This window comes from Janthinobacterium sp. GW823-FHT03B06 (genome assembly GCF_058796955.1).
This window is the reverse complement of record NZ_JBXAJE010000005.1, coordinates 170,261-226,026: the sequence shown is the minus strand read 5'-3', so window position 1 is coordinate 226,026 and position 55,766 is coordinate 170,261. Positions and strand designations below refer to the sequence as shown.

The window sequence follows — 55,766 nt, the reverse complement described above, 5'->3', positions numbered from 1 at the left end:
AGCACGAGGCCGTTCACTTGCGACGCGATGAACGACACCTCGGCCAGGCCGATGATGTAGCCAAGCGAGGTTTCCTTGATGGTCGAGACGAACTGGTTGACCAGCGAGGGCAGCATGTGGCGCAGCGCCTGCGGCAGCACCACCGAGCGCATGCTGTCCAGATAGTTCAAGCCCAGCGAGCGGGCCGCCTCCACCTGCCCGCGCGGCACGGCTTGCACGCCGGCGCGCACAATTTCCGCCAGATAAATGCCGTCGAAGATGACGAGGGCGGCCAGCATGGTGCCGAATTGCCCGCTTCATGTCCCGTGATACTGGGCAGGAAGAAATACGCCCAGAAGATGACCAACAGCAAGGGGATGCCCCGCACCACGTGGATCAGTAAGGCGACGGGCCAGCGCAGCAGGCGCCAGGGACTCAGGCGCGCCAGGCCCAGCAGCAGGCCGAACGGCAGGCTCAGCAACAGCGCCAGGCTGGCCAGCACGACCGTCAGCGACAGCCCGCCCAGCGGCCCCTCGGGATAGCGTCCCACGAGGAAATACAGCCAGTAATCATGGAGGAGTTCCAGCATCAGGACACCTTCTTTTGCAGCAAGGCCGCCAGGCCGGCGATCAGCAGCGAGACGGCCAGGTAGGCCGCGCTGGCGAAGACGAAGGCATCGACGCTGCGGAACGAGGCCGCTTCCACGCGCTGCGTCTGGTACATCAGCTCGGCCACGCCGATGACGGTGGCGATGCTGGTGTTTTGCCACAGGGTCAGGGTTTGCGACAGCAGCGGCGGCGCGGCCAGCCGCAGCGCCTGCGGCACGATGCACAGGCGCATGGTGGCAAGAAAACTGAAGCCCAGCGCCCGGCCCGCCTCGAATTGCTGGGCGGGTATGGCGCGGATGCCGCTGCGGATGTCTTCCGCCATGTAGGCGGCCGTATATAAAGTCAGGGCCGTGACGGCGCTGACGGCTTCGATATTGCCGGCATACAAACGCTCCTTCCAGGCATCGGGCAACAATTCGGGCGCGCCGAAATACCAGAACAGGAAGTGGGCCAGCAAGGGCACGTTGCGGATCAGCTCGACATACGCGGCGCCCAGGCCATTGAGCAGGCGCGACGGGGCCAGCCGCAGCATGGCCACGCCGCAGGCCAGCGGCAAAGACAAGAGCAAGGTAATGCCCATCAGTTGCAGGGACAGCAGCAAGCCGGAAACGAGCCAGTCGCGGTAGTCGCCGGACAGCAAAAATGTCAGATCAAACATGCGGAAGCGTCAGGCAAGGTTCAGGCGTCGATCTTGTCTGACTCAATCTTGAAATTGCGCTTCTGAAATTTCACATTGCTCGTCGGGCCATACCATTTGAAGAACAGTTTTTCCGCCTCGCCCGATTTTTCCAGTCCGCGCAGCACCTGGTCGACGGCCGTTTTCACGCCCGTCTCGCCCTTGCGGATGCCGAAGGCAAACACTTCCTGGCTGATGTTTTGCGGCAGCACAATATAGTCTTTTTGCGCGGCGCCCAGCTTGGCGTAATTGTTCAGCAAGGAGACTTCATCGTCGACATAGCCAACGCCTTTGCCTTGCTGCAAGCCCAGAAAAGCCTGGCCCGCCGTCTCGAACGTCACCACGTCCACGCCGGGCACGGCTTTGCGGATATTCGGTTCCTGCGTGCCGCCCTTGACGGTCAGCACTTTCTTGCCGGCCAGTCCCGCGACCGTCGTGATATTGCTGCTTTTTTTGACCAGCACGCGCTGGCCCGTGTAAAACGTGGACAGCGAAAAATCGACGAGCGCTTCGCGTTCCTTGTTGTGCGTCAAGGACGCCGTCAGGATATCGATGCGGCCCTGCTGCAGTTCGGGAATGCGGGCGGCCACGGCCAGCTGCTTGATTACGGGCTTGACGCCCAAGCCCTGGGCGATGGCGCGGCACAGGTCCACTTCATAGCCGACCAGCTGGCGCGACTTGGCGTCGATGAAACTGTTCGGCTCGTCCGTGCCCAGGGTACCGCAGACCAGCTCGCCCTTCGCCTTGATGGCGGCCAGCTGGTCCGCTTGCGCCACCTGCGTGAAGGCGATGCTGGTGAATAACAGGGCGACGAAATGAAGGCGGGTCTGCATGGGATTCCTCTGGTGGATAACGAATGCCGCCATTAGACCGCAACGTTATTATTTCCAAAAAGGAATCTTTTCAGCCTTGCTTATGAGTAAATCATGTAAGGCGCTGCCGCCTACCAGTGGGGCGCGTAATTGGGAAACGGCGAGGCCATGTGTTCGGGCTCGACGGGCGGCGCCATCCAGTCGCGCGGATCGACCTTGTAGTACTGCAAGAATTGCGCATACAGCTCTTCGTGGTGCTCGGCCATCTGGTACGGCTTTTCAAAGAAGGTTTCCGTCGCCACGGCAAAGAATTCGGCGGGATTCGTGGCGCCGTAGTGGTCCATCACGCTGTGCTGCTGATAGATGGCATCGTGGCGCAGGTTGTCGAAGTCGCGCGACAACACGGTGGCCCAGCTGCGGTAGCTCGACACGCTGGGCAGGTAGGGCGCGCCATTCGCGGCGCCCGATTCGCTGTCGAGCTGGTGGGCGAATTCATGCAGCACGACGTTGTGGCCATCGGTCCAGTCGGCCGCACCGCGCTGCACGTGGTCCCAGGCCAGCACCACGCGGCCATCGCCCCAGGATTCGCCCAATAAACCATTGGCCGATGGCGTGACGACGCCGCCCGGCCCCACTTCATCGCGCGTAACGATGAATTCCGTGGGATACACGAGGATGGTGTCGAGTTCCGGATACACCTGGGTCTGGCGATTGAGCAGCAGCAAACACGCCTGGCCGGCAATCGTGTAGCGCATCTCGTCCGTGATCTCCAGGCCGCCGCAACCGACGAATTTCTTCTGGTACAGGAATTGCACGACCAGACGGCGCAACTGCTGCTGCAGCGGGGCCGGCATGCGCGAATAGACGGGGATATTCTTTTCCAACACGGCCAGGCCTTCCGGCGGCAAGGGCCTGGACAGGGCACGCTTCAAGCGCCAGCGGGGGAACCATAATGAAAAGACGATGGCGGCCGTGACGAGGGCGATCCACAGCAACGGGTTCATGCGGCGGCCCGTTTCAGGCAGCGCAATGGCGGGAACGATAACAGGGCGGCGTAGGCAGACAAGGACAAGCTCCTTCAAGTGAACCCGCGCGTTGCGGGCAGCAGTCCAGCCCACATGGGGTTGATTAATATCTTTTCAATCCGCCCAGCTCAAAGGGCTTGCCCCAACGCCAAAAGCCGGGTTGTAACCCGGCTTCTATTACGTCCCAACGCCTGACAAAACCGTAGCGAGCGGCGATGATTTGTCGCTAAGAAGCGCAACCGTACTTTAGTACGGTGAGCATCGCAGGCCGCACGCCGCGCGAGGTTTGGTCAGGTGTTACTCGGCCGACTTTTGCTGTGGCGCGCCAAACAGGGCGGCCACCAGCGGATCGCGCGTCACGGGACCGCGGTTGACGCGGATGGCGTAATGCGTGTCATCGGCCAGGATGTGGAAGTGGCGGCCGCTGCCTGCCATGCTTTGCTCGCGCAAGCCGGGACGGTCCTTGCGCGGTGGCGCGCCTTCGCGTTTCGGCTGGACGATGGCGGCCAGGAAGGCGCGCACGCGCTCGGGATCCGGCGTCAGCTGGTACACTGCCTTGCCCAGGTAGGTGGCGGTGCCTTCGATGTAGCGGGCCAGTTCGATCACGCCCGCTTCGCGCAGGTCGCGGATGTATTTGCGGGCGCCCGATGGCGAAAACTTGAGGAACCAGGCGATTTCGTCAGCCAGCATCTCGTGCAGCGACAATTCGCCGATCAGTTTTTGCATGTTTTCGATGCGGCGCAGGGTGGCCGACGTCGAGCGCACGCGCTCGATCGGTGCCATGGAAATAGGATTCATGCGTTCCGGGGGGATAGGTGCTGCGCGTTCGACCATTTGCGAGCCTTTTTCGGGGCTACGAAGTTCCTGGTGCGCTGCCTTTAATTCGCTCTTCACGTGAGACTGAGTCATTGCATGCATTTGAATACTCCTTTTAAACGATTGCCGGTAGCCCGGATTGTTAAGTTCTTGGCAATTTTTATACCAGAACACCACGAATCCTGAGCGTCTGGGCACAGAATGCCATCCTGCTCCGCACTGGTCTGTGCGTTAACGAACATTAGAAGCAAGAAAGTGAAAAATATTGCCTTGTTGAATTATTTCTCTTGATGCATCTATAAAAGACATTTAAACCGCTGTGCCTCGATGCGCGCACAAAGTGAAATAGCGAACAGAAGCGTCGGCATTCTTGCAATAAATTCAAGCTTCGCGCGCGGCACCCGCCGTCCGCATCGCGCCAATCTTGATACTTTGCAAAGGAACCATCATGAACATGCCTACTCTGCTGGCCGCCGCCGCCCTGATCACCTTGTCCGCCTGCAAAAAACCGGCCGAAGCACCGCTGCCTGAAACGGCGCCCAACCCTGCTTCCGCCCCACAAGTGATGCCCCCTCCCGTCACGCCAGCCGCGCCGGAAACGGGCCCGGGCAGCACGACGCCGCCTGCCCCGCTGACCGATCCGGCCACCGCGCCGGCCCTGCCGCCCGCCACGGCGCCGAAATAAGGCCCGCCAAAGGCGACCGATCAGGCGCCCCTGCGGCGCCGCCCCTACTCCACGGGGGAGTTACGCGTTGCCAGCCTGTTTGCAACGCGTTTTTTTACGATTGGAGTCGGCCGCGCCCTGAAGGTTCACCGGCATGCGGCACCGCAAGCCGGCACCGGATCAGCCAATCAAAATGCGGCAATCCGCACAGTCTTTCCCTTCGCCGTGCGGAAAGACGGAATCTCGTCATTTCCCATTTTCAATAGATTCAAATTAAACCTTTATAAACAATCACTTGCAATAAACGCCAAAATGCGCTCCACTGGCACGGAAGATGCTTTTATATTTTCATAACCGCCACCAGAGCGGCAGCCTCACCCAATATAAAAACCATCTACCTTTTTTTGGAGACAACAGCATGGCACGCACCTTCCGCATCTCGTCCTTCCTGAACACCAAGGCACTGGCCGTGGCCGTCGCACTGGCCGCGCAATTCCCGCTGGCCGTCCATGCGGCCGACCTGGTCCGTCTGGGCAACCTGAAATTCGCCCATTACGGCGCCGTCGCCTACATGAAGGAAATCGCGCCGAAGTACGACCTGAAAATTGAAGAACGCATCTTCGCCAAGGGCCTCGACATCGTGCCGGCCATGATCGCCGGCGAAATCGACGTGTCCGCCAGCGCGCTGGAAGCGGCCATCACGGGCCGCGCCACGGGCTTGCCCGTGTACCTGGTGGGCGGCTTCGCCAAAGGCGGCGTGCAGATCGTCGGGCGTCCCGAACTGAACATCAAGGATATTGCTGGCCTGAAAGGCAAGAAAGTCGGCGTCACGCGCGGCGGCCCGCAGGAAATCCTGCTGTTTGCCGAATTGACCAAGGCCAAGCTGACCTGGTCCGACAAGCCGGGCAAGGACGTGCAGATCCTGTACATGGGCTACCCTGACCTGAACCAGGCGCTGCTGACCAAGGATATCGACGTCATGAGCCAGTCCGAACCGTACTCGACGCAGGCGATCCACAAGAAATACGGCGCGGCCATCATCAAACCGTATGACACGCCGCTGGGCGAGCCCGTGCGCGCCCTCGTGATGACGGAAAAGATGTACAAGGAAAAGCCGGCCGTGGCCCAGCGCTTCATGGATTGCTTCGTCGCCGCCACGCGGGCGTTTTTGGCCGACCCGAAACTGGCGGAAAAATACGTGCGCGAATCGATGTTCAAGAATCAGATCACGACCGAGGATTACCGCGATGCCATCGACAACGCCATCTTCACGGAAGACATCACGCAAAGCCACGTGCAGCTGACCACCGACTACATGGTGAAATTCGGCGTGGGCCGCATGGCCAAGGCGCCTGCCGCCAAGGATTGGGTCAAGCTGGACCTGCTGGAAAAAGCCAAGAAGTCCTATGTCCCACGCTAACCACGGCCACGCTAATCTGAAAGTATCACAATGAATATGCAAATGATGAAACGCTTCGCGCACGGCGCCGCCGTGCCCGCTGCTGCATTGCTTCTTTGGCAAGCCATGTCGACCTTCGGCTGGATCAACCCGCAAATCCTGCCCTCGCCCGTGGCCGTGCTGGTGAAGTGGTATGAATACCTGATGCCGATGCAAGCGTACACGCCCGAAGCGGGCAACTACCTGGTGTGGATGTTCTCCGGCGAATTGCCGCACGACGCCTGGGCCAGCCTGTCGCGCGTGCTGGGCGGCTTCGCCATCGGCGCCGGCCTGGCCTTGCCGCTGGGATTGCTGATGGGCACCAACAAGACCATCTATAAACTGTTCGACCCGCTGGTACAGGTGCTGCGCCCGATTCCGCCCATCGCCTACATTCCGTTGGCCATTTTGTGGTTCGGCCTGGGCAACCCGCCCGCCTTCTTCCTGATCAGCATCGGTTCCTTCTTCCCCGTGCTGATGAATACCATCGCCGGCGTGCGCCAGGTCGACGGCATTTATATCCGCGCCGCGCGCAACCTGGGCGCCAGCCAGATGACCATGTTCCGCCGCGTCATCTTGCCGGCCGCCACGCCGTATATCCTGGCCGGCGCGCGCATCGGCATGGGCACGGCCTTCATCGTCGTGATCGTGGCCGAAATGATCGCCGTCAATAGCGGCCTCGGTTTCCGCATCCTGGAAGCGCGCGAGTATTTCTGGTCTGACAAGATTATCGCCGGCATGTTTACCATCGGCCTGTTCGGCCTGGCCATCGACATGGCCATGAATGCCCTGAATAATCATTTGCTGCAGTGGCACCGCGGCCTGGAACACTGAGAGGAACGGCCATGACCACGATCAATATCAATGCAGTCAATAAAATCTTCACCACGGGCGGCGCGGACGTCATCGCCCTGAAGGACATCAACCTGGAAATCGCCAGCGGCGAGTTCATCTGCCTGCTGGGGCCGTCCGGCTGCGGCAAGTCGACCTTGCTCAACGCCATCGCCGGTTTTTCGCAGCCGACGTCGGGCCAGATCCTGGCCGGCGGCAAGCTGATCAGCGAGCCCGGCCCCGACCGCGGCATGGTGTTCCAGGAATACGCGCTGTTCCCATGGATGACGATTGAAAGCAATATCGCTTTCGGCCTGGAAATCGCCGGCAAGACGCCGGCCGAGATCAAGGAACGGGTCGACATGCTGCTGAGTATGCTGGGCTTGACGGAATTCCGCGCCCGCTACCCGAAAGACTTGTCCGGCGGCATGCGCCAGCGCGTGGCGATTGCCCGCGTGCTGGCCCTCGATTCGCCGATCATGCTGATGGATGAACCGTTCGGCGCGCTCGATGCCTTGACGCGGCGCAACCTGCAAGATGAATTGCTGAAAATCTGGAAAGTCTTCGGCACCACCATCGTGTTTGTCACGCACTCGATCGAGGAATCGATCTACCTGGCCGACCGCACCATCGTCATGACCTACCGTCCCGGCACCATCAAGCGCGACGTGGCCATCGACCTGCCCCGCCCGCGCGACCCGAGCGACCCCGAGTTCAACCGCTTGAAACGCATGCTGGGCGAGATGGTGATGGAAGAGCAACAAAGGCATCATAATGCGGAGACGATGGCAAGTACGGCAGACTAAGTAATGGGGTCAGACCCGGCGGGTCTGACCCCAGATTGCCCACGCACGGGCATAAACATACACACGGAGCACCATGGCATTCGGCAAATGGCCCCTGAGACAGCTGCTTGCCCCCCTGCTGGCCGTGGGCTCGCTGGTCGTGCTGACGTGGGTGTCGTATGCCTGGGTCAAGCAGCGCCAGCTCGATGAATTGCACCGCACGCTAGATTCGCGCGCGGAACTGTATGCGGCGTCCATCGGCGGCGCCCTCAACAAATACGAATTCCTGCCCCTGGCCGTGGCCCAGAGCGATGCCGTGGCGCAATTGCTGGAGCAGCCCAGCGCCGACAAAGTGACGCAGATCAATGCCTACCTGGTCGACATGAACCGCCGCGCCGGTGCCTTTGCCGTCTACGTGCTCGACGACAAGGGCACGACCCTGGCATCGAGCAACTGGCAAGACCGCAGCTCCTACGTGGGCGTCAACTACGGCTTCCGTCCATATTTCAAGAACGCGATTGCGGGCGGCATCGGCCGCTTCTACGGCATCGGCGCCTCCACCTTCGAGGCCGGCTACTTCATTTCGCAGCCCGTGCTGCGCGACGGGCGCATCCTCGGCATCGTCGCCGCCAAGGTCAACCTGGACTGGATCGAGCAATCGTGGCGCACGCCGGGCGCGGGCGAGCAGATCTGGGTCAAGGATGCGAATGGCGTGATCATCCTGGCCACCACCCCCGCCTTCAAGTTCAAGACCCTGGCCCCGCTGTCGGCGGACGCCAAGAGCGACATCAGCGAACAGCGCCAGTTCCTGCAAGAAAATCTGCCCATCCTGCCGCACAAGGTGCAGCGCCAGTTCGCCGATGGCGCCAGCGTAATGACCCTGGAACGCCCGCAGACGAATGACTCCCCCGCCCTGTCCGGCAATGCCGACAAGGCGGACTATCTGGCCGTGAACCGCGTGCTGGGCCCGCTGCAATGGCAAATCACCGTGCTGGCCGAGCTCGACCAGGTGAATGAGGCGGCGCGCAACGCGGCCATCGCCGCCGCGCTGGGCTGGGCCTTGCTGCTGCTGGCCCTGATGTATGCGCGCCAGCGCCGGCGCCGCATCGCCGACAAGCTCAATGCACAACAAACGCTGGCCCGTGCCTATGAACAGCTGGAAATCAAGGTCGAACAGCGCACGGCCGACCTCGTCCACGCGAACGGCCGCCTGCAGGCGGAAGTGGCCGAGCGCGAGCGGGCCGAGCAAACCCTGCGCTACGCGCAGGCAGAACTGGTACAAAGCGGCAAGCTGGCGGCCATCGGCCAGATGGCGGCCGGCGTCACGCACGAGCTGAACCAGCCGCTGGCCGCCCTGCAGACGTTTTCCGACAATGCCAAGGTCTTTTTGGCACGCGGCCAGATCGACGACGCGCTCGACAACCTGTCGACCATTTCCGACCTCGTCAAGCGCCTCGGCTACGTGACCTCGCAATTGAAAGGCTTTGCGCGGCGCAGCGACGACGCCCGCAAGCCCGTCAGCGTGCGCCAGGCGTTTGCGCAAACCATGCTGCAAATCCGCACGCGCAAAGGCTCGCAACGGCTGACCCTGCATGAAAGCTGGCTTGAGGACGACATTATCGTGCTGTGCAACGCCATCGGCCTGGAACAGGTATTTACCAACCTGATCACGAATGCCATGGATGCCATGCCGGAAAGCGAGCCCGTGCAGATCTGGTTCCAGGTACGCCGCGAAGGTAGCCTCGCCGTGCTGCATATCACCGATAATGGCCCCGGTATCCCGCTGGCTTCGCTCGACAAGATCTTCGACCCCTTCTATACCACCAAGGAACACGGGCTGGGCTTGGGATTGTCGATCAGCGCTGGCATACTGCGCGCGGCCGGCAGCGCCCTGGCCGTGCGCAACCGCAGCGCGCAGGAAGGGGGCGGCGCACAATTTACCATCACCCTGAGCTGCGCCCCGGGGGAGAATAAGATAGAGACGAAGGAATAGGGAATGCACGAGAATAATTTTGAAGGCATGCAAGTGCTGCTGGTGGAAGACGATGCCGTCGTGCGCAAGGGCGCCCGGCAATCGCTGGAACTGGCGGGCCTGCAAGTGACGGCCGTCGCCACGGCCGAGGAAGCGCTGCCTTACCTGGTGCCCGAATTCGCGGGCATTTTATTGAGCGACATCAAACTGCCCGGCATGGATGGCTTGAAACTGCTCGATATCGCCGTGGCGCAGGATGCCAGCCTGCCCGTCATCCTCGTCACGGGCCACGGCGACGTGTCGATGGCCGTGGGCGCCATGCGCCGTGGCGCCTACGATTTCATCGAAAAACCGTTTTCCGCCGACCTGCTGGTGGAAGTGTGCCGCCGCGCCCTGGATAAACGCCACCTGGTGCTGGAAAACATGAACTTGCGCCGCCAGCTCGAGCAGCGCGTCGGCATCGAGGCGCGCATCGTGGGCCGCAGCGCAGCCATGGCCAAGGTGCGCCAGCTGGTGCTGAACCTGGCGCCGAAATCGGCCGACATCATCATCCTCGGCGAAACGGGCACCGGCAAGGAACTCGTCGCGCGCTGCCTGCACGACTTCAGCGAGCGGCGCGACCACCCCTTCGTGGCGATCAACTGCGGCGCCCTGCCCGAATCGATCTTCGAATCGGAACTGTTCGGCCACGAGGAAGGCGCGTTCACGGGCGCGCAGCGCCAGCGCATCGGCAAGATCGAGTACGCGAACGGCGGCACCCTGTTCCTCGACGAAATCGAAAGCATGCCGCTGGCCCTGCAAGTGAAACTGCTGCGCGTGCTGCAGGAGCGGCAAGTCGAGCGTCTCGGTTCCAACAAATTGATATCCGTCAATTTCCGCGTCATCGCCGCCGCCAAGGAAGACTTGAATGTGCTGGCCGAGCAGGGAAAATTCCGGCCCGACCTGTATTACCGGCTGAACGTGGCCAGCCTCACGCTGCCCGCGCTGCGCAACCGGCGCGAGGATATCCCGCTGCTGTTCGAGTTTTTCGTGCTGCAGGCGGCCCTGCGCTATGGCCAGCCGGCCGCGCTCGTCAGCAGCGAACTGATCGCCTCGCTGATGGCGCAGCGCTGGGCCGGCAATGTGCGCGAACTGCACAACGTGGCCGACCGCTTCGTGCTGGGCCTGCTCGACGACACCCTGAGTCCCGCCGGCTGCCGCGAGGCGTCGTTGGCGGAACAGGTCGACACCTTCGAGATTTCCATCATCGAGGAAGCCTTGCGCCGCCACAATGGCAACGTCATCGATGCGGCCGCCAGCCTGAATATCCCGAAGAAAACCCTGTACGACAAGCTCAAGCGCTTTGATATCTCGACGGAGCAGTTCCGTTAATCTGAAGCAAATGGCCGACACAGCCATGCGGCGGCGTCCTACCCGTGCGGGCGGTCTCCTGTGTGAGAATGCAAGCTCTTATTCATTTCTGCACAGGACACTGCCATGAAAACCGCCGCTCTCTTGCTGGCCGCCACCCTGATGACCGTCGGCGGCGCCTGGGTACAAGCCCAGTCGACGACGAACGTCAACCAGACGGGCAACCACACCAACAATGCCAACGATCCGGGCCAGCAATCGGACCAATCCGACAAGCTCGACAACAAAGGCAAGCTGATCCACGACGGCAAGCCTGCCAAAACGCGCACCGACAAGCGCACGCGGCGCGGCAAGCCGACGGCGCCGCCAGCGCCGCCAGCGCCGCCAGCGTCCACACCCGCTGTGCCCAGCATCCCCATCGCCCCTGCGAAATAGGGTCAGCGCTGCGCCACATTGCTCCAAGGCACGCTATCATCACGCCTTTACAAGATAGCCGGGATGACAATGAAAGCAGCATGGCAAGTGTTGGTGGCGGCAGCCGTATTGGCGGCCGCAGGCGTACAGGCGGCGCCCACGGTGGGCGAGTGCATGGAACTGACGACGGGTGTCAAGTTCAGCAAGAACAATGGCGACGCGCAAGTCAACGTCGAGGAAGTCTTCGAAGGCAGGAAACTCAAGGGCATCCAGCTGATCCTCGACGGCGGCGTCTTGCTGGCCACGTCCTACCAGGACATCCGCGACGGCCAGGTCTTCCTGACGGGCACGGTCCATTACAACGAAGACGGCACAGTGCGCAGCAAGAACGTCTACGCGCCGCAGTCGGCCATCCCTGCCAAAATGCGTCCGGGCCAGGAAGTACGCGTGCAATTCACCGACACGCAAACGAGCACCCACTACCCGCTGGCGGGCCTGTCCGACAAGATCACCACCTCCACGCGCACGGACCAGCGCGATTTCTCGATCACCTTCCTGGGCTGGGAACGCCTGGAACTGGGCGGGCGCCGCTTCCCCGACGCCTGCAAGTTCGAACTGCACGACGTGGGCGGCAAAAGCAAAGGCAAAAGCGGCGAATACGTGTGGTATGCGCAGGGTTTCGGCGTGATCATGACGGACAAGATTGACCAGGCTGGCGACGTGCAGCCCGCGTACCGCATCGCATTGACGAAAATTATCAGCGCACCATAAATGCCTTGACAATATTGCGCTAGAATCGGTGACACACTTCTTACTAGGAAATCATGTCGCCGATCGAACGCAAATGGTGGTTCATGCTGCCCGTCATGACGGTCGCTGCCGTCGCCACCCTGTTTCTGCTCGACAGTGCCAACGTACCAAACACGAACCTGTTCGCGCGCAGCCTGATTTTCGGCCTGTGCTTCGCATCGCTGCACCGCGGCCTGTCGTTCTGCATCTGGATGGGCCTGTTGTGGGGCGCGCCGGGGCTGGCGGACAGCAAGCTGACCGAGGGCAAGCCGGCCAGCCGCTAGCGCCTGCACCTACGGCATCGCTGCCTTCTTTCCCGCAAAGTTTGCGTAAGCGCAACTAATCCGCCATCGCGCCTCTCTACACTGTCCTGACTGGTCAGCATGGAGCGGCGATGGCGTATCCCAAACTTCCCTACACCAGCGGCAAGAGCACCGCCCTGCTCCATTGCGGCCGCTTAAACGACGCCATCGTGCGCATCCGCCCTGAGCTGCCCGGCAACGTCATCGTCATCCATGGCGTCAACGACGTAGGCACCAGTTTCGGCGCCGTGGAAAAGGGTTTATGCCAGGGACTCGATGCACGCATGTATGGCGGCGGCCACGTGTTCATGCCAGCCGCCTACCGCATGCCGCAGGCGTCCGACAAGAAGGAAGCCCTGGCCGACCCGGACGACGTGTTTTTCAAGCGCCAGCCTGATGAGACCACGTACAGCCCGGTGATCCCGTTTTACTGGGGCTTTCGCGAACGCAGCAACGCGAGCAAAGTGGTCAACGGCCAGAACACGGACCGCTACGGCAACCGTCTGGACAAGGACATGTCGAAGAACGGCGGCCCGTTCGGCAATGCCACCAACACCCTGCCCGACATGTGGAACAAGGGGCTGTTCTCACCCTACGACGTGGGCGGCGACCCCGTGCGCCCGTTGAAGACGGCGCCGGGGCGCATGTACATGGTACTGGCCGCCAAGCGCCTGGCAGCCCTCATCGCCATGATCCGCGATTACGACAGTAACGACGTGGTCTCCATCGTCGCGCACAGCCAGGGCTGTTTGATCTCGCTGCTGGCGCAGGCCTTCCTGCTCGACGAGGGCAAGCGGCCCGCCGACACCTTGATCCTCACGCATCCTCCCTACAGCCTGGTGGAGGACACCACGATGTTCTTCGGCGCGGCGGAAGCTAGCCGCATCTTCGGCGGCGGCCGGGATGCGGTGATGGAGGAGCAATACGATGCCATCGACAACCGCCAGACCCTGCATGCGCGCCTGCAGACGCTGGTGCAGATCGTGCAGGGCGTGGTGGCAAAAAAGCATGCCAGTCCCGCCTTTGCGCAGATCAAGGATCACGCCGTCTGCCATGGCATGGCGGGCGCGGCATGGCGGGCGCGGCATGGCGGGCGGAAGCGGACCGCGACAACCGGGGTAAGGTCTACCTGTACTTCTGCCCCGAAGATATGACGGTAGCGCTGGACAATATGCAGGGCATCGGCTGGCAAGGCATACCCGACTACATCGACGGCCATCGTCTGTCCAAGACCAAGGGCAAGACGGACAAAAGCATCTGGGGCGACGGCCCCACCTGCTGGGAAAAGGAATTCCAGCGCCGGCAACCGCTGGCGGAACTGGGCAAGGGATTTTACCAGCGTGTCTTTACCAACAAGCAACGTCCCGATGCGACTGGAAAGAACAACGGTCCGGTGCTGGTGGGCCAGCCGCCGCACGACTTCGCCCTGCGCCTGGAAGGCGAGGACGATCACGCCCATGTGGCCGGTGCCAATCGTGGCCATCGCGGCAGCCATGCCGAGGCACCATGGCCGCCCGTCAAACCCGGCAAATGGAATATCTTTTCAACGGAACCAGGCCGGCGTGAAGGCTTGCGCACGATCAATGGCGAAGCGCTGCGCGCGCCCAGGGCGGCCGTGCTGGACGGCGGCGAGATCCGCCCTGGGCAATTCCCGAAGGATTCCGACCAGGCCAGGCTGCCGCGCGACCAGCAAGGACCGTGTGAAGAAGTCGACCCCATCGATGCAGCCATCGCGGTGACCAGCACGAAAGGTTTGCGGATGCGCAAGCAGGAAATCATCGCCGACCCGCGGCCGAAGCAGCATCGCATCCCCGAATTCGGTGCCGGCATGTTCGGCGCGGGCGAGCGCGAGCAGGTGGAAAAAGCCCTGAACCTGGGCAAGGAAGCCGGCGACCAATGCAGGATAGACCGCGTTTCGCGCCATCCGGGCAGTGGCGACAAGCTGATTGTAGATCGCGAAGAGACCCCGAACGAGGCGCGCAAGCGCTGGCAGAACGAGGTCAGCCCCAAATCGTTCCACGGCGCCATCATCGGCAGCGCGGAAAACCACCGTAACGTGACGGCGTATGACGTGGCTATTGGTGGAGGCAAGGCGAGCAGCGATCCGAAGTTTTATGCATATTTGTGCGCCGTTGCCGACTGGCGCTTGCAAGGCGATATCCGTAATCCAGTGCGACCATCCATCCCCCGATGGAATGACTTCAAGAAAAAATTTGCAATCTACCTGGCGGCAGAACCGGCGCAGCGCCAGCTCATTATTAAGGGCAACGCCGACTACTACAGCTCGGGAGTGTTGCCAGCCTTCGTGCCTGCCTTGCAGGCGGGTCTACCATCCACTGTTGTGTGTGAAACAGTCAACGGCAGGCGTACCGAATCGGTCGTCACGCCAGTCGTCCACAAACCAAGCGACGACATCCCAAAATGAAAAGCCCATTTCCACGCTTGCGATATCCAATCGGTGCCGCTCTCATCGTACTGGTGCTGCTTGGGTCTTTGCTGATCAGTCCGTCACATTTCTTATTGGAGTCCACGATGAGCAGCAAAATATGGCGCCACCTGCAATGGCTGTTGCTGATCCCACCCATTGTAGCTGCCACATTGCTCGGTTCTCGCTGGCTGCATTCGTCCAGGCCTGTGGCCGTCACAACGCCGCAAGTACAGCAGGCGGCGCCCAGCGAACAGGACAAGCGTGAATATGTGCTGGAAGTGATCGGTCTCGGCGTCACCCTGGACAAATACCGGCAGGGCAAACTGTGGGAAGCGCTGCAACAGGGTAATGCCTATGCCAGCATCCGTGAACAGGACAAGGAAAAATATACCTGGGATGCCATGCAAAGAGCTGGGATAGCAGGTGGCCGCGGCGGCGACACGCTGGAAAATGGGGCGAGGGACATTCCCATGTATTTTGGCGTCCCTGTGTTCAATGCAGAACCGCCGATCTTTAATTCGCGTATGCTGGACAGCCCCGACTCGCCGGCCATAGGCCTGGCCGGTGGTGCTGCGTCATCCGGCCTGCACTGGCATCTGTTCGCCAGTGGTCCGCGCCGCCTCAGTGAACATCCGGACCGCATCCTGGAAGACGTGTTCGCCTTTTTTGACGCCAACCCTGACGTACCGTACATCGTGCTCAATTCCGAGGACAGCATGCCCACGCGCGACCTGTACAGCTCGGACAACTCGCCACCGCTTACAAGAGACGGCCGCTACATCCCCGAAATGCCCGACGCCTCCGCCCTGTTCGTGCTGGCCCGGCGTGAACGCATCAATGCCGTGCGCAAGTTCGCCTACGATGACGCTCCGCCCGAAGACAGCGTCGACGACTTGAATACCTACGGCGTGGCGCGGCGCCTGTATCTGGCATATGACGAATTGATGCGGGCCGTGCCCCATCCAGACAAAAAAGAAGATCCGAATGCCTTTACGCAGCGCCAGCCCAGCATCGCCGAATGGCTGCCCGTCGCCGCGCAATTCGCCCGGCGCCCCGACATCCGCGGCACGGGCAGCTTCAGCATGCTCGACAGGCTCCAGCACAAGACTTATCACCCGCCGAAAGAGTGGCAGCCCACGCCCTGGTTTCCCCTGCCGTTCAACAAGGAACAGCTGGCGCAGCTGGACCGCCTGCCCACCTTCGGCTTCCTCCACCGGCCCACTTTTATCAGGTTGACGGATGAACACGGCAAGCCGCTGACGCGGCGCGACCAGCGCGAACGTGCCTTGCAGGCGGGCTGGCAGCAAGCCTTGCACAGCTTGCCGGAAACCGACCGTCCCGCCGCACCGGCGCGCCTCATCGCCGCCACGGGCGGCAATCAGGCGCAGCTGCTGGCACTGCACAAGACCTTGCTGAAACATGCGGAAGATGGCGGCACGGAACTCGACAGCGGCAACGTGGCGCAATGGATCGACACGGACCGGCGCTTGGGCAACACGGGCGCGGCCACCCTGTTCGTACAGATGGCCATAGCCGTGATGGGCAGCTACCGCGATGGCGGCGTCAGCGCCGTGGTGAATTTGCGCAATCCGGACGAGGCGACCATCGTGCTGGTCAGCCCGCCATCGGACGAAAAGCGCCGCACGCAAAAACACCCGCACGGCGGCGATGTGCTGCGGCACTACGTCACGCCGGCCATCGACCCGGCGAATTATCCATCGAACTGATTATTTTTCCTGTGCGGCAAGCTGCGCCAAGGCATTCCCCCGCACCTGGAACGCCACCCGCGCCACCGTCTTGCCGGCGTCATCGACGAGGGCCAGCGCGTGCTTGCCCGGTACGGGGCGCCAGCTGATGCTCTCGGCTGCACCGCCCATATCTTTGCCGTCGAGCACCCAGCGCAAGCCGTGGCTGCCTTGCGCCTGGAAGAACACGCGCTGCAGGGCGGGCGGGATGTCGGGGTCGATGGCGAGGATGCTGTCCTCGGCCGGATACACGATGGCGGGCGGCTTCACGGTGTCGCCCAGCACGGCGATGACGGGGCTTTCCGTGCCGGAGATAAACCATTCGCGGCGCGGCGCTTCCAGTGCGGGTTGGTACGCCACCATTTGCTGCAGCACGCCGGGCGGCGCTTTCGGTGCATGGCTGGGCACGTTCTTGTGCAGATAATCCATGACGTCGCGCCACACGGGCGCGGCGCCCGTCACGCCCGACACGTCCCACATGGGCTTGCCGTCGAAGTTGCCCACCCAGACGCCCACCGTGTAACGCTCCGAGTAACCCATGCACCAGTTGTCGCGCATATCCTTGCTCGTGCCTGTCTTGACGGCGCTCCAGAAATTCGTCCCCAGCTCGTTGCGCAAGCCAAAGGTCATGCTGCGCGCGGCGCGGTCGGCCAGGATATCGCCGACGATGAAGGCGGCGCCCGGCTCCATCACGCGGCGCCGGTCCTTGCCAGCCTGCCCCGGCTGCAGGCTGGCCGTGCTGTACAGGCCGCCATTGGCCAGCGCGCGGTAGGCGTTGGCCAGTTCCAGCAGGGTCACTTCCGACGAACCCAGCGCCAGCGAGGGGCCGTAGTATTCTGCCGGTTCCGTCAGGCTGGACAGGCCCACGTCCTTGAGGCGGTTGTAAAAGCCGTCCTGTCCCGTCAGCAGCACCGTGCGCACGGCGGGAATGTTCAGGGAACTGGCCAGGCTGGTGCGGGCGCTGACGTAGCCCTTGAAATTGCGGTCGTAGTTTTGCGGCGCATACATGCCCGACGCCGTGGCGACGTCGAGCGGCGAGTCGTCCATGACGGAGGCGGCCGTCATCAGACGGCGCTCGATGGCCAGTTCATATAAAAACGGTTTCAAGGTGGAACCGGCCTGGCGCAGGGCCATCACGCCATCGACGTGGCTGCCGCCCGCATTGCCTACATAGGCGAGGATCTCGCCGCTGCGGTTATCGAGCACGATGATGGCGCCGTCGTTGACATTGCGCTCGCGCAAAGATCCCAGCTGCTGGCGCAGGTTTTCCTGCGCGAAACGCTGCAGCGGACCATCGAGCGTGCTGGCGACCTGGGCGCCAGGCTGCTTCAATAGTTGCTGCGCCACTTGCGGCGCCGGCGCCAGCTCCGCATACAGCGCATTGCGCTGCAAGGCCGTCTGCACGCGCTGGCCGATCAGCTGGCAGCTGCTGTCCATGCGCCATTCCTTTGCCAGCGCGCAGGCGCGCCGCGTGACGGTGGCCGGCGGCGCATTCGGCGAGCGCACGAGGCTGGCCAGGATGATGCCGTCCGTCTGGTTCAGGCCCGACGGCGCCTTGCCGAACAGGCTGTACGAGGCGGAGGCGATGCCTTGCAGTTCGCCGCGGAACGACACGAGGTTCAGGTACGCTTCGAAAATCTGCGCCTTGCTCCAGCTGTCTTCGATTGCCTTGGCGGCGCGCATCTGGTCCCATTTCTGGCGCAGGCTGCGGCCGCCCGCTTGCGCCTGCAAGTCCGCATCGAGCTGGCCCGCCAGCTGCATGGTGATGGTCGAGGCGCCGCGGGGTTTCTTGGAAAACAGATTGTCCCAGGCGGCCGTGGCCAGCGCGGACACATCCACGCCGCCATGGCGCATGAAGCGCTGGTCTTCCGCCAGCAGCACGGCCTGCTGCACGGCGGGAGAAATATCGGCCAGCGGCACCCACGGCAGGCGCCGCACCTTCATGTCCACGCGTAACGATTGCAGCGGCGCGCCGCTGCGGTCCAGCAACTGCGCTTCGGAACTGCGGTAGGCGGCCTGCACCTGGGCCGGCGTCAGGACCGCCTCGGCGAAGACCGGGCTGGCCAACAGGCCGCCCATGATAAAAATCAAACTCTTCACTGCGCCACCTTGACATTCGCATTCGGCGCTTCGCCAAACATCTCGGGCGAATACATGGCCTCGATGCGCGTGGCCGGCAGGCTGAAATCCCCGGCATTGTTCAGGCGCACCGTGTATTCCACGCTCCAGTTACCTTTTGGCACGAAGGCGTAATACGCTCGGAAAGCGTCAAACGCCCGCTCTTCGAACGTGGGCCAGACCCAGCCCGTGGATTTTTCGCCGGCCGTCAGCAGCTGCGAATCGCGCCCCAGGCCATTGCCCAGCACCGTGGCGCTGGCCGGTATCGGGTCGTCGACCACTACCCAGCTCATGTCCGCCTGCGCCGACAACTCCAGGCGCACGCGGTAGACGTCGCCGCGCGACCATTGGCCTGTGGTTTTCTGTTCCACCGGCGTTACGGTTTTCTTGATCGTGTAGCCGCTGGAGACGGGCGCCTTGAGCGGAATGGCCGCCAGGCTTTGCACGGTGGCCCACGGCTTGCCCGTGCCGCTGTGTGCCAGGCCCAGGGTATCCATACCCTTCGGCCACGCCTGCAGCACGGGGCCCACTTTCGCCGCGCCATTCCACACGAGCGCTTGCGTATCGCCGCCCAGCTTGACGGCACTGGCGCCCGTCACGGGCGTCGACTCGAATTTGGCCGAGAATTTGGCGATGGCCAGGGTGCCCCAGGCATTGGCCACCGTGGTATCCCAGCGGCCCTTCTTCTGGCGGCCCATGCTGCCGCGCACCAGGCGGCCGATGTCGTCCTTCCACGCCGGGTCGTCCATCACGGCCAGTAATAAACGGTTGGCGTTGACGTCGCCGGACACCATCAGCCACCACCAGTTATCCTTGCGCTCGGTGGAAAAGCCCATGGTGGTGCCCTGGAAATTCAGGCGCGAACGCAAGATCTGCTGCGCCTCGGCCAGCAGCGCATCGCGGCGCGCCAGGCCAGGCGTGCGTTGCAGCAACAAGCTCCAGTCGATGACGGCGGAGGTCGGCCACAGGTTCGGGCTGATGCTGATGCTCTCGAGCGCATCGGGCGGCACCTTGTTCGAACGCGACAGCGCTTCCAGCGCGGCCAGCTTGCGCACGGCCAGGTCGGTCGTGGCCAGCGCGGAGCGGCGCACGATCTTGCCCTGCACGAATGCCGTCAAGGCTGCTTCCATGCGGTTCTTCGTCTGCTCGGGAATCGCATAGCCCGCTTCCCTGGTGGCCGACAGCACGTAGGCCGTCAGGCTGTCGCTGCCCTGCTCCATGATGGGGAAGTATTTCAGCATGCCGTCGCCGTCCAGGTAGGCGGGCAGACTGGCGGCCAGCTTGTTCCACGCGTCCTGGTCTTGCAGGGCGATGGCCTTCGACGTGTTTTGCTCGAAGCAGGTGTACGGGTAGGCGGCCATGTACTCGCGCACGCCGGGCAGCTCGCCGCCCAACTTGGCGACAAAGCTGGTCTGCAGGCCGCCCCGGCCCGGCAAGGCGCCGGCCGGCATTTGCACGGACATATTGACGGGTTTGTCGATCTGCATCAAGGTGGCCTGATACGTGCGCACGGGCGTGGCCTGGCCGACTTTTTGCGTGATTTTCAGTTTATCGGAGGTGTTGCCAAGCCCGCTACCCGCCTTCGCGCTGATCTCCCACACAACCGTTTGCGCGCCGAGCGGCACCTGGTAATCCCAGCCCGTTTCGCGCGCTTCGCCCGCCGCCAGGGTCAAGCTCTGGCGCGGCAAGGACTTGCCAGCCGCCGTGGCATTGAGGTCCACGCTCAAGGATGCGGCCGAGGTGTTGCGCACCGTAAAGCCCGCGCGCAGCTGGTCGCCTTCGCGCACGAGGGACGGCAAGCCCGACATCAAGATCAAGTCTTGCGAGCTGCGGATATCCGTGCTTCCCGTGCCAAACAATTCCTTGCCGGCGCTGGCAATGGCAACGATGCGGAAGCCCGTCAGGGAATCGTTGAGCGGCACCTGCACCGTCGCTTCGCCCTTGGCGTCGAGCTTGACGGTGCCTTTCCAGAACAGCAGGGTGTCGAACAGCTCGCGGCTGGCGCCCTTGCCGCCGCCCCCGCCGGCCGGAAACGCCTTGCGGCCGAAATGGCGCTTGCCGATCACCTGCATCTGCGCCGTCGCCGTTTCCACCTGCAAGCTGCGCTGCGCCATCATGGTATCGAGCAACTTCCAGCTATCGTTGGGCATCAGCTCCAGCAAGCCCGTGTCGACGGCCGCCAGCGCCACTTCGGCGCCGGCCGGCAGCGGTTTTCCGTCAGCGCGGCGCACGCGCACGGACACTTCCGCGTTGTCGCGCGTTTTATATACTTCCTTGTCGGACACGACCATGACGTTCAGTTCATGCGCCTGCCAGCCCACGTTCAGCGGTGCGATGCCCATCTTGTAGGCCGGCTTGCCCAGGTCGACCAGCGCCGTCGGCTGCACGCCATCGACCCGGCCCCGCACGACAAACACGGAGACATACACATTCGGTGCGTAATTCGATTTGACCGGGATGTTCACCACAGGTTCCCGGCCGTTCAACTGGCGCACATAGGTGTCGAGGATGCCTTCGCGCTCGACCGTGATCAGGGCCGTGCCCGAACGGAACGGCATGCGCACCTGCAAGCTCGCTTCCTGGCCCGGTTCATAGCGTTTCTTTTCAGGCAAGACGTCGATGCGGTCATTGTCGCTGGCGTTGAACCACCAGTCGCCGCTGCCGGCCACCCACGTTTCGCGGTTGGCGACGGCCGCATTGCCGGCACTGTCCTGCGTGCGGGCGCGCAACACCAGATTGCCGCTGGCGGGCGCCTTCACGTCGCAAGTCAAGAGGCCTTTGTTGTCCGTCTTGCCCGAGCAGGCCGGGCCAAGCTTGACCACTTCGCTGCTGTTTTCATACGCATAGAAGCCGCCGATCAGGCGCCGGCGGTGCGAATAGCTGTTGCGCTGGAAGAAGTCGACAGCCACGGGGGCGTTCGCCACCGGCTTGCCATTGGTACCAAGCACGGCCACCGTGAACTTGAAGGCATCCTTGCTCAAGGCCCAGGCATCGGGCTTGATGCCGATCACGTAGTTCGACGGCCACAGCGGCACGCGCGTGGCCACCGAGGCCGTCTCGCCATTCGCATCCTGGAACGCCATTTCCGCCACCAGGTCGCGCGGCACGGACAGCTGCGGCAGCTGGTCGATGACGATGCGCGCGCCGCCCGCCTTGTCCAGAGTCAAGCTTTGCGTGCGCGCAGCCGTCGCGCCGGGGCCGGAGGGGCCGCCACGGCCTTCATCCTGCCACTCGCCCTCATCGTCGTCGTAGCCCGTGCCCTGTTTGACGAGACCTTCCTTCACGTCACCATTGCTGAAACTATAGTCGGGATAGTCGGCAAACGTCACGCTCTTGTCTTGCAGTACCGTGCGCAGCTTGACGGGCGCGTTGGTGGCGGCGCCGCCGGCCAGATACGTGATTTGCGCATCGAGGGCCAGCTGCTTTGCCTGCACGGCGGGGGCCTTCGGTCCCTGCAGCACGGCTTTCATGGTCGGTACGCGAAACGCTTCCACGCGGAAACTACCGGACGGGCGGCCCGCCATCGTCACGCTGTATTCGCCCTGCTTGGCGTCGGCGGGGATGAGCCAGTCGCTTTCCGCCGTGCCGCCGGCGGACCAGCGCAGCGGTAATTGATAGTTCTGGTCGCTGCCCTGGTGCGTGATGACGACGGAGGTGGCGCTGCCGGGACCGTTGTTCTTGTCGACCAGGCTCATGCCTTCGGCCGTGTGCTTGCGAATAAAGTGCTTCATGTGCACGGTTTCGCCGGCGCGCAGCAAGGTGCGGTCGAATACCGTGGCCAGCAAGGTGTTGTCGGCGCGTGTGTCATCCGTGGGCAAATTGAAACGCCAGGCTTCGATGCCGCCCACCCAGTCCGACAGGGTGAACGTCATGTCGCCGCCGCTGCGCGCACTGATAAAGTAGCGGCCATTGTTCTTGCAGCTGGAATTGGCCAGCTCGCCGGGAATGTGCGCCACGCCGTCCGCGCCCGTGGCGCCTTGCCACAGCAGCTTGCCGGCGCAGTCGCGCACGGCCACTTGCGCTTTCGCAACAGGCACGCCCTTGTCCAGCGACGTCACCCACACGAGCGACGATTGCGCGCCATGCTTGAAGTGGGCGGCCAGGTTCGTCACCAGCGCGGCCGTGCGGATATACGCGGTCGTCGGTTTGCCCAGCAACGCCTTGCCGAGGATGGGGCTGGCCAGCTCGACCACATAAAAGCCCGGCTTCTGCAACGGGATGCCGATCACTTCAAAGGTTTTCCTGCCATCGGGACGCGGCAGGCTGATGGGGCGTGTGCCGGCAGCGCCCGCCAGCACGGATTTGCCCATGTTGCCCGCATACTGGGCATAAGGCTGCCAGTATTCGCCGCCGTCGCCATTGCCGGCCAGGCGCTGCATCCACTCGATGATGAACTTGTCGTCATTGTCGGGCACGCGCAAGCTGGCGCCCGTGGCGGCAGCCGAGGCTTGCGCGATTTCCTTGCCTGACAGCACGGGCTCGATATTGCGCACGGTGACGGGCAGCAAGCCGTCGCCCTTCGCTTCGATGATGCCGAACGGGGCCGGGAATTTGAGCAGCGGCGGCTGTTCGCCCGTGCGCACCGTCATGGGGAAGCGCGCGCGGTTGAGCAAGGCGCGGCCCGCATCGTCCTTCAAGCCCGGCGGCAAGTTCAGCACAAAACTGGCCTGCACGGGAAATGGACCATTGAAGGTGGCGCCATACAGGAATTCCGCCTTTTCTTCCTCTTTTGAAATCGTCGGCGCATAGGTCTTGCCGCCGCCCTTCAGGGTCATGGCGCGCACCTGCGCCGCGCTCACGGGCGCGGAAAACTGCACGCGCATGGGCAGGAAGGGAATGCATTGCTCCTTCGGATTGCTGCGCTCGCAGCTGAACTTGGCCGTGAAGTCGGGACGCGTCTTGAACTGCAGGGTTTGCGCCTTGTCCGTGGCGATGCCGCTGGCGCTGGCGATGCCCTCGCCCCACACCAGCGACACCTTGGCGTTGGCGGGGAAGCTGCGCTTGCATTGCAGCACGGTGACAGGCAAAGGCGGCGCGCCCTTGCTCGCGACGGGCATGCCCGCTTTCCACACGACGCCCCGCTTCTTGAAGTACACGGTCAGGTAGCGGTCGAGAAAGCTCTTGCGCAAAGTCAATACCTGCTCCAGTTCCTTGCCTACAAGCCGCCGCACGGGAATCTTTTCATTGATGCCATCGGCGCGGCAATACGCGTTGGCGGCCACGCTGGCCTCGTTCGGTGCGGCATCCAGGCCCAGCACGAAGATCTGGTTTTCATCGATGTAGGGCTGGCCGTCATACGGTACGGCCTCGACGATGGCCGGCCCGCCAGTGGAAAAGCGGTAGGACGTGCTTCCCTGCAGAGTCTGGCCCGCCAGGTCCTTGAGTCCCGGCTTCAAGGTAAAGCTGCAGGCCACGCCGGCCGGCAAATCGCGCTCGAAATCGAAGTTCCAGTTGCGTTCGTCGGCCCAGCGCCCCGCGCCCGCCACGACGTCCGGCTCGGCCTTGCCGCAATCGATGGCGAACGGCGCGGGCAAGCCCATGTCGCCGAACGGCACCATCGGCGTGGCGAACTGGGCCCGCACCTGGCGCACGGCCTTGACCGTGCCGCTCGGTGAAAACAGGGACACGCCGCTATCGGCCCAGGCTGGCGCCGCCAGGCCCAGCGACAGCAGCAGGCACAGCGGGCCCAGCTTGCCGGACAGCGGGGAAGTAAGAACACGGGACAGGTCAGGCACGGATGACTCCTTGAGGAAAAGTGGCGGAGCTGGCTGCGGCGCGCAAAAGTTGCCTGGCGGAAGCCCGGAAAAACAACAGAACGCGGCAGGAATACAACATCAATGTATTATTAGTTATCAAGCTCATCATTGTTGCTAATATACAGTGGCATGCAGGTGACAAGTCGTACGATTGCCTGTCGCCGCGGTGCCAGGAAATGACCGTGCTTGTAAAAGTTTCACCAATAACATTAGTTTTTTTCAACACCAAAATCTTTGTCGTGAATCTGCAACGCTATTGATATACCGCAATGCTTTGTGCGCCAGCGCACCGACCACCTGAACCTGCAATCGTATTCTCTAGTCCAACAGCAGTGCATTTATCACAAGAATGCGCACCTGGAAGTGTGGTCTATATCTAGCAATAGCACGTGTAGCAAGATGTGTCTTTGATGCCGTAGAGAAAATCTCTTATCAACGTTGGGAGTTACTTGTGAATAATCTAAAAAAAATCGCCGTTGCCGCCGCAGTCCTGTGCTCCGCCCTCGGCGCACAGGCCCAGGAAATCAATCCCTCCTGGTATATTCAACCTAGCATCAACGCACTCAAGCCAGATTCCGACTTCGCCACGGATAAAACCGGTTATGGCGCAGGCTTGCGTTTCGGTAAGCCTGTTTCCCAGGACTGGGATATCCAGCTGGGCACCACGTATGCGCGTTCCAAGGATGGCGGTCAGCGCTACCAGCAAAATACGCTGGGCGTAGACGGCTTGTACATGTTCTCGCGCAAAGCCTTCCGTCCTTTCCTGCTGGTCGGTGCCGGCATGCAGCGCGACAAGGACACCAGCTTCGCCTTCGGTGAACGCACGAAGAGCTCGCCATACGCGAGCGTGGGCCTGGGTTTCCAGTCCAGCATCACCGAGCAGCTGTCCCTGCAGGCTGACGTGCGCAATGTGCACGGTTTCCTGCGCGGCAATACGTTCGACCCGAGCAGCAAGTCCAACAACTACTACGTCACCGTGGGCTTGAACTACGCGTTCGACAAACCGCCTGCACCGCCGCCACCACCGCCACCGCCGCCAGTACGTGAAGAAGTCGTCGTGGTCGTGCCGCCACCACCGCCGCCACCGCCACCACGCTTTGAAAAAGTGACGATGTCGGCAACGGAACTGTTCGCGTTCGACAGCGCCAAGCTGGGCCCGACACAAACCAAGCTCGACGAAATCGCACGCGTGCTGAACGCAGCGCCGGACGTCAACAACGTCGTCATCAGTGGCTATGCCGACCGTATCGGTTCGCCCAAGTACAACCTGAAACTGTCGCAGCAGCGCGCTGATGCAGTCAAGGAATACCTGGTCGCCCACGGTGTTGCCGCCAACCGCCTGACGGCTGAAGGCAAGGGTTCGACCAATCCGGTCGTGGAGTGCAACAACAAGAAACGTGCCGACCTGATCAAGTGCCTGGAACCTAACCGCCGCGTTGAAGTGGAACAAATCACCATCGAACGCCGCGTGCAGTAAGCTCGACAGTGGTACGCCACTTGTGAATTAAAAAAAAAGGGGCTCGCGCCCCTTTTTTGCATTGAAAGCCATCATGAATTTCTTTACCCGCTATCCCAGACTGGCCGGTCTCGCGCCGTTCAGCAAACAGATGCGCAGCGTCGTCTACTGCTCCGTCACCGAATGGCTGGAACACCGCGCCTCGAGCAAGGGCGCCGCCCTCGCCTATTACACCCTGTTTTCCATCGCCCCCATCCTCGTACTGGTGATCGCCATCGCCGGCTTTTTCTATGGCCCGGCCGCCGCGCGCGGCGAGCTGATGGGGCAACTGCAGGGCTTGCTGGGCACGCAGGGCGCCGAAGCCATCCAGCTCGTGCTGGCCGGCGCGAAAAACCATGAACAGGGCCGCATCGCCACCCTCATCGCCAGCGCCCTGCTGCTGTTTGGCGCCACCAGCGTCTTTGCCGAACTGAAGGCCAGTCTCGATGAAATCTGGCAAGTGCCACCCTTGAAGGAAGCGGGTGCCTGGGACATGGTGCGCACGCGCCTGCTGTCGTTTGGCTTGGTACTGGTGCTGGCCTTCCTGCTGATGGTGTCGCTGGTGGTCAACGCCGCCATGGCCATCCTCGCCAACTTTTGGGAAGGCGTGTGGAAAGACACTGCCGTGCTGTTTACCATCCTGTCGAACCTGATCGGCTTTGCCGTCATCGCCAGCCTGTTTGCCGTCATCTATAAAATGCTGCCGCGCGTGCGCCTGTCCTGGCGCGACGTGCTGATCGGCGCCATCGGCACGGCCTTCATGTTTTCACTGGGGAAATATGCGATTGGTGTGTATATCGGCAATAGCGGCGTGGCCAGCAGCTATGGCGCCGCCGGTTCGCTGGTCGCCCTGCTGCTGTGGGTGTATTACTCGGCGCAAATCTTCTTCCTGGGCGCCGAATTTACACGCCAGTTCGCCCTGCAGCTGGGCAGCATGAAGGATATGCCGAAGACGGAAGACGGCGACGTGCAAGTGAAGATACTGAAACGCCACCAGTCGTAAGGTGTCGCTCTGGATGCAGCAACGGCGCCCGCGGGCGCCGTTGTTCTTGGCCTTGCCGCAAGCTATTCGCCCAGCAGTTCCGCCACCACTTCCATGCCTTGCACGCGCTCGGCCACGACCTTCACCATGACGATGATGGGCACGCCCAGCAGCAATCCCCAGACGCCCCACAGCCAGCCCCAAAACAGCAGGCTGACGAACACGGCAGTAGGATTCATGCGCGCGATACGCCCCGTCATCCAGGTGGTGACAAAGGTGCCCACCAGGGTGGCGATGGCCATCGACGTGCCCGTCACCAGCAAGACCATTTCCAGCGATTCGAACTGCAGGAAGGCGACCAGGCCCGTGGCGATGGTGATGAGCAAGGGGCCGAAATACGGCATGATGTGCAGCAAGCCGGCCACGATGGCCCAGGCGCCCGCGTTTTCCAGCCCGATCACGCGCAGGGCGATCCACATCAGGACGGCCAGCAAGACATTCGTGACGAGCAGCATGAACATATAGTTCTGGATTGAAGTGTTGATGTCTTCCAGGATGTGCACAGTGACCTTCTTGCGGCTCAGCGACGGTCCCGTCAGCTTGACGAGCTTGCGCTTGAAGGTGTCGCCCGACAGCAGCAGGAAGAATACGAGGAAGATGACCATGGTGGCCTGGCTGAGGAAGCCCACCAGGCCCAGCGAACCGGCCCAGACCCAGTCCATGATCTTGAAGTTGGGCGCCTCGGCCGCGGCGGCGCGGCGGTTGTTGCGGCGCGCTTCGGCGCCGGCGGCCACTTGCTCGATTTCATTGGCCACGGCCTGCATCTTCTGGAAGGTGCTGTTCTTGCCGCCCGTATTGGCGGCGATCAGCCGCGACAGTTTATGCGTGGCGGCCGGCAACTCTTCAACGATGGATTCGAATTCGCCCTGCACGCGCTCGACCACGACGATGGAGCCGAACAGGATCAGGGCCGTGACGGCCGTGGCGCCGATGGCGCGCGGCAGGCGCAGCTTTTCCAGCCAGGCGACAACGGGATTGAGGGTGTAGGCAATGAAAATGCCGAAGATGACGGGAATGAGGAATTTCTGTGCCCACTGCAGCGCATAAATAAAGCTGACGGTGGCGATGATGCCCAAGGCCATGCCACGCGCATTGACATGCAGCGGCAAGCGCAAGGTTGAGTCTGGCTGCTCCACGGGCGCGCCGGGAGTTGGCCCGGCAGGCTCGGTGGAGGCAGCCGCCACCGGATCGGGCGGGGTATCTGAAGGCTGGGTATGCATGCGATTCCCGCGACGGTCGGTGGAAGGCCACAGGGCCAGCCGTGAGGCTGGCCGCTGCGGCAGGTCAGGCCATTACTTGACGCGGATGTCGTTTTTCACCGACTTCACGCCCTTGACGCCACGGGCGACTTCGCCCGCTTTGGCGGCATCGGCTGGCTGGGCAACGAAGCCGCTCAGCTGAACCACGCCCTTGAAGGTTTCAACGTTGATTTCCGTCGATTTCAGGGTAGGCTCATTGAAGATGCTGGCTTTCACTTTGGTGGTGATCGCGGCGTCGTCGAGGTATTCGCCCGTGCCTTCCTTGGTTGGGGTCGAAGCGCAGCCTGCAACGGCGAACAGGGAAGCGACGAAAAGGCCAGTAGCGATAGATTTAGTGAATTTCATGGTTTTTTCCTTAGGAGTGGTCAATCAATGTGCTCACAATGAGCTTCTTATACCAGTGTGGTGACTGCGCGCCGGAGGGAGCTCAGTAGCCAAACTGGGTTTTTGCAGCCTTGATACAGTCATCCTTGGCTGCGCCGGCCAATGCATCGCATTTTTCTGTCGCGACCTTGTACTCGGCTTTTCTTTTTGCTTCACGCGCATCGCTGCGCGCTTCGATGACTTTCTTGTCCGCCTTGGCGTCGGCCAGGGCCGCCACCTTGGTGGACTTGGCCAGCTTGACGCAGACATCCTTGTCGTTGCCCGTCAGCGCATTGCAGCGGGCCAGATCGACATCGTAATTGGCATCGGCAATCTTGATGCGCGCCTTGGTGTAGGCACGCAGCGTATTCGTGTATTGCGCCTGGGCCACGGCTTCATCGTAGGTGCGCACGGCCTTCGCTTCGGCGATGCAGACATCCTTGGGGTTGCCCGTGATTTTTTCGCACTCGGCATGCGCCAGTTTGTAATTCAGGCCAGCCTGTTCATTGGCCGCCTTGTACGCTGCTTTTGCTTCCGGCGTGGCCGCCACTGCCTGGCCGCCCCAAGCGGCGCATGCCAGGCTGACGACGATGGCGGTGAAAAGCTTATTCTTGTTCATGTTGTATTTCTCCCTGGTGGTAGCAAGCATGTCTGCTTGGCATGACTACCGTTTTACGTGGATAGTCGCCGCTCTTCTGTACGCTGCCGTACACAAGTAATTTATTTTGAAAGCGGAAGGGCAATATGGAGAAATAACAACGTTTTTGCCGGATCGCTCCAGCCCGCACTACCCTTTTCGACTGCAAATAAGTACGTGCGGCAGCGTACAGACCGGGGACAGGGGCATGACTAAGATGGCTCTACACCCTCACCTCGTCAGGAGAATAAAATGAAAACCAACGCCACCTTGGCTGCACTGATGCTCGCCGCAACCGCCGTACTGAGCGGTTGTGCCACCGGCCCTACCCAGTCGCAACAATATTACCCGGCCAACCAGCCTGAGTCCGCCATGTACGGCACCGTCGACTCCATCCAGATCGTGCAGGGTGGCGGTCAAACCAGCGGCGCGGGCGCCGTGGTCGGCGGCATCGCCGGCGCCCTGCTGGGCAATACCATCGGTTCGGGCAGCGGACGCACGGCCGCCACCGTGGCGGGCGCCGTCGCCGGCGGCGTCGTGGGCAACCAGGTCGAAGGCCGCAGGCAGCAGGCGCAGGCCTACCAGATCAGTGTGCGTCTCGACAACGGCGAATACCGTACCGTAGTGCAGGACAACGCGAATGATTTGCGCCCGGGCAACCGCGTGCGCGTCGTCGACGGCCGCGTCTACCGCTATTAATTCTCGGCGGAGCTTGTCAGCAGGCATCCGCCATCTCGCATGAGTCGTACCATAACAAGGAGTTGCCATGGGCACCATCATTCTGATCATCTTGATCCTGGCCCTGGTCGGCGTCCTGCCTACCTGGCCGCATAGCCGCAACTGGGGTTACGGCCCCAGCGGCATCGCCGGCCTGGTCGTAGTGATACTGATCCTGCTATTACTGACGGGCAGGTTGTAAAAAAAGGCGCTACGGCGCCTTTTTTATTTCAAGGAGGAAATATCATGACTATCCACAATACACTCTTGGCCACCCTGCTCGCCTGCAGCCTGGCGCCGATGGCACTGGCGCAGACGGCCTCGCCGCAGCCGGGCGACCCGCAACGCTGGTACCAGGAAGACAGCACGGCGCAAGCCCAGCTGCGCACTTTGCGCAAGGAAATCGCCGCCGCCCTGGCCGAGGCCAAAAAAGCGTGCCGCCTGGAGCCATCCGCCACGCGCGCCAGCTGCCTGAAGGACGCGCAAGATACTTACCGGCAAGACATGGCGAACGCGGAAAAACTGCGTGCAGCGGCGCATCCGCAGTGATGCGCCGTGCTGTTGCGACGCTGAACAACATTGCAACACCTGACAAAACCGTCGCGAGCGGAAGGGAGAGGTGGCTAAGAAGCGCAACCGTACGGAAGGTACGGTGAGCATCGCAGGCCGCCTATACCGACGCGCAGCAGGTTTTGACAGGCGTCACTAAGCCGCATCGCGCTCATAGGGCGGGAGTTCGTGCACCACGAGCGGCGTGTCTTCCGTGACGAAGGCCAGCCAGCCGGCCGCCTTGATCGCGCGCAAGCCATCCTGGTAGCCCTGCTCCCAGCGCCACTCGATGGAGCCCTTGGAGAAATTGATATCCTTGGCCGCCATGTGCCAGTCGCGCCCCGCATACGGCAGGCGCACGATGTGCATGGTGCTGTCGCAGCCCAACGCTACGAGCTCTTCCGTCTGCTGGCGGTTGTGCTTTGTGTCGGGCAGGCCGGCGTACAGCTCGCGCAATTTGCGCTGCAAGGTGTGCGTATTGACATAGTCGGCGATATGGCGTTTCGAGCGCGAGGCGAAGGTGACGTCCTTTTGCCGCGTCTGCACTTCGTCGAGGGTGGTCGGTTCCGGCCCTTCCGAGCTCCACAGGTCGACCATGAAGACCAGGGTGTCGACGTGGGGCGTGTCGTCGAGCACGGTTTCCAGCGGCGTGTTCGAATACAGGCCGCCATCCCAATATAAATCGCCATCGACGCGCACGCCGGCAAAGCCGGGCGGCAAGGCGCCGCTGGCGCGGATATGGTCCGCCGTCAGCGGCTGCTGCTGGCTGTCGAAACTGGTGAGGCTGCCGCACTTGACGCGCAGGGCGTTGACCGTCAGGCGCATGCCGCCGGGCTGGTTCAGGTAATCGAAATCGACCAGTTCCTCGAGGGTGCTGGCCAGCTCGCTGGTGTCATAAAAGCTGGCCTCTTCCGGCTTGACGGCGATTCCTGCGGAGAACAGGCTGAAAATGCGCGGCTTGAAGAAGCCGGGCACGCCGCGCAACACCGTATCGAGCGTGGCCAGCCAGATGTTCGAGCGGCGCTGCTGGTCTGAAACGAGATTCATGTCGACGCTGTCGCGGTGTGCCACGCGCTGCCAGAACTGTTTTAAACGCACGAGCCTGTCCTCGTGCTTGTTGCCGGCCAAAATGGCGGCATTGATGGCGCCGATCGAGGTGCCCACCACCCAGTCGGGCGCCAGGCCATGTTCGTGCAGCGCATGGTAGACGCCGGCCTGGTAGGCGCCCAGTGCGCCGCCGCCCTGCAGCACCAGCACGATGCGCAGGCGCGAGGGATTTAACTGATTGATCGGTGTCTTTGAATTCGTCATCAAGATGGCCCCTCTGTGCGCCGCGCAAAATGCGGCGTGAATCATTGTAAGGGATTGCGCCTGCCAGTGCCGGACGTTGGGTACGGGCAAAAAAAACGCCGTCAATGACGGCGTTCCTGTGCAACACGGCTGGCGTTCAGCGCTTGCGGCGCAGCCAGCTGGCGGCCACGGCGGCCACGGCCACGAGGACCAGGGCCGGCTTGACCAGCTTCTTGCGCCCAATAAACGATAGCGCCGTCAGCACGTAGGGCATGGCGCCCTGCAAACGCATGCCGCCCGGCGCCAGCAAGGACTCGACGCGGTGGCCGGCAAAGCCGACCGCCGTTTCGACCACGCCCTGCAGCAGCGATTCGGGACGCAGGGCATAGCCCACGTTGGCGCGCGCATGCACGATGCCCACGCGATACATTTCGCCTTGGGCGATCAGCAGGCGCTTGCGGGCGGCTTGCGCCGCCAGTTTGTCGGTTTCCGACATGAATTCTCCTCGTGAGCCCGCTTACATCAGCATGTCGCGGTCGGCCTTCAATTCCGCCATGGTGGCAGGCATGGACAGCTTTCCTTGACGCAGCATGGCGCGCGCATACATGACCAGCGCGATGGCCAGCAGTACGAATACGACCGTCATGATCGCCAGGATCTTCCAGCCCAGGCTATCCCAGGCCAGGAAAACGATCAGTACGCTGCCGTAAGCGATGGCAAACAAGCCCGCCACTGTCGCCAGGGCGAAAATGACCACGAGCTGCAGCATGTGATTGCGCACTTCCGACAGTTCGATGGTGGCCAGTTCCAGCCGCGACAACATCAGTCCGACGGCGTTCTTGGCCAGGCCGGCGACCGAGCCGATCAATCCCGGCCCCTGGTGAGACGAAGCAGACTTGTCCATATCGCTCCTGACAATGGATTACTTGCGGCCCAGGATGAAGCCGACCAGTACGCCGACGCCAGCGGCGACGGCTACCGTGCGCCATGGGTTTTCCTTGACATAACCGTCCGCCTGGGAGGCGAGCTGTTTGGTAGCAACGATGGCCGACGCTTGCGCTTCGTGCGCCTTGGCCAGGGCAGCGTCCAGGGTTTTCATGCCCTTGATGCGCACTTCATCGGCTTTTTCACCGGTCAGGGCGGCAGCGGCGCTGAACAGGGCTTGCGCATCCTTGACCAGGGTTTTGACATCGTTATTGACGGTGGTGATATTGTTTTCCAACATGGTTTAGCTCCTTAGCTGTGGATGAATGTAGTTACTATACCTACTTTACTCAAAAACACTATTCCATTAGATCGCGCATGTCATCGGCGTGCTCTTCTTCGACAGCCATGATTTTGATCAACAAATGGCGTGTGGTCGGGTCCTTGTCGCCAATTTTGACGATCATCTGGCGATACGACTCGATCGCTACCCGTTCCGCGATCAGATTGGCACGCACCATGCTTTGCACGTCTTCGGAGTCATCATACTCGGCATGGCTGCGCGCAAGCAATGTTGCAGGATTAAAATCTGGCTTGCCATTGAGTTGCACGATGCGTTCGGCCAGCCAGTCGGCGTGTTCCTGCTCCTGCTGCGCATGCTCAAGGAACTCGGCCTTGATGGTGCCATTGTCGCGCCCGCTCACCGTGTAGTAATGGCGTTTATAGCGCGCAATACACACCAGTTCGGTGGCCAGCGCCCCATTCAACAGGGTGATCAACTCCTGGCGGTCGCCCTGGTAGCCGGCCGTCACGGCGCCGTCGTCCAGGTTTTTGGCGGCGGCGCGGATGGCGGCCGTATCGATGCCAGCTGGAATCTCAACAGATGTTTGGGTCATGATGCTTCCTTTCAAGTATTACATGGGTATCCACCGGCCAAGTAGCGGCCGGTGCTGCCTACGAACAAATCAAACGCCAGGCAAAAACCGTAGTTTGGCCTGGTGTTTTAACGGCGGGCGGGAATGGCCGTGTTGTCCTCGGACAAGACGATTTCCACACGGCGATTCAGCTGGCGGTTTGCCGCCGTATCGTTGCCGGCGGCCGGATAGGCGGCGCCATAGCCTTTCGTGGCGATGCGGTCGCGGCTGATGCCTTGCTCCAGCAGCGCATTGCGCACGGATTCGGCGCGGCGTTGCGACAATTCCAGGTTGTGCGCGGAGCCGCCCGTGCTATCGGTAAAACCTTCGATCAGCACGGTGCGCTGCGGGTTGTTTTTCAGCACCTCGGCCAGCTTGCGCGCCGTATTCACGCCATCGGCCGTCAGGTTCGCCTTGTCCGTGCCAAACAGCACGTCGCCCAGGGTAATGACCATGCCGCGTTCGGTTTTCTTGGCGGCCAGGTCGGCCAGCTGTGCTTCGAGTCCGGCGGCGCGCGCTTGCGCATCGCGGGCCGATGCTTCGGCAGCCTGAGCCTGGGCCTTGGCCGCTTCCGCATCCGCTTGCGCCGTCTGGGCGCGGGCCGTGGCCTGGTCAGCCTGCTGCGTGCGCGCATCGAGGCGCAACTGGTCGCGCTGCTTGCCCGCGTTGGCGATATCGGCTTCGGCCGCTTTCTGCTTGGCGACTTCTTGCGCCGTGGCTATCTTTTGCTTGGCCAGGTAGGCCAGCTTGTCGACTTTTTCGCTATCTTCCTGGCGCGTGGCGGCGGCGTTTGCCGCTTCCAGCGCAGCGCTCGCTTCGCGGAATTCGCGTGGCGCATAGGTCGATACCATCGGGTTCGATTGCGCCGCCATGTAGTCGCCGCGGGTCTGGTCGAGCAGGCTGGTGGTGGTCGGTGCGGAACTGCAGGCGGCAACGAGGGCGGCCATGGCCAGCAGGCCGGGAATGGTGGTGTAAGTAGCTTTTTTCATGATGGAATCCTGTTCTTATTCTTGGTTATTGTTTCGGGGCTTGCTGATTGGCACGGTCGAGTTCTTCGCGCATGACGCGGATGTTCTCGTTGATTTCATCGGCGGCGCTGGTGGCCTTGGCCGAGTTGGCCTTGCTTTGCGCCAGCTTGGCATCGGCTTGCGCCTGGTCGGCCAGGTCGCGCGCCGTTTTGTAGTCACGGTCTTTCAGGGCTTGGTTAGCCATGCGCATTTTTTCGCGGGCCGAACGCATTTCATCGGGTGCCAGGTCGGCAGCGCCGGCGCTGGCGGCGTTATCGACGGCGGCGCGCGACACGGCGACATCGGCCGTGGCTGGCGTTTTCAGGCTCGAGCAGCCCGTCATCAGGACAACGGCCGTGGCGCAGGCGGCCAGGGCGGCCAGTGGGGAAATCTTGAAATCTCGGTTTGTCATTTTTTTTCTCCTGGAGAATGTGTAAGCGTTAGGGTTCATACTTCGGTGCAGCTGGAATCAGGAACGGCGTTTGATGTAGACGTTATAGGCTCCGGCTCCCCGCATATCCGTTCGGTGCCGCACATAGAGTAAGAAATCGACAATACTTGCATCGGCAACGTGCGCCAGCGCACGTGCCGGACCGTAAAAGCGAGAAACGGGCCCGGCTGAGGAGCGATTCCTGTAGCATCGTGAATACTTGTCCAGAAAGAATCGTCTACCATGCAACTGTCCCGCCGTCAGAAAATCTCCCTCGCCAGCGCCGCCGTGCTCATCGCCCTGCCCGTCACCGCCTCCATCGTCCTGATGAATATGGACTGGAACCGCGCCAAGCCCTGGCTCAATGCGCGCGCCAGCGAAGCGCTGGGGAGACCGTTCGCCATCGAAGGCGACCTGACGCTGACGTGGCAGCAGCCCGCGACGGGAGGCAAACAAGGCTGGCGCGACTATTTGCCATGGCCGCACCTGCAGGCAAAGGATGTGCGCCTGGGCAACCCAAGCACCATGCCCGGGACGGACGACGGGGCGCAGCTGGCCACCGTCAGCCAGCTGGCGTTCTCGCTCAATCCCCTGGCCCTGCTGGACAAGAAAATCATCATTCCGCAATTGCGCTTCGACACGCCGCAGGTGCGCTTGCTGCGCAACAAGGACGGCAAGAACAACTGGACCTTCGACAAACAGGAGCAGCCATCGCCGTGGCAGCTGGAATTGCAAGGCGTGGTCTTCAGCAAGGGCACCGTGTATCTGGACGATGCTGTCACGAAAACGGCGATGCGCGCCGATGTCGACACCATCGCGAACGATGCGCGCTACGGCATCGCCTGGACGCTGTCGGGAAAATACCATGGCGAAAGCGTCAAGGGCGGCGGCAAGGCCGGCGGCGTGCTGTCGCTGCAGCAGCAAGGCACGCCCTTCCCCATCCAGGCCGACATGCGCGCGGGCGGCAGCAGCATGGCCATCGAAGGCACCCTGACGCGTCCGGCCAAGCTGGCCGCGCTCGACGTGCGCCTGAAGCTATCGGGACCCAGCATGGCGAGCCTGTATCCATTGACGGGCGTGCTGCTGCCGGAAACGCCGCACTTCAGCACGGAAGGCCATTTGACGGGCACCCTGGCGCCGCGCGGCGGTGAATGGGTGTATGACAAGTTCACCGGTAAGGTGGGTTCCAGCGACATCAGTGGCAAGCTGGCCTTTTCCGCCAGCACGCCGCGCAAGCGCCTGACGGGAGAAGTCCACTCGCGCCTGCTGCAATTTTCCGACCTGGGCCCGCTGGTGGGCGCCGATTCCAGCGCCAGCAAGAAGGAACGCGGCGTGGCATCGACGCAGCCGGCCGGCCGCGTGCTGCCGGTGGAAACGTTCAAGACGGAGCGCTGGACCAGCCTGGACGCCGACGTGCGCTACACGGCCGACAAGATCACGCGCGATGCCGAGCTGCCAATCAGCAAGCTCGACACGCATGTGGTGCTGACGGATGGCGTGCTGTCATTGACGCCGCTCAACTTCAACGTGGCGGGCGGCACCCTGACGTCGCAAATCAAGCTCGACGGCAGCGGCAAGGTCATCGCCAACGGCATCGCGGCCGAACTCAAGGCCAGTGCGCGCCATCTGCACATCCAGCAACTGTTTCCCCGTCTGCCCGCCCTGCAAGCGAGCGTGGGCGAAATCAACGGCGACGCTTCGCTGTCGGCCACGGGCAATTCCGTCGCCACCCTGCTGGGCAGCTCGAACGGCGAAGTGCGCGCGCTGATCAACCGGGGCAGCATCAGCAAGCTGCTGCTGGAAGAAATGGGCTTGAATATCGGCAGTGTCGTGCTGGCCAAACTGTCTGGCGACAAGCAGGTCAAGCTGAACTGCATGGCCGCCGATTTCGCCGTCACCAAAGGATTGATGCAGACGCGCCAGTTTATCGTCGACACGGATGATGCCGTCCTGCATATCGATGGCACGGTGAACCTGGCCGATGAACGGCTGGACCTGACCCTGCGGCCGGACAGCAAGGGCTTGCGCGTCTTTTCGCTGCGCTCGCCCCTGTACGTGCATGGCACTTTCAGCAAGCCCGACGTGAGCGTCGACAAGGGCGTGCTGGCCTTGCGCGCCGGCGGCGCACTGGCGCTGGCCGTGGTGGCGCCAGTGGCGGCGCTGCTGCCGCTGGTCAATACCGGCCCCGTCGAAGATAGCGAGTGCGCGGCCCTGCTGGCCCAGGCGCGCGTGAAACCGGTGGCGCCCAAGCCGGGGAAAGCCGTGCGCAAGGTGCGCTGAGCGCGGCGTGGGCGCCTTTACAATTGTTACACCCCTATGTGCGTTGCCGAACAGACCCTGCCTTGCCGCAATCCTATGCTGTGATCGTGCCTGAAACACACGGCGTCACGAAGTCATCCGGCCCATACCATGCCGGCGCCACGAGGTCTGAATTCATAGGAGAACTATCATGCAAATCATTAAAAAAATCGCCGCTACCACTTCCGTTGCCGCCCTGCTGCTGAGCCTGACGGCTTGCGCCAACATGTCCGGCCAGGATAAAAACACAGCCATCGGCGCTGGCGTCGGCGCCGTTGCCGGTTCCGTGCTGACCGGCGGCAGCGCTGTCGGCGCAGTCGGCGGCGCCGCTGTCGGCGGCGTGATCGGTAACCAGGTCAAGCCGAAGTAATTTATTGCTCAAGAAAGCGGGGTGGGTGCGCAGGCGCCCGCCCCGCTTTTTTGCGTCTGCGGCACAAGGATAAAAGCAGGCGGGATGAAGGCAAGCCTGATGCAAGGCAAGCGAGGAAAGTCAGACGAAGACGTTGGCCATGCCGATGGTGCCGCTGTCCTTGACCAGCTCGTAACAGCGGCAGGAGACAGCTTCCAGGCCGGCGGAATCAAGGATTTCGATATTGCCGCGGCTGTAAGTGATGAGTTTTTGCTGTTGCAGCGCGCTCGCTGCCTTGGTCACGCCGACCCGCCGCACACCCAGGGTATGGGCGAGGAATTCATGCGTGAGGTGAAATTTTTCGGATTGCAGGCGGTCGCGCGTGATCAGCAGCGAACGGGCCAGGCGCGCCTCGAGCACGTGGAAGCGGCTGCACACGGCAATCTGGATGGCTTGCGCCAGCAGGGTATCCGTGTAGCGGTACAGCAAGCGCTGCAGGGACTCGAGCTGCGCGAACTCGGCGCAGAAATCGGCACGCGCGATGCGGCTGGCCATGCCGGAACGTTGCACCACGGCACGCACTTGCGCCAGCTCATGACCGAGCGCGACGGACGCGCCCAGCACGCCTTCGCGGCCGACCGAGCCCACTTCCAAGGTCATGCGGCCTTCCGCCACGGCCAACAGCGAGATCAGGCAGTCGCGGGGGAAATAAATGTGGCCGATAGGCTGGCCCGGTTCGTACAGCACCTCGCCTACCTCGACCGTGACCGTATCGAACAACGCCGTCAAGTGCCGCAAATCGTGCTCGGGCAGGCTGGCCAGCAAGCGGTTGCCGGCGTCAGGCGCGCCCACGGACGACCCCAGGCCGGATCGGCCTGTATCGCGGGACAGGGTCATGCTGGCGTTCGTTAGTGGCATTGCTTTTCCTTGGTGTCGTTACAACTCGACATAATTTTTACTTAGCCTACGGTGCAGTACCGCCCATGTATGTACGGTGACGCACGGAAGCGAAGCAAGCAGCACAGCACACTGGCAATACACGCGAATCGCACGGATAACACGCACTACCCATTTCATTATTTATAAAAACCAAGGAGCTTTCCATGACCACCACCACCAAATCCCTCCATCCGCTGGTACTTGCCGCCGCCGTCGCCGTCCTGCTGTTCTGCGGTGTGGGCACGGCGGCCCTGATGGGCTGGCTGCCTTCGTCCCAGAGCGACAGCCGGCCACTGGCGGCCGGCACCTCGGCCGAACAGATGGCCAACCTGCAGGCGAACCAGCCGCCAGCGAACCTGCAGCCTGCCGGTGCGCAGCCGCTGGCCGCCCTGCCGCCTCAGCAGCAACAGCAGCAACAGCAGCAGCCAGTGCGCCAGCCGCAGCCCCAGCAGCAACCACAACAGCAATACGCGGCTGCCCCGGCACCGCAAGTGTGCAGCAACTGCGGCGTGATCGAAGCCATCCATGAAGTCAATACACGCGCCGAAGGCAGCGGCGTGGGCGCGGCCGGCGGCGCCGTCGTCGGCGGCTTGCTGGGCAACCAGGTCGGCGGCGGCCACGGCAAGCAGCTGGCCACCGTGCTGGGCGCCGTGGGCGGCGCCGTGGCCGGCAATCAGATCGAAGGCAGCGTGCGCGCCACGCGCAGCTACAACATCGTCGTGCGCCTCGATAACGGCAAGACGCGCACCGTGCACCAGAGCGCCGCGCCGAACTGGCGCCAGGGCGACCGCGTGCGCGTCGTCAACGGCGGCTTGCGCGCCATGGGCTAAGCGGAGCGCGGCGGCGCCGCTGCCGCGATGAGTTGCAAATTCAACACACGCCCGGCCTGTCCGGGCGTTTTCTTTTTGACAATGTTCGTTGGCGTACAGATGAGTTTGCCATCCCGCGAGATGATGCATTCAAGAAAGTTCAACGAATATCTTCAAGGAGGTGCGATGGAAAACGACAAGACAAACAGTCACCGGATCTGGCTCGGCTTTATCGGTGGCGGCATATTGGCCACGGCGCTGGGCTTTTGCGCGCTGGACCTGGCGCCCGTGCAAACAAGCGCGCCCGTGTTTGGCGTCATGCTGCTGTTGACCGGCGGCATGGTCAGCTGCCTGGCCGGCGCCGTCGGCATGGCCGGCATGCTGGCCTGGATACCGGGCATGGCCGATGAACACGCCGACCGCTCCCGCTAGTTGAGCCTTGTGTACGACAGCGTACAGAACACAATGAAAACAAAGTAGACACTTAGTCATGGCATAAGCGTTCAGCGACCCGGTCGCTGCGCAATGACAAAAACTGATGACGGCGCAAGGCCAAGGCAGCCGCCGTCATCCACACATTACTCTCGGAGGACACATCATGCTGTATACAATCGCCGTCGTACTCATTATTCTTTGGCTGCTGGGCCTGGTAACTTCCTATACCATTGGCGGCTTCATCCACATCCTCCTGGTGGTGGCAGTCATCATGATCCTGTTGCGTCTGATCAGCGGGCGCGGTTTATAGAGGCCACTCCATTGGCCAGACAGGGGCGGCGCGCGTGCAAACGGGCGCCGCCCTTTTTCCGCCTTTTGCGTACAGCGTGCGCGCACTGGCACACTGCGGCATTTTGCAGTAACGTGTGCAGGTAATTCCTGGGTATGTCCCAATAACAAAACAAGGAGAAAATCCATGAAAGAAGCATTCAAAAAAGGCCCTGGCGCCACATCCCTGATCGGCATGCTGGTGATCGCACTGGCCGCCACCGGCTGCGCGGATATGTCCTCGACGCAACGTGGCACGGCCACGGGCGCCGGCATCGGCGCGGGCCTGGGCGCCTTGATCGGCGGCACCACCGGTGGCGGCAGCAGCGGCCGCACGGCCGGCGGCGCGCTGATCGGTGCCGCAGCTGGCGCCGTGGTCGGCAATATCTGGTCGAACCGCATGGAAAACCAGAAGCGCGCGATGGAGCAAGCGACACAGGGCACAGGCGTGCAAGTGTCGCAAACGGCCGATAACCGCCTGAAAATGGAAATCCCGAGCGACATTTCCTTCGATACCAACCGCGCCGACATCAAGGGCAACTTCCGCCCCATCCTCGACCGCTTTGCCGCCACCCTGAACGAAAACCCGAACACCACGGTCAGCATCATCGGCCATACGGACAGCACGGGCAGCGATTCCATCAACGAACCGCTGTCGGTGGAACGCGCGGCCCACACGCGCGACTACCTGGCCATGCGCGGCGTCTCGCCGACGCGCGTCGTCACGGAAGGCCGCGGCGCCCGCGAGCCGATCGCCTCGAATGCGGATGCGGCCGGACGCGCACGCAATCGCCGCGTCGAAATCTACGTAGCCGAGCTAGCCCCACGGGGGTAACACCGAACCAAACCTACTGCGCGTCGGTATAGGCGGCCTGCGATGCTCACCGTACCAGAGTACGGTTGCGCTTCTCGGCCACCTCTCCCTTCCGCTCGCTACGGTTTTGTTCGGTGTCGGGACGTTGACATCAAAATCAAGATCGTAAAAAAAACCCGCCGGCAAGGTCACTTGCCAACGGGTTTTTTTCCATTTAAAGCAGCTTATTTTGAAGTAGCTTATTTCGACGTCGTTGCCTTGGCGCCGCTGTCGCCCTCTTTCGCCACCTTGGCAAAGTCGCCCGCCGTCACGATCGAGACGGCCGATGGCTTCAGGTACTCGCGCAGGCCCTGGTTCACTTGCGCCAGTGTCAAGGCGGCCACTTTCGCTTCCAGGTCCTTGTCGTAAGCCATGGTACGGTCTTGCGCCAGGTAGCTGGCGAGGCCGCTGGCCAGAGCGCTGTCCTGCGTGCGGCTTACTTCTTCCGATTGCAGCCAGCCCTTTTTCGCCTCGGCCAGTTCCGCTTCCGAGAACCCGTCGGCCAGCGCTTTGGCGATTTCCTCGCGCAGGGCCGCTTCCACCTTGACCGTGTTTTGCGGCGCGCTGATGGCATACGCCATCCAGTAGCCGGCCGGTTCGCGCGACGGCACGCTCACTTGCGAACCGACGCCGTACGACAGGCCTTCCTTCTGGCGGATGCGGTCGGCCAGGCGGCTGCGCAAGGCGCCGCCACCGAGCATGTGATTGGCGATCAGCAAGGCCGGATAGCTGGCGGCGTCATCCTTGAGCGGAATTGGCTGGATGGCGAACAGCACGCTGTTGGCCTTGTCCGGCGTTTCCAGCGTGACTTTCTCGCCGCTCACAGACTTGACGGCGTCGGGAATGCGCACATACGGCTGCTGCGTCTTCCAGCTGCCGTACAGGCTGGCCACTTGCGCCTTCAGCGCGGCCGGGTCGAAGTCGCCCACGGCGGCAAACGTGGCGTTCGACGCGCCATAATAGGCGCCATGGAAGGCTTTCACATCGGCAACCTTGATGGCTTTCCATTGCGCCAGTTCAAGCGGCAAGGTGGCCACGTGGCGCACATGGCCTTCCGGCGTGGCGTCGAGCAGGCGGCGGAAGGCGTTCACGGCCAGCGGTTGCGGCTCAGGCAATTCCTGCTCGGCGCGGCCCACGCGCTCGCGCTGCAATTCCAGGAATTCCGTTTCGTTCAAAGCCGGCTTTTGCAGCACTTGCGCCAGCAGGTCCATGGCGGCCGGCAAGTTCTCGCGCTTGCCCGTCAGCATGGCGGTCACGCCTTCGGCGCCGCCGGAGATGGCCACTTGCATGCCCAGCTGGTCGAACTTGTCCTTTACTTCCTGGCGCGACAGCTTATCCGTGCCGCGCGACAACAGACTGGCCGTGTAGCTGCCCACTTGCCCCTTGCCGCGCAGGCTCTCTTCGCTGCCTAGCTGCAGTTTCAACACGACGCTGACGGTATTGCCCTTGGTTTTCTTCGGCAGCAAGGCGCCCTTCAAGCCGTTCGGCAAGGTGAAGCGCGTGGTGCGCGCTTCGATATTGTCGGGGCTGGGGTCGAACGCTTCGCCCTGCGCCACCACGGCGCGGCCCGTGTAGCCGGCCAGTTGCGGCGCCACGTCGGCATAGGCCGGCACGACGGTGCGGTCCGGCGCATCCGTGGGGATGAAGCGGCCCAGGGTGCGGTTCGAGCTCTTCAGGTATTTCTCGGCCGCCGCCTGCACCTGCGCCGTCGTCAGCTTGTCGAGCTGGTCGCGCTGCAGGAAGAACAGACGCCAGTCGCCGGCCGCCAGCGACTCCGTCAGGGCGATCGTCATGCGCGCCGTATTCGACGTGATCAGTTCGACCTGCTTGTTCAGCTGCTGTTTCACGCGCGCCACTTCCGCATCCGTGACCGGCTGCGATTTCAGTTCTTCCAGCACTTTCAGCATGGCCGCTTGCGCCGCGTCGAGGTTGCCATCGACGGGCACCAGGGCGCCGAACAGGTTGTAGCCCGGCTCCAGATTGCTCACCGAGTTGTATTCGATCTTGCTGGCCAGCTTGGTTTCCACCAGCGCCTTGTGCAGGCGGCCGGCGGGCGCGTCCGTCAGCACGTGACCGAGCACCTCGATGGCGACAGCGTCCGGGTTGCCGGACGGCGCCACGTGGTAGCCGGCGCCGACGAACTGCGTGCCGCCGCTGCGGCGCACCGTCACGGCGCGCTCGCCATCCTGCACGGGCTCGGCCGTGTAGGTCGGTTCGATCACGCGCGTCGGTTTCGGGATCTTGCCGAACAGTTCATTGATCTGCTTCAACACCTTCGCTTCATCGAAGCGGCCCGCCACCATCAGCACGGCGTTATCCGGCTGATAATATTTATGGTAGAACGCGCGCAGGCGGGGAATGTTGACCTGTTCGATGTCGGAACGGGCGCCGATGGTCGACTTGCCGTAGTTGTGCCAGTCGTAGGCAACAGCCTGGATGCGTTCGCTGGTCACGCCGATCGGGTCGCTCTCGCCCATTTCGAACTCGTTGCGCACGACCGTCATTTCGCCCTTCTGCGTCTTCGGATTCCACAGATCGTTCTGGTCGATGGCCGCGTTGACCATGCGGTCCGCTTCCATGGCCAGCATCTGGCGCAGGTTGTCGTCGTTGGCGGGGAAGGTGGCGTAGTAATTGGTGCGGTCGTACCAGGTGGTGCCGTTGAAATCGGCTCCTGTCGAGTTCAGGATCTCGACAGGGGTTTTCGTGCCCTTCCTGACGCCGAAGTTGGCGCTGGGCTTGAACAGCAAGTGCTCGAGCAAGTGGGCCATGCCCGTTTCGCCGTAGTTTTCATGGCGCGAACCGACCAGGTAGACGATGTTGGTAGTCAGGGTCGGCTTGCTGGCGTCCGGGAACAGCAGCACGCGCAAGCCATTGGCCAGGCGGTATTCGGTGATGCCTTCGACGGACGTGACTTTGACGGCGGCGGCACGGTTCGATGCGGCCTTGCCGGTTTTCTGAATCGGCGCGGCTTCGACCGGGGTGGCGGCCAGGATGAACGACGGCGAGAGGATGCCGGCGGCAAGCAGGAGGGCGGTAATTGGTTTCAAATCGGAGTCCTGGTAGCACTACGTTATTAGACAAGCGCAAAAGCGGGCGCAATGGAATACGAATGCAAGAATTGCCATGGACCCGCGCTGCGTCTTCGCTGCCCAGGGAAATCATTGCTCTCGCAATTTACGTCATGCTTGTCAGTTACGCAAGTGCCTGTCATCGGGCTGTTATGTGCGCGTGTTATACTCCACGGTTCCGGAACTATCTGCCTGTATATGAGACGAGCTCTCGTCCTGCTCTGCCTTTTTGTCTTCATTGCCTTACCCCAGGCGTTCGCCAGCATGGCTGACGCCAGCCCTTCCCCATTCCAGCATGCAGTCGCGGCCGGCACTACTGCCACGCCTGCCTTCGTCGCCGATTGCCTTGACCCCGGCGCCCATGCGGGCTTGACCGGCGACAGCTGCGACGCCGACGAATGCGACAACGACCCCATCACGCTATACCCGACCTCGCGCCAGGGGGCGCCGTTTTGCGCCATCATTTGGCAAGCGGGACCGGGGGCACTTGCCGAAGCGGACGCGCGGCAGGCCACCCGGCCGCCGCGCGTCCGCCGCTACATCACGCACTCGCAACACGATTCCCTGGGGCACTGGCCGCCAGGCAAGCTTGATACTTACTGACTTTACAAGGTTACACACATGGAATGGTTATTTGACCCGACAATCTGGGTCGGCCTGCTGACGCTGGTCGTACTGGAAATCGTACTGGGTATCGACAACCTGATTTTCATCGCCATCCTGGCCGAAAAGCTGCCGCCGCACCAGCGCGACAAGGCCAGGGTGCTGGGCCTGACCCTGGCCCTCGTCATGCGGCTGGGCCTGCTCTCGCTGATTTCCTGGCTGGTCACCCTGACGACGCCCTTGTTTTCCATATGGGCCTTCTCGTTTTCGGGGCGCGACCTGATCCTGCTCATCGGCGGCCTGTTCCTGCTGTTCAAGGCCACCAGCGAGCTGCACGAGCGCCTCGAAGGCGTCACGCATGCGCAGACGGGACCGAAAGTCTACGCCGGCTTCGGCCTCGTGGTGGCGCAGATCGTCGTGCTCGACGCCGTCTTTTCGCTCGACGCCGTCATCACGGCCGTCGGCATGGTGGAAAACCTGTACGTGATGATGGCGGCCGTCGTCATTTCCATCGTCGTCATGATGCTGGCCTCAAAGGTGCTGACGCGCTTCGTCAACGCCCATCCCACCGTCGTCGTGCTGTGCCTGAGCTTTTTGCTGATGATCGGCCTGTCCCTGGTGGCCGAAGGCCTGGGCTTCCACATTCCGAAAGGCTATCTGTACGCCGCCATCGGTTTCTCGATCGTCATCGAGTTCTTCAACCAGCTGGCGCGCCGCAACTTCCTCAAGCTGCAGTCGAATGCGCCACTGCGCGACCGCACGGCACAAGCCGTGCTGAGCCTGCTGGGCGGGCGCAAGGGCCGCGAAGCCGTGGAAGAGCACGAAGTCAAGGAATTGCCCGACGTCTCCGCCTTCGGCGTGGAAGAGCGCAACATGGTCAGCGGCGTGCTGACCCTGGCCGAACGCTCGATCCGTTCCGTGATGACGCCGCGCGGCGACGTCTCCTGGGTCAACCTGAACGACAGCAGCGACAAAATGCTGCAACTGCTGCGCGACACGCCGCACAGCATGATTCCTGTCTGTAATGATGACCTCGACAATGTGGTCGGCATCGCGCGCAGCAAGGACCTGATCGAGGACCTCGTCTCGCGCGGCAAGATCGACCCGGCCAGCATGCGCGAAGCCGTCGTCGTGCCGGAAGCGGCCGGCGTGCTGAAAGCCATGGAGACCCTGAAGCGCTCGCGCGGCCAGCTGGTGCTGGTGGTAGACGAGTTCGGCACCGTGCAAGGCGTGCTCACGCCGATCGATATCCTGGAAGCCATCGCCGGCGAATTCCCCGACGAGGACGAGCAGCCGGACGTGGAAGTGCTCGGTCCCGGCCACTGGCGCATCGACGGCGCGACGGACCTGCATTACCTGGAGCAAGTATTCGAGACGGAAACCCTGGTCAGCGAAGACGGCGAGTACAACTCGCTGGCCGGCTTCCTGCTGGCGCATTTCGAAAACATGCCGGCCGTGGGCGAAGTGCTGGAACTCGACGATCTGCGCTATGAAATCCTCGAGGCCGACGAGCGCCGCATCGCCAGCGTGGACGTGCGCCGCATCGAGCCCGATCACAGTTTGTAACACAATGGCAAGCGTGCCCCGCTTGCCATGCCGTATGCTGGGGTCTGCCTTTTCCGGAGACGCCCACATGAAACATTCTTTGCTACGCCTGACCCTGCTCGCCTGCGCCGCCTTCGGCAGCCAGGCCATGGCCGCCGCGCCATCGGCCACCATCAAGCCTGGCCTGTGGCAAGTCGACAGCAAGATGGCGTCGCCCGACGCCGCCACCGACAACGCCATGTCCATGGTGCTGCAGCAACTGGGCAACCTTCCTCCCGATCAACGCAAGCAGCTGGAAAACATGGCGGCCAGCCGCGGCATGGCCATGCCCACCGTGGGCGCCGACGGCGCCGTGCGCGTGACGGCGTGCGTGACGCCGGACATGGCGGCGCGCAAGCAGATTCCCACGGGCCAGCCCGGCGATTGCACCTCGAAGAACAAGGACATCGCGGGCGGCATGCAGGTGTCGTTCACGTGCGCGAATCCGAAATCGAGCGGCGAAGGCAAGGTGCGCTTCAGTGGCGACCAGGCGTTCAGCATGCAGCTGGCCGTGACGACGAGCGCGCGCGGTACGCCGGAACAGGTGAATGTGACGAGCAACGGCAAGTGGCTGGGAGCAACGTGCCCTGCCCCGTCCGCCGCCGCTCAGAAACCGTGACGGAAGCCCATATTAAAAGCGGCGTCGCCGCGTCCCGCATCGCTGGCATTGCCCACCGTGTAGCGGGCGCCGTTCTTGTTGTGGATCTTCGCGTAGGACGCGTAGAAATCGCTGCGTTTTGACAGGGAATACGTGAGGCCGACGGCCACCTGATTGGCGTCGCGGTTGGCCAGGTCGCGGTCATCCTTGCGCACGTACGAGGCCAGCAGCTTGAAACCGCCCACGGGCACGGACACGCCCAGCAGAGTGTCGCGGCTGTCCGACGACGACATCGACAGGGCCAGCGAGCTGTAGGCATTGTTCGGGTCCCACGGCGAGCTGCCATAGCCCTTGTTCACGCCCACGGCGGCAAAGGCGGTGGCCACTTTCAGGTCGATGTTCGCCGCGATCAGGGTGTTGCGCGACGACATGTCGATGGCGGGCAAGGTGCCGGAGGCGAGGATGAAGTTGTTCTTGCGCTGGTGCGACACGCTGACATTCACGGCGCCGGACGAATAGCCGAGGGTGGCGCCATACGCGCGGTTGTTGGCGCTGCTGTAAGGCGACTCGCCGAAGCTGTAGATGGCGCTGGCCGTCACGCCGCGCAAGGCGGGCGTCACGTATTTGACGGTATTGTCGTAGCGTTTCACGCTGTAGCCGGCCAGGTTGCTGGCGCTGCCGGCCATGCCGCCCTTGAACGGGTCGGCCACGTCGGTGAGCGCCAGGTATTGCAGGTTGTACTGGCGCCCCAAGGTCAGCGCGCCCAGGCGGCTGTCCAGGCCCACGTAGGCTTGCCGGCCGAACAGGCGGCCCTCGTCCGACTGGCCCGTGTCGTTCTGGACGCCCGCTTCCAGGGTAAACACGGCGGAAACGTCGTTGCCCAGCGCTTCGCGCCCCTGCACGCCCAGGCGCGAGCCGGAGGCGACGCCGCCGGACACCTTGGTGCCGGCGCAACCGGCGGCGCAGCCCCGCTCGGCCACGATGCCCGCGTCGAGCACGCCGTACACGGCAACGTTGGTGGATGCGGCACTGCCCGCGCCATCGGCAGCCTGGGCCGTCGCGCCCAGCGCGAAAGGCCCCATCCCAATCACAGCAAGCGCAAAATACGAGGTCTTCATGATAAATATCTCGGTGACGTGAAAAGTAAACTACCCGGTATTGATCAGGACATGCGCTGTGTGTCTGATCCAAGTGTTACCTTATCCTCGCTTTTTGTCCAGCCATCCGTGCGTTGTACAACAGAAACTTCAGCTTAGTCCCAAGAAACACGTCGCACACTGACAACACGCAAGATTGACCATGATTGTGGCAATATGCGGCAAAATGGCGTGAATTGCAGGCCCTGCCGTAAAGCAATGTTCGGTGGCGAACGTTGCGCGATCTGACGCAGGCGGTACACTACTGGTTTTACCGACAGCGGCTCGCCCGTTTTTTCTGCATGCTAGCTATCCTCGAACGCATTGACCCCAACTCCAGCAATATCGACTTGCTGGTGGAATTATTCAACTCATTGCGTCCCAAGCGCCCCCACGACAGCGCTACCGCGATCGCCAACGTGCGCACCCTGCGCCAGCTTCTCAAAGGTAACCCCGCCCAGGCGCGCGCCCTGCACGAATACGTGCTGCGCGTGCTGGCCGCGCGCCGCCACGCCAGCCTGTACACGGATATCGGCGTGCTGTCGAACAGCGGTTTCTTTACAGAATTAAAACGCCGCATCGCCTACCGCATGCTGCCGCCCGCCCTTGGCGATGAATACCTGAACGACGCGCTCGACCAGGTGCTGTACCTGAAGACCGATTATTTGTGGATCAGCAACGTGCCCGCCACGGACTGGCTGGAACTGTTCGACGTGCTCACCAGCGACGAGGTCGAACTGGCCGTCGGCGACGGCAATATCATGCTGCCAGGCATGCTCGACGCCATCCGCACCCTGTCCTACCGCGTCTGCGCCATGGGCCTGGAACCGGAACTGACGCGTTTCCACAATGAAATCGAAGTGTTCCAGTCGCCGTTCATGGTGCAGAACACGGAAGTGAACGCCTACCTGGATGCCTACTCGAGCCTGCTGCAAGGCGACATCGAGCACATCGAGGACGCGCGCCATTTGCTGGTGATGCTCGACCAGTGCGACGCCGTCATCGCCAAGATCCGCAAGAAGGCGCTGTACCAGGGCACCAGCATTCCCCTCACGTATTTACTGGTGGCGCTGGCGCAGAGCATCGACCGCCTGCGCAAGCTGCTGTTCCTCGTCGACACGAGCGGCGAGCTGCCCGCATCGAACAACGTGGACATTAACGCCATCACGGTCGACGCCACGCAGGACTTGCTGCACCCGCAGCCCGTCAGCCGCCGCCGCGCGGGCGCCGTGGGGCTGGCGCTGGAACTGATACGCGCGCACAACCACAAATACAAGGTCAGCGACCTGTTTTCCGACAATATCAACTTGCTGGCGCGCAATGTGACGGAAAACGCCAGCCGCACGGGCGAGCACTACATCGCGGAAAACCGCCGCGAAATGGGCGCCATGTTCCTCTCGTCCGCAGGCGCGGGCGTGATCATCGGCTTCATGGCCCTGTTCAAGATATTGATGTCGTATTTGCGCTCGGCGCCGCTGGTCGAAGCGTTCATGTTCAGCATGAATTACTCGATCGGCTTCATGTTCATCCACTTGCTGCACTTCACGGTGGCCACCAAGCAGCCGGCCATGACGGCCTCACGCATCGCCGCCGGCCTGCACAGCAAGGACGGCCGGAATATCGACCTCGACAGCATGGCGGAACTGATCAACAAGGTCTTCCGCACGCAAAACATGGCCGTGCTGGGCAACCTGGCGACGGCCATCCCCACGGCGTGGCTGATCGCGCTCGGCTACAAGGCGATCACGGGGCACAACCTGGTATCGCCGGAAAAAGCCATGCATCTGCTGCACGATATCGATCCCATCGGCAGCCCCGCCATCTTCTACGCCATGATCGCGGGCGTGTGCCTGTTCGTGGCGGGCCTGATTTCCGGCTACTACGATAACCAGGCCCTGTACACGCGCTGGGCGCAGCGCATCGCGCAATTGCGCGGCCTGGGCCGGGTGATCGGCCAGGAGCGCTTGCAGCGGCTGGGCCTGTACCTGGAAAACAACCTGGGCGGCCTGATGGGTAACTTCTATTTCGGTATTTTGCTGGGCTCCATCGGCACCCTCGGCTTTTTGATCGGCCTGCCCATCGATATCCGCCACATCACCTTCTCGGCCGCCAACTTTGCGACAGCCCTGGTGGGACTCGACCACAACATGAGCTGGCAACTGGCCGTCAAGTCGCTGTCGGGCATCTTCGCCATCGGCACGGCCAACCTGCTGGTCAGCTTCGGCCTGGCCCTGTGGGTAGCCCTGCGTTCGCGCCAGGTGCGCTTCAAGCACGGCATGCAATTGTTGAAAATCCTGGGCAAGCGTTTCCTGCGCTCGCCCATCGTCTTCTTCTTTGGTTCGAAAAACCCGCCGCCACTGGCGCTGGCCGATGATACGGCAAACCTGTCACTGACAAACAAGGCTCAAAAATGACCGCTAGGCGCATGCAACCCTGTCTCACCGCCCTCCTGCTGTGCTGGACCCTGGCTGCATGCGCTTCGCTGCCCAATGTCAAGAACCTCAACACCACCCTGGAACCCGTAGCCAAGCCCAAGGTGATCACGGGCAAGGGCGCCGTGCTGAACGTCAACAGCCGGGCCGCCCTGCTCAACAAACGCTGGGCCAAGTCCGGCATGGACTTGAAGACCCAGGCCGCGCTGGAAGAGGCGGCAACGGGCGTGCCTCTGATCAAGGGCAACAAGGTAACCCTGCTGTTTGACGGCCCGCAAACCATGGCCGCCATGTTCCAGGCCATCAGCGACGCCAAGACCAGCATCAACCTGGAAACGTACATCTTCGACCAGGACCCGCTGGGCCTGAAGTTCGCCGACATGCTGATCGAAAAGCAGCAATCGGGCGTGACGGTCAACGTCATCTACGACAGCGTGGGCACCATCGGCGTGCCGCAAGCGTTTTTTGAGCGCATGCGCGCGGCCGGCGTGCGCCTGGTGGCCTTCAACCCCGTCAATCCGGCCAAGCTCAAGGGCGACGACTGGAAGATCAACAACCGCGACCACCGCAAGGTGCTGATCGTCGACGGCAAGACAGCGTTTACGGGCGGCATCAATATCAGCGATACCTATGCGAAAAGCTCGCTGTTCCGCTCGAAATCAAAGCCCACCGACAAGAAGGACGTGGGCTGGCGCGACACGCACATGAAAGTGGAAGGCCCGGCCGTGGCCGCCTTCCAGTGGCTGTTCATCCGCACCTGGGCCCAGCAAGACCAGACTGACTTGCCGGACGCCAATTATTTCCCCGTGCTGTCCGAAGTGGGCGACAAGCTGGTGCGCGTGGTGGCCAGCGAGCCGGAAGGCGGCTTTGAAATCTACAAGGCGTATATCCTGGCCATCCAGGAAGCAAAGAAATCGATCCACATCACGTCCGCCTATTTCGTGCCCGACCAGCAGACGGTCGACGCGCTGGTCGCGGCCGCCAAGCGGGGCGTAGACGTCACCGTGGTGCTGCCCGGCGTGTCCGACAGCGGCCTCGTGTTCCATGCGGGACACGCGCTGTACGACCAGCTGCTGGCCGGCGGCATCCGCATCTTCCACTTGAAACTGGCCGTGCTGCACGCCAAGACGGCCGTCATCGACGGCGCCTGGTCGACGGTCGGCTCGACCAACATCGACATGCGCAGCTTCCTGCACAACAGCGAGCTGAACGTGATCGTGCTGGGCGACAGCTTCGGCCGGGAAATGGAAAACGCCTTCCAGGAAGACTTGCGCGACTCGGAAGAGATCACCAAGGCGAAATGGGAAACCCGGCCCATCTCCGACCGCATGAAGGAATGGGCGGCCCGTTTCATGAATTACTGGTTATAAGCACCGATCAGGCGACTGGATATTTGCACAAATATGCACTATATTGCACCAATAGTATGACGATCGTCGTACTGCTCATATCTGGAGTGAACCATCATGGGAACCGTGCGCAAGACCATTACCTTGACGGACCAGCAGGACGACTGGATCAAGGCGCAAATTGACGCCGGGCGCTATACGAACGACAGCGAATACATCCGCGACCTGATCCGGCGTGAACAGGAACGCAGCGCCGAACTCGATGCGATCCGCGCGGCGCTGGTGGAAGGCGAGGCCAGCGGCGAACCCCAGCCTTTCGACGCCAGGGCTTTCAAGCAGAGAATGCTGGCAGCGCATGGCTGAATACCGGCTGACGCCCGCCGCCGAGCATGATCTTGAGGCGATCTGGGCGTATACGTCGCAGCGCTGGAACGTGCATCAGGCCAGTCTTTATCTTGACAACATGACGGCAACCTTCGATGACCTGGCACGCGCACCCGAGACGGCACCGGCATGCGAGCAGATTCGGCCCGGCTACCGGCGCCGCAAAGTCGGACGGCACATGATTTATTTACGCATCACTCACTATGGCATTGCCATCGTCCGCATTTTGCATGACCGCATGGATGCGGCACGCCATCTGTAATTAAAACATCACCGATCACAGCGGCCGCAAGCTGGCCCACACGCCGCCCTGGCGTTCGAACGCTTCCGTGCTGACCTTTTCAAACTCGGCGCTGTCTTCATTCCAGCTGTAGCGCTCGACCCGGATGCAACTGTTTTCCACGCGCAGCACATTGAAGGAGTTCGACTCGCCCCTGCCCCGCGTGGACGTGGCCGTGCCCGCCTGCACCATCAGGGCCGCGTAGCCGGCGATCTTGTAGCGCTCGGCAGTATTGCCCGCCACGCTGGCATGCAAGTGTCCCGCCAGCAATAAATCCACGCCGCATTCGGAAAACATCTGCAGCGCCTGCGGCGCGCGGTCCACCAGATCGTCTTCATCGAAGTGCTCGGGCAAGTCGAATGGATGGTGCGTGACGATGATGCGCGTCAAACCGGGCGGCAAGCGGCCCAGGCGTTCACGCAGGAAATCGATCTGCTCGTGGCTGATGCGGCCATCCTTGAACGTCAATGAACGGGCCGTGTTGATACCCAGCACGGCAATTTCCTCGTCCACATATTCGGGCGACAAATCGTCCGTCACGTGGCGCCGGTACTTCACCAGCGGCGTCAGGAAACGGGAAAAGACGTTATACAGCGGCACGTCATGGTTGCCCGGCACCACGATCTGCGGGCCCGGCAAGCTGTCGAGAAAGTGCCGCGCCGCCTGGAACTGGGCGCTGCGGGCCCGCTGGGTGAGGTCGCCCGAGACCACCACCACATCCGGTTCCAGGCGCTCGACCAGCGCGCGCAAGGGCGCCAGCAAATCCCCGTCGACCCGGCCGAAATGCAAATCCGATAAATGCACGATGGTACGCATGGCGTTCTCCTAGCTGGCGGCGGGCACGGACGCCGGCACGATCACTTCGAGCGCGGCCGTGCGGATGCGGTAGCGCAGCGGCGTATTCATGACGGTCACTTCGCCATCGGTGGCCACGCGCAGGCGGCGGTGTTTCGTGGCGATCTCCAGGTCGGTGGCCGTCAGCACATCGAAATCCTTAGCCTGCGACAACTTGCCGAACAGCGCGTGCAGGGCCAGGCGCACGAGGCCCAGGCGGCCCGGACGCTGCGCCACGTACAGGCTCAGCTGGCCACCGTTGAGGCGTTCGCGCTCGCCGATATTCAAGCCTTCCATCCGGTATTCATTATTGCCGATGAAGACGAAGGGCGTGCGCCGCGCATGCACGGCGTCGTTGAGTTTCAATTGCACGCTGAGAAACGGATAGCGGCGCAAGGCGGCCACCAGCGCCCAGCTGAAGGCCAGCCACTTGCCCCGTCCCAGGCGGCGCTGCTGCTTTTCGCGGTCGCGCACGATATCGGGATACAGGCCCAGGCTGGAATTGTTCAGGAAGATGCGGCCATTGACTTCGCCCACGTCGACCTGGTGCGGCACGCCCTGCGCCACGTTGGCAATCGCCGCATCGAGGTCAAGCGGGATATTCAAATCCTTGGCGAAATGGTTCAAGGTGCCTAGCGGCAGGACGCCAAACGGCGTGCCGCTGCCGACGACGACGGACGCGACGGCATTGATGGTGCCGTCGCCGCCGCCGGCCACGACGATGGGCGCGCCATCGCGCAAGGCTTGCTCGGCAGTGGCGATCATCTCGGCCCCGCTTTGCGCCAGGGTGATGGCGGCGTCGAGGCCCACGGCCAGGAATTGCGCTTCGAGCTGCTGCGCCCAGTCCGGCGCATAGCCGCAGCCGGCGCCCGCGTTGATGATGACGGCGATTTTGCTCAGGATCGTTCCCCTTATGTGGTTTGCCGGATGTGCCGGCGGCGGCGCAGGGTCGACACGCCGGCGATACAGATGGCCAGCCAGCCATAGCTTTCCGCCATGGCCGCCAGCACATCGCTCAGGTAATGTGCGCCCAAATAAATGCGGCTGAAGCCCACGAGCGACGCCATCAGGAATGCGCCCAGCGCGATGCCGATGCGCTTGCCCCAGGCGCCCGGCGCCGTCTGGCAAATCAGGTAGGCGGCCAGCAAGCCGTACAGGGCTGTCGAGGTGGCCGTATGGCCGCTGGGAAAGCTGTACGTGCTCAAGGCCGTCTGCAGGATGGGCTCGTCAAAGCTGGGCCGCGCGCGCACAAAAATGTACTTTAACAGCAGGTTCAAAAACATGACGCCCGGCATGGTGATGACCAGGGTAAACAGCCAATAGTCAGCGCCCTTGCGGTGCAGATACCAGCCCAGCAAGACGGCCAGGGTGATGGCGCCGATCACGCCATGCATATGCGTAACGACCAGCAGCACGCTGGTGATCCACGGCACGGCATGCCGGTTGAACCACTGCGCCACCTGCAAGTCGATCACGGTGATCTGCTCCATGCCCATCACGGCTTCGGCGATCTCGTGGAAGACCACGATGGCCACCAGCATCAGCGCCACGCCGACCGTCATATGTAGGCCCAGCTCGCCTTCGGGCGACAGGCGCGCCTCGACGAAGCGGCGCAGTTTCATGGTCCAGCCCGTGGTCACGCCCATGTCATTATTCTCTTGCAAACTGATCTCTCTTTCTTGTTCCTGGCGATGATCAAAAAAACCACACCAGCAAAAAAATACTGTTTATTCATACAGTAGCTGTGTATTCATACAGTAGTTATGCTATTCTGATGACTCGTTCAACACATCTCCCTCAAAGGAATTGTCATGGCAACATTGAATAGCGGTTTTGGCTCACGGTTCGGCCTGGAATACGCCCCAAGCTCTTTCCTCGTCCGCATGGGCAAGCGCGAAATCCTCGTCTGCCGCGACTTCCGCAAGCGCTACTACACCGTCAATCCCTTGATCGAGTGCGGTACGGGCATCGAGCCGGGCTATGTTGAAGTGCTGCTGATGCGCCGTTGGCTCCTCATTTTATCCAAGGCGCATTAAGAATGACTTTAAAACAAGGTGCTTGCACTCTGTTTTGAAGTCTGCTCCGCCCGGCCACGCCGGGAGCGCGCCAGTACCGGCCAGCGGCAACGCTGGCCGACCCCTCATTACTGCGTGCGTTCCTGTGCGGCCGGGCTGGCAGGTGTGTTCGCGCCTGTTTTGACGGGCGCCGCCTTGTCGAACACATTCGCCTCGTACCACAAGGTCACGAACAGCACCATCACGACGGGGCCGATGAACAGGCCCACGAGGCCCAGGGTTTCCACGCCGCCCAAAATGCCGAACAGCACGGCCAGGAAAGGCAAGCGGGTAGCGTT

General features: G+C 62.3%; 55 protein-coding genes and 1 pseudogene (2 of these 56 running past the window's edge). 32 read left to right on the top strand and 24 right to left on the bottom strand.

What is annotated here, in order from left to right; all coding sequences use genetic code 11:
• From AC1RBA_RS18425 to AC1RBA_RS18405, 5 genes and pseudogenes are all read right to left on the bottom strand, one after another.
• Window positions 1-568: pseudogene (locus AC1RBA_RS18425) on the bottom strand (amino acid ABC transporter permease) (it extends 124 nt beyond the left edge of the window).
• Window positions 568-1,245 carry an amino acid ABC transporter permease gene (locus AC1RBA_RS18420; protein ID WP_492404393.1) on the bottom strand — a complete coding sequence of 226 codons (678 nt, stop codon included), beginning with the start codon at window positions 1,243-1,245 and terminating at the stop codon, window positions 568-570. Before AC1RBA_RS18420 ends, AC1RBA_RS18425 begins: the two are co-directional and overlap by 1 nt.
• Window positions 1,246-1,265: 20 nt before the next feature.
• Complete coding sequence (locus AC1RBA_RS18415) at window positions 1,266-2,096, bottom strand: transporter substrate-binding domain-containing protein (RefSeq protein ID WP_492419503.1); 831 nt, start codon at window positions 2,094-2,096, stop codon at window positions 1,266-1,268.
• Window positions 2,097-2,206: 110 nt separating this feature from the next.
• Window positions 2,207-3,079, bottom strand: a complete 873-nt coding sequence (locus AC1RBA_RS18410) for a M90 family metallopeptidase (RefSeq protein WP_492419501.1) — start codon at window positions 3,077-3,079, stop codon at window positions 2,207-2,209.
• Between the two features lie 318 nt (window positions 3,080-3,397).
• A complete protein-coding gene (locus AC1RBA_RS18405) occupies window positions 3,398-3,898 on the bottom strand; it encodes a winged helix-turn-helix domain-containing protein (RefSeq protein WP_223278908.1) in 501 nt (166 codons plus the stop codon).
• A gap of 466 nt (window positions 3,899-4,364) precedes the next feature.
• Between AC1RBA_RS18405 and AC1RBA_RS18400 the strand changes: the two genes are divergently transcribed.
• From AC1RBA_RS18400 to AC1RBA_RS18345, 12 genes are all read left to right on the top strand, one after another.
• Window positions 4,365-4,601 (top strand): hypothetical protein, encoded by a 237-nt coding sequence (locus AC1RBA_RS18400; RefSeq protein WP_070224936.1) that lies wholly within the window; start codon window positions 4,365-4,367, stop codon window positions 4,599-4,601.
• A gap of 397 nt (window positions 4,602-4,998) precedes the next feature.
• On the top strand, window positions 4,999-6,000 hold the full coding sequence (locus AC1RBA_RS18395) for an ABC transporter substrate-binding protein (protein WP_492419499.1): 1,002 nt from the start codon (window positions 4,999-5,001) through the stop codon (window positions 5,998-6,000).
• A gap of 30 nt (window positions 6,001-6,030) precedes the next feature.
• On the top strand, window positions 6,031-6,852 hold the full coding sequence (locus AC1RBA_RS18390) for an ABC transporter permease (RefSeq protein WP_070224934.1): 822 nt from the start codon (window positions 6,031-6,033) through the stop codon (window positions 6,850-6,852).
• 11 nt (window positions 6,853-6,863) lie between these two features.
• Complete coding sequence (locus AC1RBA_RS18385; protein ID WP_121668915.1) at window positions 6,864-7,655, top strand: ABC transporter ATP-binding protein; 792 nt, start codon at window positions 6,864-6,866, stop codon at window positions 7,653-7,655.
• 73 nt (window positions 7,656-7,728) lie between these two features.
• The gene (locus tag AC1RBA_RS18380) at window positions 7,729-9,627 is read left to right on the top strand and encodes a sensor histidine kinase (protein WP_492419496.1); all 1,899 of its coding nucleotides are present in this window, start codon (window positions 7,729-7,731) and stop codon (window positions 9,625-9,627) included.
• Between the two features lie 3 nt (window positions 9,628-9,630).
• On the top strand, window positions 9,631-10,977 hold the full coding sequence (locus AC1RBA_RS18375; protein WP_492419494.1) for a sigma-54-dependent transcriptional regulator: 1,347 nt from the start codon (window positions 9,631-9,633) through the stop codon (window positions 10,975-10,977).
• A gap of 105 nt (window positions 10,978-11,082) precedes the next feature.
• Window positions 11,083-11,391, top strand: coding sequence for a hypothetical protein (locus AC1RBA_RS18370; RefSeq protein WP_492419492.1), 309 nt, complete (start codon window positions 11,083-11,085; stop codon window positions 11,389-11,391).
• A gap of 63 nt (window positions 11,392-11,454) precedes the next feature.
• A complete protein-coding gene (locus tag AC1RBA_RS18365; RefSeq protein ID WP_141750041.1) occupies window positions 11,455-12,141 on the top strand; it encodes a hypothetical protein in 687 nt (228 codons plus the stop codon).
• A gap of 53 nt (window positions 12,142-12,194) precedes the next feature.
• Window positions 12,195-12,443, top strand: a complete 249-nt coding sequence (locus tag AC1RBA_RS18360; RefSeq protein ID WP_070224926.1) for a hypothetical protein — start codon at window positions 12,195-12,197, stop codon at window positions 12,441-12,443.
• A gap of 110 nt (window positions 12,444-12,553) precedes the next feature.
• Window positions 12,554-13,615, top strand: a complete 1,062-nt coding sequence (locus AC1RBA_RS18355) for a T6SS effector phospholipase Tle3 domain-containing protein (protein WP_492419489.1) — start codon at window positions 12,554-12,556, stop codon at window positions 13,613-13,615.
• Complete coding sequence (locus AC1RBA_RS18350) at window positions 13,534-14,886, top strand: effector protein Tle3 domain-containing protein (RefSeq protein ID WP_492419487.1); 1,353 nt, start codon at window positions 13,534-13,536, stop codon at window positions 14,884-14,886. The genes AC1RBA_RS18355 and AC1RBA_RS18350 overlap by 82 nt, the downstream gene beginning before the upstream one ends.
• Window positions 14,887-14,993: 107 nt before the next feature.
• Window positions 14,994-16,616: a type VI lipase adapter Tla3 domain-containing protein gene (locus AC1RBA_RS18345; protein ID WP_492419485.1), complete on the top strand. Its 1,623-nt coding sequence runs from the start codon at window positions 14,994-14,996 to the stop codon at window positions 16,614-16,616.
• Here AC1RBA_RS18345 and pbpC read toward each other — a convergent pair whose 3' ends face one another.
• Both pbpC and AC1RBA_RS18335 read right to left on the bottom strand, forming a co-directional pair.
• Window positions 16,617-18,713 carry a penicillin-binding protein 1C gene (pbpC, locus tag AC1RBA_RS18340; protein WP_492419483.1) on the bottom strand — a complete coding sequence of 699 codons (2,097 nt, stop codon included), beginning with the start codon at window positions 18,711-18,713 and terminating at the stop codon, window positions 16,617-16,619.
• Window positions 18,714-18,730: 17 nt separating this feature from the next.
• Entirely contained in the window at window positions 18,731-24,487 is a 5,757-nt protein-coding gene (locus tag AC1RBA_RS18335) for an alpha-2-macroglobulin family protein (protein WP_492419482.1), read from the bottom strand.
• A 20-nt stretch (window positions 24,488-24,507) separates the two neighbouring features.
• On the opposite strand from AC1RBA_RS18335, the gene AC1RBA_RS18330 reads away from it, so the two are divergent.
• From AC1RBA_RS18330 to AC1RBA_RS18320, 3 genes are all read left to right on the top strand, one after another.
• On the top strand, window positions 24,508-24,768 hold the full coding sequence (locus tag AC1RBA_RS18330) for a hypothetical protein (RefSeq protein ID WP_492404371.1): 261 nt from the start codon (window positions 24,508-24,510) through the stop codon (window positions 24,766-24,768).
• Between the two features lie 191 nt (window positions 24,769-24,959).
• Entirely contained in the window at window positions 24,960-25,985 is a 1,026-nt protein-coding gene (locus AC1RBA_RS18325; protein WP_070224923.1) for an OmpA family protein, read from the top strand.
• Window positions 25,986-26,058: 73 nt separating this feature from the next.
• A complete protein-coding gene (locus AC1RBA_RS18320; protein WP_070312966.1) occupies window positions 26,059-27,006 on the top strand; it encodes a YihY/virulence factor BrkB family protein in 948 nt (315 codons plus the stop codon).
• A gap of 62 nt (window positions 27,007-27,068) precedes the next feature.
• On the opposite strand, the gene AC1RBA_RS18315 is transcribed toward AC1RBA_RS18320, so the two are convergent.
• From AC1RBA_RS18315 to AC1RBA_RS18305, 3 genes are all read right to left on the bottom strand, one after another.
• Window positions 27,069-28,265 (bottom strand): AI-2E family transporter, encoded by a 1,197-nt coding sequence (locus AC1RBA_RS18315; protein ID WP_492404368.1) that lies wholly within the window; start codon window positions 28,263-28,265, stop codon window positions 27,069-27,071.
• Window positions 28,266-28,337: 72 nt separating this feature from the next.
• Window positions 28,338-28,649 carry a BON domain-containing protein gene (locus AC1RBA_RS18310; RefSeq protein WP_070224920.1) on the bottom strand — a complete coding sequence of 104 codons (312 nt, stop codon included), beginning with the start codon at window positions 28,647-28,649 and terminating at the stop codon, window positions 28,338-28,340.
• Between the two features lie 82 nt (window positions 28,650-28,731).
• Window positions 28,732-29,286: a hypothetical protein gene (locus AC1RBA_RS18305; RefSeq protein ID WP_046682431.1), complete on the bottom strand. Its 555-nt coding sequence runs from the start codon at window positions 29,284-29,286 to the stop codon at window positions 28,732-28,734.
• A gap of 270 nt (window positions 29,287-29,556) precedes the next feature.
• On the opposite strand from AC1RBA_RS18305, the gene AC1RBA_RS18300 reads away from it, so the two are divergent.
• From AC1RBA_RS18300 to AC1RBA_RS18290, 3 genes are all read left to right on the top strand, one after another.
• Window positions 29,557-30,003, top strand: a complete 447-nt coding sequence (locus AC1RBA_RS18300) for an outer membrane lipoprotein (RefSeq protein WP_070224919.1) — start codon at window positions 29,557-29,559, stop codon at window positions 30,001-30,003.
• Between the two features lie 67 nt (window positions 30,004-30,070).
• Complete coding sequence (locus AC1RBA_RS18295; protein ID WP_010396415.1) at window positions 30,071-30,223, top strand: DUF3309 family protein; 153 nt, start codon at window positions 30,071-30,073, stop codon at window positions 30,221-30,223.
• Between the two features lie 44 nt (window positions 30,224-30,267).
• On the top strand, window positions 30,268-30,570 hold the full coding sequence (locus AC1RBA_RS18290) for a hypothetical protein (protein WP_230505895.1): 303 nt from the start codon (window positions 30,268-30,270) through the stop codon (window positions 30,568-30,570).
• A gap of 156 nt (window positions 30,571-30,726) precedes the next feature.
• On the opposite strand, the gene AC1RBA_RS18285 is transcribed toward AC1RBA_RS18290, so the two are convergent.
• From AC1RBA_RS18285 to AC1RBA_RS18255, 7 genes are all read right to left on the bottom strand, one after another.
• The gene (locus AC1RBA_RS18285; protein ID WP_070224917.1) at window positions 30,727-31,881 is read right to left on the bottom strand and encodes a patatin-like phospholipase family protein; all 1,155 of its coding nucleotides are present in this window, start codon (window positions 31,879-31,881) and stop codon (window positions 30,727-30,729) included.
• A 136-nt stretch (window positions 31,882-32,017) separates the two neighbouring features.
• A complete protein-coding gene (locus AC1RBA_RS18280; RefSeq protein WP_070224916.1) occupies window positions 32,018-32,356 on the bottom strand; it encodes a hypothetical protein in 339 nt (112 codons plus the stop codon).
• A gap of 21 nt (window positions 32,357-32,377) precedes the next feature.
• On the bottom strand, window positions 32,378-32,764 hold the full coding sequence (locus AC1RBA_RS18275) for a phage holin family protein (protein ID WP_070224915.1): 387 nt from the start codon (window positions 32,762-32,764) through the stop codon (window positions 32,378-32,380).
• Between the two features lie 18 nt (window positions 32,765-32,782).
• Window positions 32,783-33,085 carry an ElaB/YgaM/YqjD family protein gene (locus AC1RBA_RS18270; protein ID WP_070224914.1) on the bottom strand — a complete coding sequence of 101 codons (303 nt, stop codon included), beginning with the start codon at window positions 33,083-33,085 and terminating at the stop codon, window positions 32,783-32,785.
• Window positions 33,086-33,143: 58 nt separating this feature from the next.
• Entirely contained in the window at window positions 33,144-33,680 is a 537-nt protein-coding gene (locus tag AC1RBA_RS18265; protein ID WP_070224913.1) for a ferritin-like domain-containing protein, read from the bottom strand.
• A gap of 107 nt (window positions 33,681-33,787) precedes the next feature.
• Window positions 33,788-34,687, bottom strand: a complete 900-nt coding sequence (locus AC1RBA_RS18260) for an OmpA family protein (protein ID WP_070224912.1) — start codon at window positions 34,685-34,687, stop codon at window positions 33,788-33,790.
• Between the two features lie 25 nt (window positions 34,688-34,712).
• Window positions 34,713-35,117: a DUF4398 domain-containing protein gene (locus tag AC1RBA_RS18255; RefSeq protein WP_070224911.1), complete on the bottom strand. Its 405-nt coding sequence runs from the start codon at window positions 35,115-35,117 to the stop codon at window positions 34,713-34,715.
• A gap of 261 nt (window positions 35,118-35,378) precedes the next feature.
• Between AC1RBA_RS18255 and AC1RBA_RS18250 the strand changes: the two genes are divergently transcribed.
• Both AC1RBA_RS18250 and AC1RBA_RS18245 read left to right on the top strand, forming a co-directional pair.
• Entirely contained in the window at window positions 35,379-37,415 is a 2,037-nt protein-coding gene (locus AC1RBA_RS18250) for an AsmA family protein (protein ID WP_492419479.1), read from the top strand.
• Between the two features lie 169 nt (window positions 37,416-37,584).
• Window positions 37,585-37,803, top strand: coding sequence for a YMGG-like glycine zipper-containing protein (locus AC1RBA_RS18245; protein ID WP_034758955.1), 219 nt, complete (start codon window positions 37,585-37,587; stop codon window positions 37,801-37,803).
• A 120-nt stretch (window positions 37,804-37,923) separates the two neighbouring features.
• On the opposite strand, the gene AC1RBA_RS18240 is transcribed toward AC1RBA_RS18245, so the two are convergent.
• Window positions 37,924-38,700 carry a Crp/Fnr family transcriptional regulator gene (locus tag AC1RBA_RS18240; protein ID WP_083293670.1) on the bottom strand — a complete coding sequence of 259 codons (777 nt, stop codon included), beginning with the start codon at window positions 38,698-38,700 and terminating at the stop codon, window positions 37,924-37,926.
• Window positions 38,701-38,885: 185 nt separating this feature from the next.
• Between AC1RBA_RS18240 and AC1RBA_RS18235 the strand changes: the two genes are divergently transcribed.
• The 4 genes from AC1RBA_RS18235 to AC1RBA_RS18220 all read left to right on the top strand — a co-directional run bounded on the left by AC1RBA_RS18235 (window position 38,886) and on the right by AC1RBA_RS18220 (window position 41,127).
• Window positions 38,886-39,551: an outer membrane lipoprotein gene (locus AC1RBA_RS18235; protein ID WP_099409907.1), complete on the top strand. Its 666-nt coding sequence runs from the start codon at window positions 38,886-38,888 to the stop codon at window positions 39,549-39,551.
• A 165-nt stretch (window positions 39,552-39,716) separates the two neighbouring features.
• Window positions 39,717-39,962, top strand: coding sequence for a hypothetical protein (locus AC1RBA_RS18230; protein WP_070224908.1), 246 nt, complete (start codon window positions 39,717-39,719; stop codon window positions 39,960-39,962).
• 166 nt (window positions 39,963-40,128) lie between these two features.
• A complete protein-coding gene (locus AC1RBA_RS18225) occupies window positions 40,129-40,275 on the top strand; it encodes a lmo0937 family membrane protein (RefSeq protein WP_121670992.1) in 147 nt (48 codons plus the stop codon).
• 213 nt (window positions 40,276-40,488) lie between these two features.
• Entirely contained in the window at window positions 40,489-41,127 is a 639-nt protein-coding gene (locus AC1RBA_RS18220; RefSeq protein ID WP_436542344.1) for a YiaD family glycine zipper/OmpA-like lipoprotein, read from the top strand.
• Between the two features lie 218 nt (window positions 41,128-41,345).
• On the opposite strand, the gene AC1RBA_RS18215 is transcribed toward AC1RBA_RS18220, so the two are convergent.
• On the bottom strand, window positions 41,346-44,192 hold the full coding sequence (locus tag AC1RBA_RS18215; protein ID WP_492419477.1) for a M16 family metallopeptidase: 2,847 nt from the start codon (window positions 44,190-44,192) through the stop codon (window positions 41,346-41,348).
• A gap of 285 nt (window positions 44,193-44,477) precedes the next feature.
• On the opposite strand from AC1RBA_RS18215, the gene AC1RBA_RS18210 reads away from it, so the two are divergent.
• From AC1RBA_RS18210 to AC1RBA_RS18200, 3 genes are all read left to right on the top strand, one after another.
• Window positions 44,478-44,816 (top strand): hypothetical protein, encoded by a 339-nt coding sequence (locus tag AC1RBA_RS18210; protein ID WP_492419475.1) that lies wholly within the window; start codon window positions 44,478-44,480, stop codon window positions 44,814-44,816.
• An 18-nt stretch (window positions 44,817-44,834) separates the two neighbouring features.
• Complete coding sequence (locus AC1RBA_RS18205) at window positions 44,835-46,382, top strand: TerC family protein (protein ID WP_070224904.1); 1,548 nt, start codon at window positions 44,835-44,837, stop codon at window positions 46,380-46,382.
• Between the two features lie 67 nt (window positions 46,383-46,449).
• Window positions 46,450-47,019, top strand: a complete 570-nt coding sequence (locus tag AC1RBA_RS18200) for a DUF3617 domain-containing protein (protein ID WP_492419473.1) — start codon at window positions 46,450-46,452, stop codon at window positions 47,017-47,019.
• On the opposite strand, the gene AC1RBA_RS18195 is transcribed toward AC1RBA_RS18200, so the two are convergent.
• Window positions 47,007-48,116, bottom strand: coding sequence for a porin (locus AC1RBA_RS18195; RefSeq protein WP_070291350.1), 1,110 nt, complete (start codon window positions 48,114-48,116; stop codon window positions 47,007-47,009). The genes AC1RBA_RS18200 and AC1RBA_RS18195 overlap by 13 nt on opposite strands.
• Window positions 48,117-48,436: 320 nt before the next feature.
• Between AC1RBA_RS18195 and AC1RBA_RS18190 the strand changes: the two genes are divergently transcribed.
• The 4 genes from AC1RBA_RS18190 to AC1RBA_RS18175 all read left to right on the top strand — a co-directional run bounded on the left by AC1RBA_RS18190 (window position 48,437) and on the right by AC1RBA_RS18175 (window position 52,561).
• Entirely contained in the window at window positions 48,437-50,548 is a 2,112-nt protein-coding gene (locus AC1RBA_RS18190; RefSeq protein ID WP_230505890.1) for a site-specific recombinase, read from the top strand.
• 11 nt (window positions 50,549-50,559) lie between these two features.
• Entirely contained in the window at window positions 50,560-51,936 is a 1,377-nt protein-coding gene (gene cls / locus AC1RBA_RS18185; RefSeq protein ID WP_492419470.1) for a cardiolipin synthase, read from the top strand.
• A gap of 96 nt (window positions 51,937-52,032) precedes the next feature.
• Window positions 52,033-52,278 (top strand): type II toxin-antitoxin system ParD family antitoxin, encoded by a 246-nt coding sequence (locus AC1RBA_RS18180; protein WP_070224900.1) that lies wholly within the window; start codon window positions 52,033-52,035, stop codon window positions 52,276-52,278.
• Window positions 52,271-52,561 (top strand): type II toxin-antitoxin system RelE/ParE family toxin, encoded by a 291-nt coding sequence (locus tag AC1RBA_RS18175; RefSeq protein WP_492419468.1) that lies wholly within the window; start codon window positions 52,271-52,273, stop codon window positions 52,559-52,561. The genes AC1RBA_RS18180 and AC1RBA_RS18175 overlap by 8 nt, the downstream gene beginning before the upstream one ends.
• Before the next feature lie 15 nt (window positions 52,562-52,576).
• On the opposite strand, the gene AC1RBA_RS18170 is transcribed toward AC1RBA_RS18175, so the two are convergent.
• The 3 genes from AC1RBA_RS18170 to AC1RBA_RS18160 are packed head-to-tail and all read right to left on the bottom strand — an operon-like array spanning window position 52,577 to window position 55,077.
• Entirely contained in the window at window positions 52,577-53,395 is an 819-nt protein-coding gene (locus AC1RBA_RS18170) for a metallophosphoesterase family protein (RefSeq protein WP_070224898.1), read from the bottom strand.
• A 9-nt stretch (window positions 53,396-53,404) separates the two neighbouring features.
• Window positions 53,405-54,313 (bottom strand): diacylglycerol/lipid kinase family protein, encoded by a 909-nt coding sequence (locus tag AC1RBA_RS18165; protein WP_492419611.1) that lies wholly within the window; start codon window positions 54,311-54,313, stop codon window positions 53,405-53,407.
• An 11-nt stretch (window positions 54,314-54,324) separates the two neighbouring features.
• Window positions 54,325-55,077, bottom strand: a complete 753-nt coding sequence (locus tag AC1RBA_RS18160) for a phosphatase PAP2 family protein (RefSeq protein WP_343216111.1) — start codon at window positions 55,075-55,077, stop codon at window positions 54,325-54,327.
• Between the two features lie 147 nt (window positions 55,078-55,224).
• On the opposite strand from AC1RBA_RS18160, the gene AC1RBA_RS18155 reads away from it, so the two are divergent.
• Entirely contained in the window at window positions 55,225-55,449 is a 225-nt protein-coding gene (locus AC1RBA_RS18155; RefSeq protein ID WP_010396348.1) for a hypothetical protein, read from the top strand.
• A 107-nt stretch (window positions 55,450-55,556) separates the two neighbouring features.
• On the opposite strand, the gene AC1RBA_RS18150 is transcribed toward AC1RBA_RS18155, so the two are convergent.
• Window positions 55,557-55,766: the 3' end of an AI-2E family transporter gene (locus AC1RBA_RS18150; RefSeq protein WP_492419465.1), read on the bottom strand. 903 nt of this gene lie beyond the right edge of the window; 210 of the gene's 1,113 nt are visible here — the last part of the coding sequence; the start codon falls outside the window, past its right edge; it ends in the stop codon at window positions 55,557-55,559.

Excerpts from the sequence above, each read along its gene's own strand:
- AC1RBA_RS18345 (WP_492419485.1), top strand. The coding sequence starts at position 14,994 with ATGAGCAGCAAAATATGGCGCCACCTGCAATGGCTGTTGCTGATCCCA.
- AC1RBA_RS18240 (WP_083293670.1), bottom strand. The coding sequence starts at position 38,700 with ATGCCACTAACGAACGCCAGCATGACCCTGTCCCGCGATACAGGCCGA.
- AC1RBA_RS18305 (WP_046682431.1), bottom strand. The coding sequence starts at position 29,286 with ATGAACAAGAATAAGCTTTTCACCGCCATCGTCGTCAGCCTGGCATGC.
- AC1RBA_RS18415 (WP_492419503.1), bottom strand. The coding sequence starts at position 2,096 with ATGCAGACCCGCCTTCATTTCGTCGCCCTGTTATTCACCAGCATCGCC.
- AC1RBA_RS18290 (WP_230505895.1), top strand. The coding sequence starts at position 30,268 with ATGACTATCCACAATACACTCTTGGCCACCCTGCTCGCCTGCAGCCTG.
- AC1RBA_RS18295 (WP_010396415.1), top strand. The coding sequence starts at position 30,071 with ATGGGCACCATCATTCTGATCATCTTGATCCTGGCCCTGGTCGGCGTC.
- AC1RBA_RS18400 (WP_070224936.1), top strand. The coding sequence starts at position 4,365 with ATGAACATGCCTACTCTGCTGGCCGCCGCCGCCCTGATCACCTTGTCC.
- AC1RBA_RS18250 (WP_492419479.1), top strand. The coding sequence starts at position 35,379 with ATGCAACTGTCCCGCCGTCAGAAAATCTCCCTCGCCAGCGCCGCCGTG.
- AC1RBA_RS18320 (WP_070312966.1), top strand. The coding sequence starts at position 26,059 with ATGAATTTCTTTACCCGCTATCCCAGACTGGCCGGTCTCGCGCCGTTC.
- AC1RBA_RS18225 (WP_121670992.1), top strand. The coding sequence starts at position 40,129 with ATGCTGTATACAATCGCCGTCGTACTCATTATTCTTTGGCTGCTGGGC.
- AC1RBA_RS18380 (WP_492419496.1), top strand. The coding sequence starts at position 7,729 with ATGGCATTCGGCAAATGGCCCCTGAGACAGCTGCTTGCCCCCCTGCTG.
- AC1RBA_RS18210 (WP_492419475.1), top strand. The coding sequence starts at position 44,478 with ATGGCTGACGCCAGCCCTTCCCCATTCCAGCATGCAGTCGCGGCCGGC.
- AC1RBA_RS18375 (WP_492419494.1), top strand. The coding sequence starts at position 9,631 with ATGCACGAGAATAATTTTGAAGGCATGCAAGTGCTGCTGGTGGAAGAC.
- AC1RBA_RS18260 (WP_070224912.1), bottom strand. The coding sequence starts at position 34,687 with ATGAAAAAAGCTACTTACACCACCATTCCCGGCCTGCTGGCCATGGCC.
- AC1RBA_RS18275 (WP_070224915.1), bottom strand. The coding sequence starts at position 32,764 with ATGGACAAGTCTGCTTCGTCTCACCAGGGGCCGGGATTGATCGGCTCG.
- AC1RBA_RS18365 (WP_141750041.1), top strand. The coding sequence starts at position 11,455 with ATGACAATGAAAGCAGCATGGCAAGTGTTGGTGGCGGCAGCCGTATTG.
- AC1RBA_RS18405 (WP_223278908.1), bottom strand. The coding sequence starts at position 3,898 with ATGAATCCTATTTCCATGGCACCGATCGAGCGCGTGCGCTCGACGTCG.
- AC1RBA_RS18230 (WP_070224908.1), top strand. The coding sequence starts at position 39,717 with ATGGAAAACGACAAGACAAACAGTCACCGGATCTGGCTCGGCTTTATC.
- AC1RBA_RS18180 (WP_070224900.1), top strand. The coding sequence starts at position 52,033 with ATGGGAACCGTGCGCAAGACCATTACCTTGACGGACCAGCAGGACGAC.
- AC1RBA_RS18360 (WP_070224926.1), top strand. The coding sequence starts at position 12,195 with ATGTCGCCGATCGAACGCAAATGGTGGTTCATGCTGCCCGTCATGACG.
- AC1RBA_RS18395 (WP_492419499.1), top strand. The coding sequence starts at position 4,999 with ATGGCACGCACCTTCCGCATCTCGTCCTTCCTGAACACCAAGGCACTG.
- AC1RBA_RS18255 (WP_070224911.1), bottom strand. The coding sequence starts at position 35,117 with ATGACAAACCGAGATTTCAAGATTTCCCCACTGGCCGCCCTGGCCGCC.
- AC1RBA_RS18300 (WP_070224919.1), top strand. The coding sequence starts at position 29,557 with ATGAAAACCAACGCCACCTTGGCTGCACTGATGCTCGCCGCAACCGCC.
- AC1RBA_RS18350 (WP_492419487.1), top strand. The coding sequence starts at position 13,534 with ATGGCGGGCGCGGCATGGCGGGCGGAAGCGGACCGCGACAACCGGGGT.
- AC1RBA_RS18370 (WP_492419492.1), top strand. The coding sequence starts at position 11,083 with ATGAAAACCGCCGCTCTCTTGCTGGCCGCCACCCTGATGACCGTCGGC.
- AC1RBA_RS18220 (WP_436542344.1), top strand. The coding sequence starts at position 40,489 with ATGCTGGTGATCGCACTGGCCGCCACCGGCTGCGCGGATATGTCCTCG.
- AC1RBA_RS18410 (WP_492419501.1), bottom strand. The coding sequence starts at position 3,079 with ATGAACCCGTTGCTGTGGATCGCCCTCGTCACGGCCGCCATCGTCTTT.
- cls (WP_492419470.1), top strand. The coding sequence starts at position 50,560 with ATGCAACCCTGTCTCACCGCCCTCCTGCTGTGCTGGACCCTGGCTGCA.
- AC1RBA_RS18235 (WP_099409907.1), top strand. The coding sequence starts at position 38,886 with ATGACCACCACCACCAAATCCCTCCATCCGCTGGTACTTGCCGCCGCC.
- AC1RBA_RS18315 (WP_492404368.1), bottom strand. The coding sequence starts at position 28,265 with ATGCATACCCAGCCTTCAGATACCCCGCCCGATCCGGTGGCGGCTGCC.
- AC1RBA_RS18175 (WP_492419468.1), top strand. The coding sequence starts at position 52,271 with ATGGCTGAATACCGGCTGACGCCCGCCGCCGAGCATGATCTTGAGGCG.
- AC1RBA_RS18155 (WP_010396348.1), top strand. The coding sequence starts at position 55,225 with ATGGCAACATTGAATAGCGGTTTTGGCTCACGGTTCGGCCTGGAATAC.
- pbpC (WP_492419483.1), bottom strand. The coding sequence starts at position 18,713 with ATGGGCGGCCTGTTGGCCAGCCCGGTCTTCGCCGAGGCGGTCCTGACG.
- AC1RBA_RS18205 (WP_070224904.1), top strand. The coding sequence starts at position 44,835 with ATGGAATGGTTATTTGACCCGACAATCTGGGTCGGCCTGCTGACGCTG.
- AC1RBA_RS18355 (WP_492419489.1), top strand. The coding sequence starts at position 12,554 with ATGGCGTATCCCAAACTTCCCTACACCAGCGGCAAGAGCACCGCCCTG.
- AC1RBA_RS18310 (WP_070224920.1), bottom strand. The coding sequence starts at position 28,649 with ATGAAATTCACTAAATCTATCGCTACTGGCCTTTTCGTCGCTTCCCTG.
- AC1RBA_RS18270 (WP_070224914.1), bottom strand. The coding sequence starts at position 33,085 with ATGTTGGAAAACAATATCACCACCGTCAATAACGATGTCAAAACCCTG.
- AC1RBA_RS18280 (WP_070224916.1), bottom strand. The coding sequence starts at position 32,356 with ATGTCGGAAACCGACAAACTGGCGGCGCAAGCCGCCCGCAAGCGCCTG.
- AC1RBA_RS18420 (WP_492404393.1), bottom strand. The coding sequence starts at position 1,245 with ATGTTTGATCTGACATTTTTGCTGTCCGGCGACTACCGCGACTGGCTC.
- AC1RBA_RS18190 (WP_230505890.1), top strand. The coding sequence starts at position 48,437 with ATGCTAGCTATCCTCGAACGCATTGACCCCAACTCCAGCAATATCGAC.
- AC1RBA_RS18170 (WP_070224898.1), bottom strand. The coding sequence starts at position 53,395 with ATGCGTACCATCGTGCATTTATCGGATTTGCATTTCGGCCGGGTCGAC.
- AC1RBA_RS18265 (WP_070224913.1), bottom strand. The coding sequence starts at position 33,680 with ATGACCCAAACATCTGTTGAGATTCCAGCTGGCATCGATACGGCCGCC.
- AC1RBA_RS18200 (WP_492419473.1), top strand. The coding sequence starts at position 46,450 with ATGAAACATTCTTTGCTACGCCTGACCCTGCTCGCCTGCGCCGCCTTC.
- AC1RBA_RS18245 (WP_034758955.1), top strand. The coding sequence starts at position 37,585 with ATGCAAATCATTAAAAAAATCGCCGCTACCACTTCCGTTGCCGCCCTG.
- AC1RBA_RS18385 (WP_121668915.1), top strand. The coding sequence starts at position 6,864 with ATGACCACGATCAATATCAATGCAGTCAATAAAATCTTCACCACGGGC.
- AC1RBA_RS18390 (WP_070224934.1), top strand. The coding sequence starts at position 6,031 with ATGAATATGCAAATGATGAAACGCTTCGCGCACGGCGCCGCCGTGCCC.
- AC1RBA_RS18195 (WP_070291350.1), bottom strand. The coding sequence starts at position 48,116 with ATGAAGACCTCGTATTTTGCGCTTGCTGTGATTGGGATGGGGCCTTTC.
- AC1RBA_RS18285 (WP_070224917.1), bottom strand. The coding sequence starts at position 31,881 with ATGACGAATTCAAAGACACCGATCAATCAGTTAAATCCCTCGCGCCTG.